The organism is Flavobacterium sp. CR10 (assembly GCF_055814415.1).
The window spans coordinates 4,496,151-4,553,821 of sequence record NZ_CP185985.1 but is presented as its reverse complement, the minus strand read 5'-3'; the positions used below and the strand labels follow the sequence as shown (position 1 = coordinate 4,553,821).

The following is a 57,671-nucleotide window of genomic DNA, read 5'->3' as shown; positions in this document are numbered from 1 at the left end:
AAATTCAATTACATTAGGATTCTGCTCTGCATTTGGAGCTTTGGTTCCTTCAATTTATTATGATATTGTTCCAACAGAAGGAAAAATTTCATTTTCTCACATGCTTACTAATACTGGCGGTCAGATCGTTTTATTGGGAGTTGTAGTATATCTGATTGGAATTGCTATTTCAGGGAAAGCTGGAATGCTAAAAGAAAAAGATTTTGCTACTGGCCATGAAGATAAGGATAAAGACTTCAATCTGGTAAAAGGTTTAATTGTAGCGGTGATTTCAGGGATTTTAAGTTCATTCTTTAATTACGGAATCGAAGCTGGAAAATCAATGGCAGAACATGCTGTTATAAATGGCGCAAATCCGTTATTTCAAAACAATGTGACTTATGTTGTACTACTTTGGGGAGGATTGACAACCAACTTTATCTGGTGTCTTTATTTGAATTTTAAAAACAAATCAATTAAAAATTATACTGATAAATCTACTCCAATAACAAAAAACGTTTTGTTTTCTGCTCTTGCAGGAACCATGTGGTTTTTACAGTTTTTCTTTTACGGAATGGGAGAAAGCAAACTTGGAAATGGTGCTAGTTCATGGATTCTGCATATGGCAACCATCATCTTAACAGCAAATTTTTGGGGATTTTATTTGAAAGAATGGAAAGGAGTTTCTAAAAAAACATTAAGAACTTTTTTCTGGGGAATTGGGCTTATTATGCTTGCAATCGTTTTGGTAGGAATTGGTAACTCATTATAAATACAAGAAATAATTTAAAATACTATATGTCGAATACAAACACAATTAATAATATGAATTTTAAGCATGTAAGCTACCTTTGGGATGAGGCTAAGGCAGCAGCATTAGCAGGTGATGAAGTAGCGCTTTTTATTTATCGTTCTAACTTGCTAGGGGCTGATTTAAGATTGACCAACTATGGCGGTGGAAACACTTCTGTAAAAATTACAGACAAAGATCCTCTTACTGGAGAATCTTCTGAAGTAATGTGGATTAAAGGTTCTGGCGGTGACATTGGAACGTTGACAAAATCAGGTTGTGCAGCTTTGTATTTGGACAGACTTCGTAATCTTGAAAATGTTTACAGAGGTATTGAGTTTGAAGATGAAATGGTAGAATTATTCAACCACTGTATTTTCGATTTAGCGTCAAAAGCGCCTTCTATTGATACGCCCTTGCATGGTTTTCTTCCATTCAAACATATCGATCACTTGCATCCGGATGCGGCAATTGCTATCGCTGCTGCGAAAGATGGAAAGAAAATCACAGAAGAATTATTCAACGGAGAAATTGGCTGGGTAGGCTGGCAGCGTCCAGGATTTGATCTTGGTCTTCAGTTGAGAGCTTGTTTAGAAGAAGCAGAAAAAAAAGGTAAAAAACTACGCGGCATCATGTTAGGTTCTCATGGTTTATTTACTTGGGGAGATACTGCGTTTGATAGTTATATCAATACGCTGGAAGTAATCGAGAAATGTGCTTCTTACTTAGAAGATAATTATGGAAAAACGCGTCCAGTTTTTGGAGGAAAGAAAATTGACAGTCTTCCAGAGGCAGATCGTAAATTGAAAGCAGCAAAAGTAGCTCCGATTTTAAGAGGTTTCTGTTCATCAGAGCGCCAAATGATTGGTCATTATACAGACGATGAAAGAGTTTTAGAATTTATTAATTCTAATGATTTATCGAAATTAGCTCCATTAGGAACATCTTGTCCAGATCACTTTTTACGAACTAAGATTAGTCCTTTGGTTTTAGAATTAGATCCAAACGAAGATTTATCAGATGTTGCGGCAGTTAAAGCAAAATTAACTCCAGCTTTTGAAGCATACCGTGCAATGTACAAAGACTATTACAATGCATGTAAAAAATCAAATTCGCCAGCAATGCGTGATCCAAACCCTGTTGTGATTTTATATCCTGGAGTTGGAATGTTCACTTTCGCTAAAGATAAAACAATGGCGCGTTTAGCATCTGAGTATTACATCAATGCCGTAAACGTAATGAAAGGCGCTGAAGCAGTTTCAGAATATACTTCTTTACCGCACCAAGAAGCTTTTGACATTGAATATTGGTTATTGGAAGAAGCTAAATTACAGCGTATGCCAAAACCAAAAGCATTATCTGGAAGAGTAGCTTTGATTACAGGCTCTGCCGGCGGAATTGGTAAAGCTATCGCTAAGAAATTTGCTCAAGAAGGTGCTTGTGTTGTAATTAACGATATTAACGAAGAGCGTTTGCAAGGTGCATCTGCTGAGTTTGTTAAAGCATTTGGAAAAGATGCAGTTTCTAGCACTTTATTGAATGTAACTGACGAAGCAAGCACAGAAAAAGCATTAGACGAAGCTTCTTTAGCTTTTGGTGGTGTTGATATTGTGGTGAACAATGCGGGAATCAGTATTTCAAAATCTATCGCAGAACACACTTTAGAAGAATGGGATAGATTATACGATATCTTGGTAAAAGGACAATTTATTGTTTCTAAAGCGGGAATCGAAGTAATGCGCAAACAAGGTTTTGGAGGAGATATTGTAAATATCGTTTCTAAAAATGCTGTTGTCGCTGGTCCGAATAATCCTGGTTATGGTTCGGCAAAAGCGGCTCAAGCGCACTTAACACGTTTAATGGCTGCAGAACTTGGAGCAGATAAAATTCGTGTAAACACAGTAAATCCTGATGCTGTAATTTCAGACTCAAACATTTGGTCTGGAGGATGGGCAGAAGGTCGTGCAAAAGCATACGGAATTACAGTTGAAGAACTTCCGGCTTACTATGCAAAACGTACGCTATTAAATGAAATCATATTGCCTGATGATATCGCAAATGCTTGTTTTGCGTTTGTTGGAGGTTTCTTGAATAAATCTACAGGAAACGCCTTAAACGTAGACGGCGGCGTAGCAATGGGCTTTTATAGATAAAGATTGTTTAGGTTTTTATATAAGTTTGTTTAAGCAAAAGTGGTTTTTTGTGGTCTAGCGTTCGATTCTTTCGAACGTTAGATTTTTTTAGCATATAACATTCGCTTTAACAAAGAAAACTTAACAAAAAAGTGAAGTACAACCAGAGTTCAGCAATTATGGCATATTGAACGCAGATGACGCAGATTCGCTATCGCGAAAACGCGGAAAAATGCGGATTTTTTATTTCACGCAGATTTAGACTGATTTAAGCAGATCTAAGAGATTTTTAATTTGAGATGATTAAAGAAAAGATCTGCGTTCTCTGCTAGAATCTTTTTAAATCTGCGTGAAACAAAAAATCTGTGTCAATCAGCGTCTTCGCGATAGCGAATCCGTAAAATCCGCGTCCCCAAATTTAGGCAATGCATGTTAAAAAAATATACTAGAAATATAAAATTTATATATTGTAAACTCTATTAAAGAATAAATAACTATGTTAATCTCATCAAACCACATTGAATCTCATAACGAAGATTTATTTAAGAAACACCAAAATAAATTAGTTTTTACAGCATCAGAAATTAATGATACAGAAGCGATTATTCAAAAATTAATTGACTTTCAAATCGCAATTCCATCTTGGGCTTTAGGAACAGGAGGAACTAGATTTGGACGTTTTGCAGGTGGAGGTGAACCTCGTTCTTTAGAAGAAAAAATCGAAGACGTTGGATTGCTTCATAAATTAAACAATGCTTCTGGGGCAATTTCACTTCATATTCCTTGGGATATTCCAACAGATTATAATGCAATCAAAACATTAGCAGGACAGCACGGTTTGAAGTTTGATGCAATGAACTCAAATACTTTTCAAGATCAAGCTAGTGCAGAACATACTTACAAATACGGTTCTTTACAAAACGTGAATAAAGCAGTTCGCAAACAGGCAATTGCTCACAACATAGAAGTAATTAAACACGGAATCGAATTAGGATCTGAATCTTTGACAGTTTGGCTGGCAGACGGTTCTAATTTTCCAGGACAATTAAATTTTAGAAAAGCGTATCAAAATACATTAGAAAGTTTAGAGGAAATCTACGATGCATTACCTTCAAATTGGAAATTATTCTTAGAATACAAATGCGCTGAACCTAACTTTTATTCTACAACTGTAGCAGATTGGGGACAATCTTATTCGTATGTGAAAAAATTAGGAGACAAAGCACAGACTTTGGTAGACTTAGGGCATCATTTACCAAATGCCAATATCGAGCAAATTGTTTCTTTATTATTGATGGAAAATAAATTAGGTGGATTCCATTTTAATGATTCAAAATATGGAGACGACGATTTAACTGCCGGTGCATTAAAACCATACCAATTATTCTTGATTTTTAATGAATTAGTAGAAGGAATGGACGCAAGAGGAATGAATCACGCCAAAGATTTAGGTTGGATGATTGATGCTTCTCACAATATTAAAGATCCTTTAGAAGATTTATTGCAATCTGTTGAAGCAATTATGATTGCTTACGCTCAAGCACTTTCTGTTGATAGAAAAGCATTAGAACAAGCTCAAGAAGAAAATGATGTAGTAAAAGCACAGGAAATTCTTCAGAATGCTTTCCGTACAGATGTTCGCGCGTTAGTTGCTGAAGCTCGTCTTCGTTCTGGAGCAGCTTTAAATCCGGTAGCATTATATCGTTCTATTCAGGTAAGACAAAATCTTATCGAAGAAAGAGGTTTAAAAACAATGGCAACGGGATTATAATTATAAATTATGAATTGTCAACTCTGAATTGACAATTGATAATTAACAATTTACAATTTAAAAAAATGAATGTAGTTGCGATTTTTGATATTGGTAAAACAAACAAAAAGGTTTTTTTATTTAATGAAAATTATAAAATTGTCTGGGAAAAATCAGTTAATCTTGTGGAAACAAAAGACGAAGATGGTTTTCCTTGCGAAGATATAGAGGTTCTTCAAAAATGGGTTTTAGATCGCTTAGAAGAAATAAAAGAATTAACTGATTATGTTTTAAAAGCCATCAATTTCAGCACTTACGGAGCAAGTTTTGTTTATATAGACGAAAACGGAAAAGTTTTAACTCCTCTGTATAATTATCTAAAAGATTATCCAGAGGAATTAAAATCTGATTTTTATAAAAAATATAAGGGAGAAGAGAAGTTTGCTGTAAAAACGGCTTCGCCAGTTTTAGGAAGTCTGAATTCTGGAATGCAGATTTACAGGTTGAAAGAAGAAAAGCCTGAATTATTTGAAAAAGTAAAATACTGTCTTCATCTTCCACAGTTTTTAAGTTTTCTTTTAACCAATGAAGCTTACGCCGATATTACAAGCATTGGCTGCCATACCAATTTATGGAATTTCAAGAAAATGAAATATCATAAATGGTTGAAGAATGAAGGAATCGATGCTAAACTGCCTCCAATTTATTACGGCAAAGACGTTATAAAAACAAAAGATGGATTAGCTATCGGAACAGGGCTTCATGACAGTTCTTCGGCTATAATTCCATACACGATTAACTTTACAGAACCTTTCGTTTTATTATCAACAGGAACTTGGAGTATTTCTCTAAATCCTTTTAATAATAAGCCGTTGACTTTTGAAGAGTTGCAACACGACTGTTTGTGTTATATGCAATACACAAATAAACCTGTTAAAGCGGCACGTTTATTTGCTGGTAATGAGCATGAAGTGCAAACAAAAAGATTGGCAGAACATTTCAAAGTTCCCATTGATACTTATAAAGAGGTTTATTTTGATAAAAAAATCACAGCCAATTTACGTTCGCTGAATTATCAGATTTTCTATCCAAAGAAATACGATTTTGATATTTTAAATGAATGTCCTTTTCAAAAGAGAGATTTATCGCAGTTTAAAGATTACGAAACAGCCTATCATCAATTAATGTTGGATTTGGTAGAACAGCAGTTTTTCTCGACTAATTTGGTAGTTCAAAATAGTCCAGTAAAAAAGATTTTTGTGGATGGCGGATTCAGTAAAAATTCTATTTACATGAATTTATTGGCAGAAGCTTTTCCAGATGTTGAGGTTTATGCGGCTTCGATGGCGCAGGCAAGTGCATTGGGTGCGGCATTGGCAATTCATGAAAACTGGAATCCAAAACCAATTCAGAACGATTTAATTGACTTGAAATTCTATAAACATTAGGTAAAAAAGGTCTGTATGTTGTAAATTTGCTGAGAAACGTATTTTTTACATTTTTACAGTACACGCCTAATGAACAACACACTAAATACTACAATATGAAAATTGGACTTTTTATACCTTGTTATGTCGACCAATTTTACCCAAAAGTAGGAATCGCAACCTACGAATTACTTCAAAAATTAGGTTGTGATGTCGAATTTCCGATGGGACAAACCTGCTGCGGACAGCCAATGGCAAATAGCGGTTACGCACATTTGACAAAAGGATGCGATGCCAATTTTATTGCCAATTTTTCTGGATTTGATTATATAGTCTGTCCTTCTGGAAGTTGTGTTTTGCATGTGAAAGACCATTTGCATGACGAGAAACAGGAAGAGAAGGCAACAGCAATTCGAAATACAGTTTATGAACTTACAGAATTTATAACTGACGTTTTAAAAATCGATCACATTGACGGAAGATTTCCTTATAAAGTTGGAATGCACGTAAGCTGTCACGGTCAGCGTGGATTGAAGCTTTCGCAAATGTCAGAATTAAACGCACCATTTTTCTCTAAACCAGAACAATTATTGCACAGTATAAAAGACCTTGATTTGGTTGCTCTAACCAGAAAAGATGAATGCTGTGGCTTTGGTGGAACTTTCTGTGTGACTGAAGAAGCAGTTTCTGTAAAAATGGGACAAGATCGTATTAAAGATCACGAAAGTCATAATGTGGATTATATTACAGGAGGTGATATGTCTTGCTTAATGCATTTGGATGGAATTCTAAAAAGACAAAAAAGCAGAATTAAAACCATCCATATTGCAGAAATATTAAATTCACTCGAAAACTAAGAACAGATGTTGAGTATAAAATTTAACCGCAAAGTTCGCAAAGTTTTACGCAAGGTTCGCAAAGTTAATTTTAATCTTTGCGAACTTTGCGCTTTTTCCTTTGCGGACTTTGCGGTTAAATAAAGCATACCAATGATAAACATTTCAAAATTGACTTTTAAATAGTAGAAAATGTCATCAGAAAAAATAATACAGCATAGCGAAGCAGCGGCAAAATTCAATAAAGATGTAGAACGTGTCAATTGGCACGATGAAACGCTTTGGTTTGTTCGCGCTAAAAGAGACAAATCAGCTCACCAAATAGCAGATTGGGAACTGCTTCGCGAAACGGCTTCTCAAATAAAATTTAATGTGCTTTCTAATATTCATGATTATTTAGTCGAATTTGAAGCGAATGCGCAACGAAACGGAATAATTGTACATTGGGCTGCCGATGCAAAAGAACACAACGAAATTGTACATTCTATCATGGCGAAACATGATGTAAAGCAAATGGTGAAATCCAAATCGATGCTTACAGAAGAATGCCATTTAAACGATTATTTAGCCGAAAAAGGAATTGAAGTAATCGATTCAGATTTAGGTGAATATATCGTTCAGCTTCGTAAAGAACCGCCAAGCCATATTGTACTTCCTGCAATTCACTTAAAGAAAGAAGATGTAAGCGAAACTTTCCACGAACATTTAGGTACAGAAAAAGGAAATTTCAATCCGCAATATTTGACAGAATCAGCTCGCCAGAGTTTGAGAAATACTTTTTTGACTAGAAAAGTGGCTTTAACGGGAGTTAATTTTGCTGTTGCAGAAACGGGAGAATTTGTAGTTTGTACCAACGAAGGAAATGCCGATATGGGCGCACATTTAGCAGATGTTCACATCGCTTGCATGGGATTCGAAAAACTGATTCCGAAAAGAGAACATTTAGGTGTTTTTCTGAGATTATTAGCAAGAAGTGCAACTGGACAACCTATTACGACTTTCTCAAGCCATTTCAAGAAACCAAGAGACGGAAAAGAAATGCATATCGTAATTGTAGACAACGGAAGAAGTACGCAATTAGGAAGAGAAGATTTTAGAAATTCACTAAAATGCATTCGCTGTGGAGCGTGTATGAATACTTGTCCCGTTTACAGACGAAGCGGTGGACACAGTTATCATAATGCAGTTGCTGGACCAATTGGGTCTATTTTAGCGCCAAACTTAGATATGAGCAAAAATGCCGATCTGCCTTTTGCTAGTACACTTTGTGGTTCTTGTACTAACGTTTGTCCAGTAAAAATTGATATTCATGATCAATTGTACAAATGGCGTCAGGTTTTGGTAAAAGAAGGGCATACGCCAAAAGCTAAAACTATTGCGATGAAAACAATGGCTACCGTTTTGGCCAATCCGACTGTTTTTAATATTGCTGGAAAATCAGGGCGATTTGTAATGAAAAATATTCCAGGAATGGTCAATAATAAAATGAACAAATGGTACGATCAGCGGGAAATGCCAGATGTTCCAGAAGAATCTTTTAGAGAATGGTACAAGAAAAATTCGAGAGAATCTAAAGAAAAAGGAAATGAGTAGTAAAGGTGAAATTTTAAAAAGAATAAAAGCAAATCAGCCCAATTTGGTTTCAGAACTGCCCAATTTAAATCTTTTAGGTTCTGAACAATTTGATGTTTTAGAAACCTATAAAACAGTTTTAAAAGGCATAGGTGGCGATCCTGTAGAAGTTGCCGATTATAATGAAATCATCAATTATATAAAATCGAATTACAATCTGGAGAAAAGACTGATTACAACCCTTCCAGAACTTTCAGAGATTGCTTCTTTAGACTGGAAAACAGTTGATCCGCATTCATTACAAGATGTTGAATTAACAGTTGTAAAAGCACATTTTGGTGTAGCAGAAAACAGCGGACTTTGGGTTACAGATGATGTTGTAGGACAGCGTGTTGCGCCTTTCATTGCGCAATATTTGGCTATTGTAGTTCATAAAAAAGATCTTTTGCCAACAATGCAGCAAGCGTATCAAAGAATTGGAAACATGGAATACGGTTTTGGAACCTTCATAGCTGGTCCGTCAAAAACAGCCGACATTGAGCAGTCTTTAGTTCTTGGTGCGCATGGTGCTAGAGGATTAATTGTGTTCTTATTGGATTAAGGTTTTTATCTTTTTACTAGTGAAAATATTCGCATAGAAATAAAGCTCAGTAGGGAATAGTTTATTAAAAAAAAAGACTAAACCCAAAATCACATTTAGAAAGCAGGAATGTTTGCCATTTCTGCTTTCTTTTTTTAAAATTTTCCTAAAATTAGCTTATAATTGTACTCTTTACACGAATATAATAATGTACATTTTGAAGCGTTTTGTTCGATATTTTCTACTCTTAATTGGATTTTCTTTGGTAGGATATGCACAGGATTATCCAGTCAAATTTCTTGATATTTCAGACGGTTTGTCTAATAATTCCATCATCACAATTTATCAGGATAAAGAAGGTTATATGTGGTTTGGAACCTATGATGGTTTAAACCGTTATGACGGATATAATTTTAAAGTCTTTAGAAACAGAATCAACGATAAAAAATCTCTGTTATTCAATACCATTTACAATATTGAAGGAGATTCGAGAAATAATATTTGGGTAGGAGGAACTAGCGGAATCTGTATTTACGATAAAACAAAAGCATCATTTCATACGGTTCAATATAAGCTGTGGGACGATAAACCTAAAGTGCTACAAGATATTATACATCAGATGCGCTCCCTGTCAGATAATTTGGTTTTGGTTGCTTCGCAGAAATTAGGGTTGTTGGCTTTTGAAAACGGTTCTTTCACAGGAAAACATATTCCGCTCAACGCATTAGGAAACAGAATTACGATTTCTAATTATGATGCTATTGCAATTCAGGAAAATAAAGAAAAATCAGGATGTTGGGTGTATGTGCGTAATGTTGGAATTTGCTCTTACAATTATAAAGCTAAAGACTTAAAAATTGTTTTTCCACTTTCAATAGGAGTAAAAGCCATTAAGCTTTCTTCTGATGGAAATCTTTTGTTAGGAACAGATGAAGGTTTGTTTTTAATGAATACCAAAACAGGTTCAATTTCCGAAAATTATTTTACCAATAAATGTAGCGTTACAGATGTTTTAGTAGATAAAAAAGGAAAAATCTGGGTTACAACAGACGGTTGCGGCATTTTCTACATAAATCCAAATACTAAAAAACTTCTTTCTTATAACGAACAATTAGCCAAAAGCAATTCGGTTTGGAGTTTATATGAAGACCAATCGGGCAATAAATGGTTTGGTTCGCTTCGTGGCGGAATAAGTATGCTTAGTGATACACCAAAGTATTTTAAAAGCATTCGCTATAATGCCAAAGATCCGGCAGATAATTTTATTTTATCTTTTTGCGAAGATGAAAAAAAGAATGTTTGGGTAGGTACAGACGGTGCGGGTTTAAAATATTGGGATAGAAAAAACAACAGTTATACGAATTATGGGAACTTGCTTTCTAGCAATTTTATTACAGGAATAATTCGCGATAATAATGATATTTGGATTTCTACTTGGGCGGGAGGAATCAATAAAATAAACAAGGTCGCTAATAGCGTAAAAAAATATTCGTGCTATAATCCTAATACCAAACAAACTGAAAAAAATATCTGGTTTGTCTTTAAAGATTCGAAAGCAAATATTTGGGCAAGCTCAACAAATGAAGGCACACTGTATCTTTTAAACCGAAATAAAGATGTTTTTGAGCTTTTCGACAAAAGAATCGATAACCTGCAATGCATGATCGAAACTTCCGATGGAAAGCTATGGGCAGGAAATTATACCTCACTCTTATCTATTGAAAAGAATACTCGAAAAATAACTAAAAAAGTAATTGGCAATCCTATCAGATGTATTTACGAAGACAAGGACAAAAATCTTTGGGTGGGAACTCAGGAAGGCGGATTGCTTTTATTTGACAGAAAGACAAATACATTTAAAAGATTAACAATAGATGATGGTCTGCCTTCAAATTCCATTCTGAGGTTATTAGAAGATAAAGAAGGAAATTTATGGATGAGTACGTATAACGGAATCTGCCGATATGATAAAAAGAATAAAACTTTCCGTAATTTTTCTGTAAATGACGGGCTGCAAAGCAATCAATTTAGTTTTAATGCAGGAATAAAACTTTCATCTGGGGAATTTCTTTTTGGAGGCATAAACGGTTTTAATATTTTTTATCCTCAAGCTATAAAGGGTTTGAATCAAAAAAATAATGTATTGCTGACCGATTTTTACGTTAATAATCAACTGATTGAAGAAAGTAAAGCTGAGGTTGATATCGATTCTAATAAAATAAAAGAAGTTAGTCTGGAATACGATCAAACCACTTTATCACTAGAATTTGTGGCGCTAGACTACAATAATGCAGATAAGATAAATTATGCCTATTTTTTAGAAGGTTGGGATCAGCAGTGGAATTATGTGGGCCAGGCGCGAAAAGCAAATTATTCACGGCTTCCAGAAGGGAAATACACCTTTAAAGTAAAGACAACCAATTTTCAAGGCGGATGGAATAAAGAAGTCAGTTTAGTTTCTATAACAGTTTTGCCACCTTGGTATAGAACCTGGTGGGCTTATACCTTATATCTTTTAGCAATTGGAGGAATACTGTTTTTATACTTGGATTATAACAAAAACAAAGAAAAATTAAAGTATAAGGTTAAAATCGCAGAGCTTGAAAGCAAGAAAGAAAAAGAGATTGCCGAAAAGCAGTCGTCTATGTTTACTTATATTTCGCACGAATTTAGAACACCGCTTTCGCTGATTATTAATCCGCTGAAAAAAGCAGTTCAAAAAGAAATTGTAGAGAACGGTTCTTCTGGAAGCGATTTGGCAATTGCCCATCGAAATGCCAGAAGACTTTTAAGTTTGGTAGATCAATTACTTTTACTAAGAAAAGCAGAAAACGATGCCGATTCTTTGCGTTTGTCTCCAATAGATGTAAATAATCTTTCGAATGAAGTGTATCAATGCTTCGTCAATCAGGCAAAGGAAAAACAGATTAGTTATAATTTCATTATTCCAGAGCACGAAATTACCATTATTGGGGATTATGAAAAGATTGAAATTTCACTGTTTAATTTAATGTCAAATGCTTTTAAATACACGCCAATTGGAGGCGAAATCAATTTGACAGTAACTGAAAATGATGATGAAGTTTTTCTTGAGATAAGCGATAGCGGAGATGGAATTGATAAAAAAGATATTGATGTTATTTTTGAAAAATTCAAACAGATCAATTCGAAGGTTTCAGTTGGAACTGGTTTTGGCATTGGACTTTATATTGTAAAATATTTCGTTGACAAACATAAAGGATCTGTAATCTGCAGTAGTGAAAAAGGAAAGGGAAGTACATTTAAATTGGCATTTTTAAAAGGAAACAGTCATTTTGAGGATATAGAAATTACCAATGAAAAACCGCAGCGAAGCCAATTATTTGATGAATTGATTCCAGATGAAATCGAAGAACCGATTCCTGCAGCAGTGACTTCAATAGCAGACAGTGATTTTAAGAAGACTATGTTAAGCGATAAGCGAACTGTTTTGATTATTGATGATAATGCAGAAATTAGAGCGTACCTTATTAAGTTATTTGCTGATAATTATATAGTCTACAGTGCTGAAAATGGAGAAGAAGGTTTAAAAATGACCAAAAAGCATATGCCAGATCTTGTCATTAGCGATATTACAATGGAAGCTATGGACGGTTTAGAGCTGTGCCGAAGAATTAAAGAAGATAACGCTTTATCACATATTCCCGTTATTTTACTAACAGCATCTAAAAATCCGGAAACTCATTTACAAGGAATTAATGAGGGCGCAGATGACTATATCACAAAACCATTTGATGATGATATTCTCACAGCAAGAGTCGATTCTCTATTGCGAAATCGCCATAATTTGCGAACCTATTTCTTAGATAGTATAACATTCAAAGAAAATACCCAGAAAGTTCCTGTTGAATATCAAGAGATATTAAAAAAATGTATCGAAATTGTTGAAGCTAATATTCATAAAAAAGATTTCACGATTCGAACTTTTGCCCTTGAAATGGGAATGAGTCACAGAACGCTTTATACTAAGATCAAAATTATTTCTGGTCAAACCTTAAATGCTTTTATTCGTTCTTTGCGAATCAGAAGGGCAGCGATGCTGATGCTGACTGAAGATATGAATATTACTCAGGCGAGTACCGAGGTTGGATTTGAAGATCCGAAATATTTTAGACAGCAGTTTGTAAAACTTTTTGGCATAACTCCTTCAGAATATATTAAAAAGTATAAAACGTCATTCAATTCTGACTTGAATATCATTAAATAAGCTATGGACTAAGTTTTTTTGTTGCATAATTTGCTTCTTTTTTTAATGAAGAGTTATTTTTTTTTATTCAGCTCAAACGTTTTAGGTGAAAAACTGCTATTTATTCAATAATTATATATTTTGTAAAAAATCCCCCATGATTTTAAATACTCTTTAAAATTTGATTCAAAATAATGGTTAATTGCAATTTTGACCTCCTTTTTTTTCCAATTTACCCCTCATAAGAAGTGTTATTTAGACATTTCTTTGCAGTAATAGCAATCATAAATAGAGTTTTGCTATTGGTCATAAGTGTTAATTAAGATAGTTAGTTATCTGTTTAAAGAGCTGAGCATTCTTTAAATGTTAGATCAGTAATGGTTGGTTTACATTACTTATCATCCCGCAGTTAATTTAAGCTGCGGGTTACTTAAAAAAGGCACTTATTATAAACTTAAAAAGAAATAAAAAAGAAATATCTAACCATGTAACCAAACTCAAAACAATATGAAAATGACCACATAATGATGTACTGCTATTTTTTCTGCCTCATATAAAAATAGCACAATCTCGAATAACCTACGATATTAAAAAACAAACTTTGACTTTTAGAAAAAAACTAACTAACCTAACCTCAAAAATTAAAGAAATGAAAAAAAATGTATTTTTATTTTTTCTTGCTCTTTTTGGCCTTCTCGCAACAACTGGATGCCAAAATAATGAATCAGGATTTCCAAGTTCTGATAATCCTACGGTGGTAGTTTCTACAAAAGAGATCTATGGAGCTCCGAGTAGAAAATTTGAAATTAAAGCTGCGCTTGCAGACGATTTAGGATTAAAAAGCGTACAAATTCAAATTCCAGAATTATCTCTGGATAAAGTAATTTCTTTTGGAACAAATCCGCTTTTAAAATCGTATGATTTGAGTTATTTTTTTGAAATTCCTGCTGATAGAGGAACGTCGGAAGCTTTCAAAATTAAACTAGCTATTACAGATGTTTCAGGCAATGTTGTAAACGAAGAGATTAATCTGCGTTTAGATGGTGAGTTTGCGGCTCCTAGCATAACAATGATTACACCAAAAGAAGGAGCAGTTATTTTATTGTCTACAAGCAATGAAATGCCAGTAAATTTTGTGGTAAACGATGATTCAGGAATCGATTATGTGCAAGTAAAATGCGAAGCTTTAGGAATCGATGAAATGATTCAGTTGTCAGGATCTCCACAGTCATATACATTCAATAAAACGTACAAATTGCCAGTAACGGCTGCCAATTATGTTTTAACAATTACAGCTAAAGATAAATTTGCGATTCCAAATTCAGGAGCATTAAACGTAAATATCGTGGCTACCAATGAATATCCAGCGATCTATTTATGCGATCAGCCAAAAGGGACTAATCTTACTACAGATGCAGTTGGTGTTCCGATGTATTTCCATGAAAAAAGCGGACAGGATTTCGAATTCAAGTATTACGCCGATAAAGACAACAAAGAAGTATATTTCTTAGGTCAGGAATCTGATTTTGCCCCTCATTGCTTTGGTTTAAATGCTTCTGGAGAATTAGTAGATGATGTTGCTTCAACGCCAATTATTTTGCCAACAAAAGGATATTATAAAATAAAAGTAAATCCAAATACTTTAAAATATACTGCAGAAAAATATACTCCAACGAGTAAAGTTTGGGCAGATATTGCAAATGGTTTATGGCATGATGATGCTGCATTAAGAAAACCGTTTGTAAGTGTTTGTGGTGGCGGTATTCAAGGCGCAACTTGGGATACTTGGGATGCTTGGGTGCAAAAAGGATTACACTTAGCTAATAATCCTAGCAATCCTTATCAATTAGTGGGTGAATACACTTTAACGGGAACTATAGAAGCAACTTTCACAGGCCAATGGTGGGATCCTTCTTGGAGATTAATTAAAAATGGAATTGCAACGATGTCTCCGGGAGAAAATGGCAATGCCAAATATCCAGCAGCTCCGGGTGTTTACAAAGTAGTTTTAGATACCGAACTGGAAAGAGTATTTATAACAAAAAAATAGTTGGTTATAACCTTAGTTGTAACATTAACAAATAAAACAGCTTAATATGAAATTTAAATATATAGGATTTTTTATTGCCCTTTTGTGTACTGCTGTATCTTTTGGACAAATAAAAATAAAAGGTACTGTTAAGGATAAAGCCAATGTGCCGATTCCAGGAGTAAATGTAATAGTGAAAGGAACTTCAACATCGGCAGCGACCGATTTTGATGGAAATTATGCGATAAGTGTTCCAAACAAAAATGCACAAATCGAATTTTCATTTGTAGGTTTTACTTCCCAGCTTGTATCAGTTGGAGATAAAACAGAGATTAGTGTAGTAATGCAGGAATCAAGTCAAGCGCTAGATGAGATAGTGGTAGTAGGTTATGCGGCCGTAAAAAAGAGCGATGTTACGAGTTCGATTTCTTCTGTAAAAGGAAAAGAATTGCAAACTATGACAGTTGGTAACGTAGCAGAATCACTTCAAGGAAAAGTTTCTGGAGTGCAGGTTACAGGACAAGGAGGTCCAGGCGCGCAGCCAAGGGTTTTAATTCGCGGTATTTCGACTTTAAACTTAAATACAGATCCATTGTATGTGGTAGACGGAATTCCGATGGGGACAAGCATCAATTTCTTAAGTACGAATGAAATTGAATCTATGGAGGTTCTTAAAGATGCTTCTGCAAGTGCAATTTATGGTTCTCGTGCATCGAATGGAGTTATTTTAATTACCACGAAAAAAGGAAAAGTTGGAAAAACGAGATTCAATTTTGATTTAAGTTCTGGTATGCAAATTATGAATAATCCTTATAATATGGCTGATGCCGAGGGTTATGCAACAATTATGAATAAAGCTTATAATAATTCTGGCTATTCAGACTATTTGCCAAATCCATCTCAATACAGAGGAAAAACGACAGATTGGTGGAAGGCAGGAATTAGAACAGGAACACCAGTTACAAATGCTTCTTTAGGTATATCAGGCGGTTCTGATAAGCATACGTATGCCATCAGTTTAAATTATTATGATTCTGATTCTATGTATGGAATAGGCGGTTGGGAAAGAGTAACGATGAGAATTTCAAATGATTTTAAATTCTCTGATAAATTTTCAGCAGGAATCACCTTAAACCCTCGTTATGAAACTTGGGGAGCACCTGGAAACTGGGCGGACTTTGATAAAATAGATCCAATTACGCCAATTTACAAACCAGCAGATCAATTAAGCGGAACAGAAAATGAATACAGCATTTATGCAAGATCTCCATCTTATGTTTGGAATCCAGTTGCAGCTGTAAAACGTTATGATGATTATACAAACAAATACAACTTAAATACAAACGGATATTTACAATACGAACCTATCAAAGGTTTAGTATTCCGCACACAAGCGTCCGTTGAAGTTGGAGACGAAGTAAGAAATAAATTCAGTCCTGATTTTGTAATTGACGCAGCGCATGAAAAAGCCGAAATCAATAGTGTTGAAAAGTGGAATACGACAAATGTAGATTGGACTTGGCAAAATACCATTACGTATTCTAAAACATTTGCAGAGAAACACAATGCTTCTTTGATGATTGGTAACACGATGGAAGAATACAACGGAAATAATCTTTGGGGTTATGGAGAAGGTGTGCCAAATAACTCAGATTCTATGAGAGAGTTAAATGCTGCTACTAAAAATAAAGACAGTAAAGGAAACAGCTGGTCTAGTTCATTAATGTCTTATATTTCTCGATTTTCTTATAACTACGACGGTAAATACTATTTTACAGGAACATTCAGACGTGATGGTTCTTCAAAATTCATGACCAATAACAAATGGGCAAATTTCCCTTCGGCATCAGTTTCTTGGAGAATTTTAAACGAAGGCTTTATGGAATCTGCCAAAGATGTTGTTAGCGATTTAAGATTAAGAGCAGGATGGGGTAAAGTGGGGAACCAAGGTTTGCCAGATGCAGTTTATCAATCAAACATCGGACAAGGATATTATGTAATTGGCGGTAACGTAGTAGATACTTCTTATCCTTCTTCAATGGCAAATAAAGACATTAAATGGGAAACGGTAGAAGATATGAGCTTTGGTCTTGATTTCGGATTTTGGAAAAATAAGGTTACTGGTTCATTGGAATACTACAAAAAACAGACACATGATATGTTATTCTTAAAACAGTTTCCAACTTATAGCGGGTTCCCAGGATATTCTACAATGTGGACAAACATTGGATCAATGCAATCAAGCGGTATAGATTTGTTACTTTCTTATAAAGATAAAAAAGGTGATTTCTCGTATGGTGTAGATGTAACTTTTACTACGGTAAATGTAGACATGTTGTCGCTTTCTGCTGACGGTGAAAGACTTTACGGTTCAAGCAATAGAACTTTGACGGTAAAAGGAGATGAGCCAGGCTATTTTTACGGATATGTAGCTGATGGATTGTTCCAAAACCAAACGGAATTAAACTCACATACAGATGAGCACGGAACGAAATTACAGCCGTATGCACAAGTGGGAGATGTTCGTTTTAAAGATATTAACGGCGACGGAAAATTAGATGACAAAGACAGGACCAAAATTGGTTCTCCTTGGGCAGATTACAACATTGGATTGAATTTAAATTTTGCTTACAAAGGATTTGATTTGGTAGCTAATTTTTACTCGAGTATTGGAAACGATATTGTAAACACCAATATTTCAGATTTATATAACGGAGCAAGTTTAACAAATAAAGTTAGCGGATTAGAACAAATGGCTTGGCATGGTGAAGGAACTTCCAATTATATTCCTCGTTTGTCTAAAGATGATAACAATGAAAACTTTACTAAATTCTCTTCTCTTTATGTTGAAGATGGTTCTTTTGTCCGCATGAAAAACTTGCAGGTGGGATACTCTTTCTATAACAAATTTGGACTGGATAAATTGAGAGTATCATTGTCAGGACAAAATTTATGGACATGGACAAAGTACACGGGAGTTGATCCTGAAGTAGCAGGAGGTGATCCTGATAAACAAGACAGAGTAAAAGGATCAGGTTTTGGAGGATGGAATTATCCGGTACAGCCAACAATCTTGATGGGACTTAATGTTGCATTTTAATCAAAACGATCATGAAAAAAATAATAGTATCAATAATAACTTTTTCTCTATTAGCAGTTTCTTGTAGCGATTTTATTGAAAAAGAACAAAGAGGAACGCAGACTTTAGAAAATTATTTTCAAACCGCGCAAGAGTGCGAAAATTATGCCAATGAATTAACACAGCGATTACTGCTGGCCAAAGACTGGTGGACATTAACAGCGCCAAGAGTAACCAACGAAATGTCTACCGATGACGCTTGGATGGGAAATACAGGACAAGATAGTGGAGCTCATAGACCATGCTCGCAATATCTTATCACTCCTGATAACATGGGAGATATGAATAGTATTTATACAGCTCATTATTATACCATTCAATCTGCAAACATTGGTTTAGAAAGAATGGCTCAATCACCAATTACAGAAGCTCAGAAAAACCAGTATATGGGAGAATCTTTATTTGTGCGCGCTTATTGCTACTACGAATTGGTAAATCTTTTCGGAGGAGTTCCTTTGTATACAAAATCTTTAGGAACAGGAGATTTAACTTTGCAGAGAAGTTCTGCGGCAGAAGTATATGCACAAATTGAAACCGATCTTAAAGATGCGGCAGCTAAATTAGAAAGTGCTCCTGTAAACAGAGACGGCAGAATAAACAAATGGGCGGCTTATGCTTTATTGGCACGTGTTTCTTTATTTCAAGAAAAATGGGCCGAAGCAAAAACTTATTCGAACAAAGTTATTACAGAAGGGCCTTTCCAGTTAGAAGCAGATTTTTTAAATATTTGGAATGTAAACAATCATAACGGAGTAGAATCTATTTTAGAAGCGCAGTCATCTTCTGTTCAAAATAGAGATTTAGGAGCGGCTTTGCCTACTTTATCTGGAGCAAGAGGAGAAGACAAGAAGAATTTCCCAAGCAATGATGCTGCTGATGTTTTAGACGGATGGGGATGGTGTATGCCAACAAGTGACTTAGAAAATGCTTATCTTTCTGAAAATGATGTGATTCGTCGCAGAAGTACTATTACAAAATGGGGAGAAGCTGCTTATGGAGATGAAGTTTTAAACCCAACACATAAGTTTAGCTTAAATGATAATAAATCAGGACGTATTTGCCGTAAATATTATATTCCGATAGCAACTCGTCGTTCTTTAGATAAAAAAGACGGCCACTTGCCATTAAACATTCCATTGATTCGCCTGGCAGAGATGTATTTGACAAGAGCAGAAGCGAATTACCATTTAGGCGGAGATGCTTTAGCAGATATCAATATCATTAGAGCACGTGTGAAATTGGATCCAAAAACAGGAATTTCTGGTCCAACTTTATTGAGACAAATCTATAAAGAACGCCGTTTAGAATTGGCTTTTGAGGGATTGCGTTTATTTGATATCCGTCGCGAAAAGGACCCAACAACAGGAAGACCAGTTATAGAATCTTTAATGGGACCAAACGGAACTTTTGTGAAATACAATTTAAGTTCAACAGATCCTTATGAAACAACTAACTTGAGAGAACCGCAAGACAAAGGAATCAATTTTGATCCTTCTAAACACTTATTGTGGCCAATTCCGCAATTAGAAATCGACCTGAGCGGCAATGTCATTAAACAAAATCCTGGATACTAACATGAAGTTTAATAATCAAAATAAAGTGAGTCTGCTGTGTGCAGGCTTACTTTTCGCAAGTTCTCTTTTTGTAAGTTGTGACTCTGAAAAATCTGAAAATTCAGGCTCAGAAAATGCTGTGGCGGAATTGAATGTGAGTTTAGACATGAATCTTCAAACCATGGAAAGTTTTGGAGCTTCGGATGCCTGGCAATGTAATTTTATAGGGAAAAATTGGCCTACGGATAAGAAAAATAAAATAGCCGATTTATTATTTAGCCAAAGTGTAGATGCTGACGGAAATCCAAAAGGAATTGGATTGTCATTGTGGCGTTTTAATCTCGGAACAGGAAGTGCCGAACAAGGCGAAGCGAGTGATATTACAGATGAATGGAGAAGAACAGAATGTTTTACTGCGGATGGAGTTTCGTACAACATGTCAAAACAAGCAGGTCAGGTTTGGTTTATGAAAGCGGCAAAAGAACGTGGTGTAGATAAACTTTTGGCTTTTGCTAACAGTGCTCCAGTTTATTTAACTCAAAACGGAAAAGCTCATGCGACAATCAAAGAATTTTACAACTTAAAAGAAGGTAAAATGCCAGATTTGGCCGATTTCTGGACAACATCTTTAGATAAGCTAAAAACAGAACATGGTTTGACTATCGATTATGTGAGTCCGTTTAACGAACCGCAATATGAGTGGGACGGTTCTGGACAAGAAGGCTCTCCAGCGACCAATGCTAATATTTATAGTTTTGTAAATATCCTTTCGCCAAAATTGCAATCAAAAGGCTTAGATGCAAAAATTGTAGTTGGAGAAGCCGGATCTTATGAATCTCTATATAAAACTGTTTCAGGAAAAGAAAGCAGATCCAATCAGATTGATTATTTTTTTGCTGCGAACTCTAGTAAAAAAATCACAGGCTTAAGCAATGTTAAAAAAACGATTTCTGGACACAGTTACTGGCAAGCATGGCCATTGAGCACATTGATTTCGTCAAGACAAGATGCAGCATCAAGAATTCAATCGGTTGGTGGAGTTAGTCTTTGGTCATCCGAATATTGTGTATTAGAAAGCCCAGGAACTGCTGAACTTCCGGGCGGAGCGGGAGCAGGTAGAGATTTAGGAATGTCATTAGCACTTTGGACGGCACGCATCATCAGCGCAGATATTGCTATTGGAGGCGTTACGTCTTGGCAGTGGTGGACCGCAATAAGTCGCGGGGATTACAAAGATGGTTTAATTCACGTAGATGATGGCGCAAGCAACGGAGCAGGAAATGCAGATTATTGTAAAAATGACGGATACATCAGAGATTCTAAAACACTTTGGGCTTTAGGAAACTTTTCGTTCTTCGTTAAACCAGGAATGGTAAGAGTTCAAATTCCTAGTGTTGACAATTCAACTGCTTTGAATGATATTATGGTTACGGCTTATAAAGATGCTACAAACAAAAAATTGGTAATCGTTGCTGTTAACATGAGCAAATCAGTTAAAAAATATAATCTAAAGCTTTCAGGAGGAACAGTTACAGATAATAAATTGACTCCTTATACAACTTCGGAAACAATGAGTTTGAAAAAAGGAACTGCGGTTGATGCAGCGAGTTTAGAAATTCCTGCTAGGTCGGTTGTAACTTATGTAGGAACTTACAAATAAGATTCTAAGATTCTGAGTTGCTAAGAAACTAAGGTTTCACATAATCTTGTCATCCCGACGAAGAAGGGATTTTCACAAGTAGCTCCACAAAGATTGGAGACTTGTATTACAGAAATTTTTCCTTCGTCTAAATGACAAAATTGAGGATAATAAAAACAAAAAATAAATGAGAAAAGTATATCTCTTGCTTTTATTGGTAATTAGTTCGCTGTCTTTTGCACAGCGAACCGTTACCATAAGCACAGATAATGTAGTACAAACCATGGACGGTTTTGGAGGTTCTGATGCTTGGAGAACACAGTTTGTGGGTAAAAACTGGCCAAAACAGAAAAAAAATGCCATTGCAGATTTATTGTTTAGCAAAGAAATCGATGCGCAGGGAAATCCAAAAGGAATTGGACTTTCGATTTGGAGATTTAATCTAGGCGCTGGAAGTGCAGAGCAAGGAGAAAACAGTAAAGTTTCGGACGAGTGGAGAAGAAGTGAATGTTTCCTAAATGCTGATGGAACTTACGATTTCTCAAAACAAGAAGGGCAAAGATGGTTTTTGCAGGCAGCCAAAAAACGCGGAGTAGAAAAATTCCTGATTTTTACCAATAGTCCGCCAGTGCATATGACGAACAACGGATTGTCTTTTGCTTCTCAAAAGAATAAACTGAATCTAAAAGATGGTGCAATTCCAAAATTTGCCGATTTCTTAGTTCAAAGTATTCAAGGATTGGAGAAAAAAGAAGGAATCAAATTCGATTATGTCAGTCCCATAAATGAACCGCAATGGGAATGGATGCCAAAAAATGGGGATACCAACAGTCAAGAGGGAACACCAGCGACCAATCAGGAAATATATGATTTAACCAAATCACTTTCAGAGAAACTGAAAGCAAAAAAAATGAGCACTGAAATTGTGATTGCAGAAGCCGCGCAAATCGATTATTTATATGAAAATGTAAATGCCGAAAATCGAGACAATCAGATCGATTTTTTCTTTGGAAAAACAAAAACCAATGTGACAAAATTTTCGAATGTAAAAAATGTAATTCTCGGACACAGTTATTTTACTACTTGGCCAATTGAAAGACAAGTTTTAAGCCGAAAATTGATTGCCGCAGAAGTTAAGCAAAAACCGGGATTAAAGTACTGGCAGTCGGAATACTGTATTTTAGAAAACCCTGGAGAGGCTGAAATCCCGGGAGGTTCTGGCGGCGGTAGAGATTTAGGAATGCAGACTGCTTTATTCGTAGCGAGATTAATCCATAACGATATTGCGGTGGCAAATGCCGCTTCGTGGCAATGGTGGACTTCTATTACAAGAGTAGATTACAAAGACGGCTTAATTTATCTGGATGACGGAAAAAGCAATGGAAGCACAACACCAGATTATGTGAGGAATGATGGAGAATTTCACGATTCCAAATTGCTTTGGGCTTTAGGAAATTATTCGCTTTTTGTACGTCCAGGAATGCAGCGAGTTGATGTTCCAAACCAAAAAGAATTAGATGCAGCAAATGATGTAATGCTTACTGCATACAAAGACATTCTAAACAAAAAACTGATTGTTGTTGCTGTAAACTGTGGCAAAGAAGCTCAGAAATACAAATTCGATTTATCAAAAGGAACTTTAAAAAACAATGAGTTCACACCTTATGTAACTTCTGATGCATCAAATTTAAAAAGAGCTGAAGTCCAAAAAAATGGAAATTTAGAAATTCCAGCAAGGTCAGTAGTGACGTTCGTTGGGGAATTACAATATTAAAAAAAGGTTTCAAGTTTCAGGTTTCACGTTCAAACCTAACTTGAAATCTGAAACCCGAAACAAAAAATAACTAAAAACATGTTAACTAAGAAAATTTTACTTCCTGTTTTACTCTTTTCTTGTCTGTCTGCGAGTAGCCAGATTTCGTTTGGAGATTCAAAAAAAATTAATGACAATTGGAAATTCAATCTTCAGGATGTTTCCGATGCAAAAAATGCTGCTTTTGATGATACTAAATGGCAGAACGTAAATGTACCGCACGACTGGAGCGTAAAAGGACAGTTGAGTCCAACGCTGGCAAGCTGTCAAGGGTATCTGCCGGGCGGCATTGCTTGGTACAGAAAATCAATCAATATTCCGCAGAGCAAATCAGGTGAAAAAGTGTATTTGTATTTTGAAGGCGTTTACAACAGAAGTGAAGTGTTCATCAACGGAAAATCATTAGGAAAACGTCCAAACGGTTATATTTCTTTTGCATATGATGCCACTCCTTTTGTAAAATTTGGAGGAGAAAATACGATTTCAGTTCGTGTTGACCACAGCCAAAGTGCCGATTCGAGATGGTACACAGGTTCAGGAATTTACAGAAATGTATGGGTAGTTTATGCTAATCCGATTCATATTGCACAATGGGGCGTTTATGCTTATCCAGAAGTGAAAAAAGGTGCTGGAACATTGAACGTTGAGGTTGATGTAGAAAATGGTTCTGCTTCTAAATCTACATTGACTGTTGTAAATGAATTGTTTTCAAAAGATGGAAAATCAGTTGGAAAAACAACTTCTAAAGTTGAAGTTGCGGGGAATCAAAACGGAAAAATTTCGACTAAAATCAATGTTAAGAATCCACAGTTATGGGATTTAGACAATCCAAATTTATACGAATTGAAAACTACTGTTTTACAGGACGGGAAAGAAATCGATAAAACGGTAACACAAACAGGTTTTAGAAACTTTACATTCGATCCCAACAATGGTTTTGCTCTTAACGGAAAATGGATGAAAGTGAAAGGGGTTTGTTTACATCATGATGCAGGAGTTTTGGGATCAGCAGTTCCGAGAGAAGTTTGGAAAACAAGATTACAAACCTTGAAGGAAATTGGTGTAAATGCCATCAGAACAAGTCATAATCCGCAAGCACCAGATTTTTATGAGCTTTGCGACGAATTAGGATTGTTAGTTTTAAACGAAGCTTATGACGAATGGGAATTCCCAAAGCGTAAATGGCTAGAAGGCTGGAATTATGGAACACCTGGATTTGAAGGTTCGTTTGATATTTTTGCTGATTGGGCAGAAAAAGATTTAGAAGATTTTGTGCGTCGTGACAGGAATCATCTTTCCGTATTTGCATGGAGCATTGGCAACGAAGTAGATTATCCAAACGATCCATATTCGCATCCGGTCTTAGATAAAGGAAAAGATGGTTTCGGACAAGCAGCTTATGGAGGCTATAAACCAGATGCGCCAGATGCCATGCGTCTTGGAGCTATAGCAAAACGTTTGGTGGCAGCAGTTAAAAAATACGATAAATCACGTCCGACAACGGCAGGCTTAGCAGGAGTCGCAATGTCTAATGAAACAGAATATCCAGGTGCGTTAGATATTACAGGATACAATTATACAGAAAGCAAATACCAGACAGATCATGCTAAATATCCAAAAAGGGTTATTTACGGAAGTGAAAATGTTCATGATATGGAACCTTGGCTCGCAGTAAAAAACAACAAACATATTTTTGGGCAATTTCTTTGGACTGGTATCGATTATTTAGGAGAATCAGGAAGATGGCCTTCAAGAGGATTTTACTCAGGTTTAGTCGATTTTGCGGGAGTTATTAAACCAAGAGGATATTTCCGCCAGTCATTATGGTCAGATAAACCAATGGCTTATTTAGGAACATATCCTTTAGCAGATGAAAAAGATATTTCTAAAGATGCGTGGGCTATTTGGAATTATGAAGCGGGGCAGAAAATCAGAGTGGTTTGTTATACCAATGCAGCAAAAGCGCGTTTGGAATTGAACGGAAAAGTGGTTGGAGAAACTAAATTATATGACGAAAAAACGGGAATTATTTACTGGGATATTCCGTTTGCTTCAGGAAAATTAGAAGCAGTTGGTTTAGATAAAAGTGATAAAGAGGTGAGCCGTTTTGCAATTGCTTCAACACAACAGCCAGTTGAATTAACGATTGCAGAGAAAAACATTACGATAAGCAAAGACAAAGGCGTTGCTAAAATCATGGTTCAGGTTAAAGATCAAAACGGACTTCCGGTAATGCTTTCAGATAATGAAGTAACTTGTACGATTAGCGGCCCCGGAAAATTATTAGGATTGGAAGCTGGAAATAACAGCGATATGACAGATTATACAGATAATATTCAGCGAGTATTCCACGGACATATTGCAGCGTATATTCAGGCAAATGGAGATTCGACAGCGCCAATAAAAGTAAAATTTACAAGCCAGTGGCTAAAACCTGTTGAAGTTACTGTAAATGTGAAATAACAAAGCAAGAAATGACCTGGCAGGTTTTTAAAACCTGTCAGGGCTAATTTTTGTCTGCAACAATAAAATTTCATTATATTTAAAGTGTAAAAACCACACATAAAAACATAGATGAAAATTACAAACTTACTTACAATCGCTATAGGAACATTTTTTCTATCAGCTACAACTAACGCTCAAAACACATTTCAAAAAGAAGAATTTAAACAATGGGCTCAGACTCCGCCAATGGGATGGAACAGCTGGGATTGTTACGGCCCGACTGTTGAAGAACATGAAGTAAAAGCCAATGCCGATTATATGGCAAAAGAGCTGAAGAAATTTGGCTGGGAATATGTCGTAGTGGATATCCGATGGTTTGTCGAAAATGACAAAGCAGGCGGTTACAATCAAACAGATCCACGTTATGTTATCGATCAATACGGGAGATATCTTCCGGCAGTAAATCGATTTCCTTCAGCAAAAGATGGACAAGGTTTTAAACCACTAGCCGATTACATTCATAAAAAAGGACTGAAATTTGGAATTCATATTATGCGCGGTATTCCGAAAAAAGCGGTTGAAGAAAAAATGCCAATTAAAGGTGCAAACGGAATTACAGCAGATCAGATTTATTCAACAGCATTGCAATGCGAATGGCTGAAAGATAACTATACAGTTGTAGCGGATAAACCAGGAGCACAGGAATACTACAATTCTATTTTCGAATTGTACGCACAATGGGGAGTAGATTTTATTAAGATTGATGATTTATCAAGACCGTATCACGAAGGAGAAATTAATTTAATTAGAAACGCCATTGATAAATGTGGGCGTAAAATTGTTTTAAGCACATCTCCAGGAGAAACACCAATTTCAGCAGCGCCACACGTATCTGCACATGCCAATATGTGGCGTATGGTAGATGATGTTTGGGATACTTGGCCGCACATCACACATTTAATGGATGTTGCTCAAAAATGGTATCCGTACATCGCACCGGGAACATGGCCAGATTGCGATATGATTCCGTTAGGACGTATTTCGATTAGAGGAGAACGTGGCAACGACAGAATGACTCGTTTAACAAAAGACGAACAATATACTTTAATTACATTTTTCAATATCTTCAAATCACCATTGTTTTTTGGCGGCGATTTACCAAGCAATGATGCTTTTACCTTATCGTTATTAACGAATAAAGAAGTAGTAAAAATGCATAATGAAAGTACTGAAGTAAAACAGCTTTTCCAAAAAGACGGAAAGATTGCAGTCACTTCAAAAAATGCAAAAGATGGGAGTGTTTATTTAGCTCTATTCAATATTTCGGATAAAGATTCGCAGAAAGTGTCCGTAAATCTTTCAGATCTTGGAATTTCAGGTACTGCGGAAGTTTTAAATATGTGGACAGGAGAAAAATCTAAATTAAATTCGAAAGAAATTGGAGCCGATTTAAGATCTCACGCTTCAGTGTTATATCAATTAAAAAGTAAAAAATAAATGAAGAGAATATTTTTTTGCCTTATATCATTATTAAGCCTTTTTGATCCCTTACAAGCCCAAAATACAGCAAAAGGAATTCCGCCCGTAATTGCAGATAAAGATCTGACAGCTTATTTATTTGTTTATTTTATTGGAAATAAAGTAGAAGAAGAAGCGGTCAATTACGCCATAAGCACAGACGGCTATAATTATTATGCGCTCAATAACAACAGGCCTGTTTTAGACAGTAAAACCATCAGTTCAACAGGAGGAGTTCGTGATCCGCATATATTGCGTGGCGCAGATGGCAAGACATTTTATATGGTTTTGACCGATATGACTTCTTCAAAAGGCTGGGACAGCAATCGTGCAATGGTTTTATTAAAAAGTACCGATTTAGTAAACTGGAAAAGCAATATTGTAAATATCCAAAATACATTTCCAGGAAACGAAAATCTAAAACGTGTTTGGGCGCCACAAACTATTTATGATACAAAAGCGGGTAAATACATGATTTACTTTAGTATGCAGCATGCAGGAGGACCGGATAAAATTTATTACGCTTACGCGAATAAGGATTTCACGGCTTTAGAAAGCGCTCCTAAACTGTTATTCGTTCCAAAGTCAGGAAATGCTTGTATTGACGGGGACATAATTGAAAAAGATGGAGAATATCATCTTTTTTACAAAACAGAAACCAATACACCTGGAATCAAAGTGGCAGTTACAAAAGATTTGACTTCAGGAAATTGGATTGAAAATGATAACTATCTGCAGCAGACAAAAGATGGAGTAGAAGGTTCTAGTGTTTTCAAATTAAACAATTCAGACGAGTATATTTTGATGTACGACGTTTACACTAAAGGAAGATATCAATTTACAAAAACGAAAGATTTAGAAAATTTCAGCGTAATTGACAATGACATTTCAATGGACTTTAATCCGCGTCATGGAACGATTCTTCCAATAACCCGTTCTGAATTAAAGCGAATTACAGACAAATGGGGAATGCCAGCAAAACTTCCAAAAGTAAATCATAATCCAGTTTTGGAAGGTTATTATGCCGATCCAGAAATTTTATATTCAAATAAAACAAAAAAGTATTACATCTATCCAACAAGCGACGGATTCGATGGCTGGTCAGGATATTATTTCAAGACTTTTTCGTCAGATAATTTAGTAGATTGGAAAGACGAAGGAGTTATCATTGATCTTAAAAAAGACGTGGCTTGGGCAAACAGAAATGCTTGGGCGCCATGTATAGTAGAAAAAAAGATAAAAGGGAAATATAAGTATTTTTACTATTTTACGGCGGCACAAAAAATTGGAGTTGCAGTTTCTGATAATCCTACAGGGCCTTTTAAAGACAGCGGAAAAGCAATTGTAGCTACAAGACCAGAAGGAATAAAAGACGGTCAGGAAATTGACCCAGATGTTTTTACAGATCCAAAAACAGGAAAGAGCTATTTATATTGGGGTAATATGTACATGGGCGTTGCAGAGCTAAATCCAGATATGGTTTCAATAAAGCAAGGAACAACAAAAGTAATTGCAGTTGATGACACTTTCCGTGAAGGAACCTACGTAATCTACAGAAATGGTAAATATTATTTCTTTTGGAGCGAAGACGACACCAGAAGTCCAAATTACAAAGTGAGATACGGAATATCGGATTCGCCAACAGGACCGCTTGAAATTCCAAAAGATAATATCGTAATTCAAGGAAAGCCAGAAGAAGGAATTTATGCAACGGGACACAATTCTGTTTTACAAATTCCGAACAAAGACGAATGGTACATTACATATCACAGATTCTCCTATCCAACAGGAATAAAAATGGGAGATGCAGGAGGTTTTCATCGTGAAGTCTGCATTGATAAATTAGAGTTTAATGCAGATGGAACTATTAAACAAGTTGTTCCAACTCATGGTGGAATTGATGCTTTGAAGAAGTAATTTCAGGATTTAATTTTCAATAAAAAAGCTGTTTCTGAATAAATAGAAACAGCTTTTTGTTTTTATAATATAAATAGGTATTAAGCCGTTTGATCGTCTATAGTAGCGTCAGGAGCATTTTTCTTTACCGATTCAATTCCGTTTTCTCTAGCAGATACACTTTCGTACATTTCGCTTGAGCCAATGATTTGGCCATTTCCAGCTTTTAAATTAAAATATGGCTTTCCGCTTTTAGATTCTAATCTATCATAACGATCATCGTCTGCCGCATTTTTTTTAACAGACTCAATTCCATTATTGCAAGCTGCTTTTGTTGTGTATCCTTCACTTGTTAGAATAGTCTGGCCATTACCAGCTTTTAAATTGAACTGGAATTCCCCATTGGCTCTAGTAGTGATTACAAATTTTCCCATGTAGTTTATTTTTAAAGTTAGGTAATAATAAATTTTGCTATTTATAAAAATACAAAACTTAGTAATACAAATCATACACCTGTTTAAAAAAATGATTATCTTATTGATAAAAAAATTAAACTAGGATTATATGCCTAAACGAAAATTAGAAACACTTTTTTCTTCTAGATTGATTTCTTCAAAAATACTTTTCGTTCCTTTATCTACAGGACATTGTGTGCTAATTCCCACCCAAATTTCTTTTGGATAATTGTTTTTGTACAAACGAACCATCTGCCAATTTTTTTTATCTACTGAATAATAACTTGCAACCGTTTTAGTATCAGAACTGATTTTCATGTAAACAGAAGGTACTTTCACCACATCATGATTATTATCGTCAGAAGTTCCCATGGTACGAACAGTTACAACTCTGTGATTGCCTCTTTCATCCTGCTCAAAACAAAATTTCTGATAAAAACTATCGTTAACATAAAGATATAGAACACCAGCATTATATAATCCTTTTTCTGTAAACTCAGGCGTAACTTTCGCGGTAAGCGTAAAAGGTTTTGTGTTGTCTACTTTAGACAAAAGCATTGGGGCGCTTGTATTGGACAATTTTTCGTTTGGATCAGAAAAGTAATCTGATTTTTCGCCAGCTTTAAAAATGATTTTTTCATTTGTTTCTAATTTTATTAGCGAGTCGGCACCGTTAACCGCTTTTGTAAAATGTATAGAAGACAGTTTAATATCGCAAGGCGAACCATTTACAAATGCAGAATCTGTTTTTGTTTCCTCTTTCAATGTGGCTTTTGCAGATTCGTTTTTATTATTGCAGCTGAATAAAATAGAAAGACTAAGAATAATAAGGATGTTAGGAAAAAATGTTTTCATAGATTATTTTTTTGGGATAGAAAGTGATATTTTTAATGCTCCAAAAATAGAATTGCTTTACAAAAGAGGCAATACGTAAAATTAACCAATTACACTTCTAAATGCCACAGACTTCTTCTATCGAAAACCAATTAATGACCACATTTTTAGAACAAAAATTTGAAATTGGAGAATCTAATGATATTGAAATGTACAAACAGTTCGTTAGCAATTATGTCAAAATTGAACAATGTGTAGCCGTATTATCCGATTATCAATCCGATAGAAGTTATATCTACGCTGGGAGTTTCGGTTCTGTTTTTGGACTGCCAAATGAAAAAGCTGTAATTGACTCTGCTTTTGAAGAATGTATTTTTACCAAAATCAATTCAGAAGATTTGATAGAAAGACATGTTTTAGAACTTAATTTCTATCAGTTTTTAAAAGGACTACCAAAAGAAGAATATTGTAATTACAGCACGTTTAGCCGTTTAAGAATGAAAGAATCGGTAGAAAAATGTGCTTATATAAATCATCGAACGATTTATCTCAAAACTTTTAGCAACGGCAGTATTTCCCTTGCATTATGCCTTTATATTCCATCAACCGATTTACAGCCTAGAAAGGGAATCGACGGAAAGATTTTTAATATTCAGACAGGTGAGATAATTGAGTCTGAGAAATATAAAAATAAGGCAGAAGCCATTCTTTCTAAAAGAGAAGTGGAAGTTTTAGCCAATGTTGCAAAAGGATACAAAAGTGAACAAATTGCTGCGGAAATGCACATTTCAGTCTATACGGTAAGACGTCACAGGCAAAACATTATCGAAAAATTGAAAGTTACCAATACTGCAGAGGCTATACAAACAGCGATGGTCATGGGAATTATTTAGCTGTAAACTTTAATAGTTAAATTTGATATCACGTAAGAATAATCTTTATATTTGAAGAAAAAAAATATGAAGAAAATAGTTATACTTGCGTTTGCAGCTGTTATTGTAACATCTTGTAATTCTAAAAATAGTAAAGATGAAAATAGTACTGTTTTGACAGACACTATTGTCAATAATGAAAAAGAGGATACTGTTGAGAGCATTTCTGTATATGAAGGAATATTGCCATGTGCAGATTGTGAGGGAATAAAAACAATCTTAAAAATTGATGTTGTAGCTAATAAATTTCAATTATCCACTACCTATCAAGGAAAACAGCCCGAAAAAAGCTTTACAGAAAAAGGCAATATCAATACAGAAAAAGGTTTAGAAAAAGATCCTGATGGAACGATTTTTATTCTAAACTGGGACAAACCAGAAAAAGATCAAACGTATTATGGTTACTACAGCAAAAATCCGGAAAAACTTTATTTATTAGATAGAAACAAAAAAGTAATCAAATCTAAGTTGGATTATTTTTTAGAATTAAATGAATAAAATAATTTAAAACCTTTTAAATTAAGCTTTTTACAGAAAATATTATAAACTTAACTACTGCGATTGTACTTAAGTTTGTAATATTTTTTTATTTTTAAGCTGATAAAAAGTACCATCAATATTAATTTCTATTGATGAAGATTCACTATGAAGGAAATCAGCGAAATTCTAAAAGCTTACACGCAAGCAAAATCTGAAGGAAAGAAAACGGCTTTAGCGACCGTAGTTAAAGTTGAAGGCTCATCATACAGACAACCAGGCGCTAGAATGCTTGTAACAGAAGATGGTCAGCTTACAGGTGCAATAAGTGGCGGATGTTTGGAAGGAGATGCGTTGCGAAAAGCGCTTCTCTCTATAAATCAAAAGCAAAATAAACTTGTAACTTATAATACGAGTAACGAAGAAGATGCCGAAGTTGGTTTACAGCTTGGTTGCAACGGAATCGTTCATATTCTTTTTGAATATATAAATGAAGAGGCTGGAAACAACCCGATTCAGCTTTTAAAACAATTAGAATTAGAAAGGAAAGAAGCTGTGATCGTAACCGTTTTTTCTTTAAAAAGAAATGCTTTTCAAACTGGAACCACTTTGTTTTTTAGAAAAGACAATCCGCTTATAAATTATAACAATGATTTAAACCTAATTTCTGATGTAAAAGAAGTGCTTGAAAGCAAAACATCGGTAGTAAAAAAACTTCAGGAAGAAAACGACAACGAAGCCTTAATTGAATATGTAAAACCATCTATTTCACTCATAATTGCTGGTGCAGGAAATGATATTCAGCCACTGGTGAAAATGGTTGCTGTTTTGGGATGGAAAATTACTATTGCAGAAGGTCGCGCCACACACGCCACTTCAAAACGTTTTCCAGAAGCCAGCCAAATTTCGGTTGTAAAACCCGAACATTTTCTTGATCAAGTTATTATCGACGATCAGACTTATTTTCTTTTAATGACACACAATTACAAATACGATTTGACGGTTTTAAAATCATTATTGCAAACCAATTATCATTATGTTGGCATCTTAGGTCCAAAATCAAAATTCAATCGAATGCTAGATGATCTTTTGATTGAAGGAATTACAGTAAGCCAAGAACAGTTAAGCCGAATTCATAGCCCTGTTGGTCTAGATATCGGAGCTGAAACCTCAGAGGAAATCGCCCTTTCTATTGTTTCTGAAATTAAAGCCGTTGCCTCTGAACGTGCTGGAACATCGTTGAAATATAAATCGGGCAAAATTCATAATGAAATTCATTATGGAAAATAAAAATCATCAGAAAATTGGCATTATCATTCTTGCAGCTGGAAATTCGTCTAGATTAGGCAGACCCAAACAGTTATTAAAACATAAAGAATCAACTCTTCTCAAAAATACGATTTCAGAAGCTTTAAAGATTCAAAATTCTTTTTTAATAGTGGTAACAGGTGCAAATCATGATGTAATAGAAAAAGGGATTAATTTGCCTGAAATAAAACTTTCATTCAATTCTGAATGGGTGAGCGGAATGTCTTCTTCAATTGTCAAAGGAATTACAGAATTAATGCTTTTAAACCCCGATTGCGAACAGTGCATTCTATCAGTCTGCGACCAGCCTTTTGTAACAAGTTCTGTCTTCGAAAATTTAATCAACCAATCTAAGAGAACTGAAAAGGGAATTGCAGCATCAGCTTATGCGGAAACTTTAGGAACACCAGCTTTATTTCACCAAAAATACTTTGAGGAACTTCTAAAATTGAAAGGAAGGGAAGGAGCCAAAAAACTCATTAAAAAATATGCTGATGATGTAGTTTCAGTTCCTTTTGAAAAAGGAAATATTGATATTGACACGGAGGAAGATTATCAGAAGTTGATTTCTTAGATTTTAGGTGCAAAGGGTCAAAGTTACAGAGTTACGAAGATTTTCAGGTATAGTTTGTCATTTCGACGAAGGAGAAATCTCTACAAGTAGCTCTATAAAGATTGGCAATATTCTGTACGGAATTACCAAAGAAGATTTCTCCTTCGTCGAAATGACAAAATTATGAGGTATGATAAGTGATAATTAATCTTTACGAGATTAAAAACAGATCAAAAAAACTTAGTGTCTCAGCGCCTTAGCGGCAAACTCTTTAGCTAAACTCAAAACTCGCTCAACAGCAATATCAATTTCTTCTTCTGTAGTAAATCTTCCCAAACTAAAACGAATCGAACTCAAAGCGTCTTCATCAGATAATCCCATGGCTTTTAGAACATGAGAAGGTTCAGTAGTCACGGCCGAACAAGAAGCGCCGTTTGAGACGGATATATTTCCCAAAGCCAAAATCAGCTGTTCTGAATTTACGCCAGGAAAACAAATATTTGAAGTATTATAAATTCGGTTTTCTGTATTTCCGTTTACAAAAGATCCTTCAAACTGCAACAAACCTTTTTCAAGTTTGTCACGTAATAGAGAAACTCTATTTTGATCTTTTTCTAATTCATTTACAGCAATTTCCGATGCTTTTCCTAAACCTATAATTCCGGGAACATTTAACGTTCCGCTTCTTAATTTTCTCTGTTGTCCTCCTCCAAGAATCTGAGGAGATAATTTTACTTTGGCTTTCGCCGAAATGTACAAAGCGCCAACTCCCTTTGGGCCGTAAAATTTATGAGCAGATAAGGCTAAAAAATCAATTTCAAGCTTTTTTACATCAATCGGAATTTTTCCAACCCCTTGAGTAGCATCGCATATAAAAAGTACATTTTTGACTTTCAGTGTTTTAGAAATCGCACTAATGTTTTGTATGACGCCAGTTTCATTATTAGAAAACATTCCAATGAAAACCAGTGTTTTATCTGTGATTATTTCTTCTAAAAGTTGAATGTCTAAAAGACCATCAGCAGCGGTTGGAAGATAAGTAACTTCAAAACCAATGCTTTCCATAAAGTGGCAAGTTTCAAGAACGGCTTTATGTTCGGTCTGTATGGTAATGATATGTTTTTTGTTTTGATCAGCGAGTCCTTTTATGGCCAGATTGATGCTTTCTGTAGCACCAGAAGTGAATATAATTTCATCGGCATTGGCATTAATTAAATCCGCAGTTTGCCAAGCAGCATTTTCAACAGCTTCTTTTACTGTTAAACCAGCCAAATGTGTACTGGTTGAATTGGCATAATAATTCGTAAAATAGGGAAGCATCGCATCCAAAACGCGTTCATCAACACGAGTTGTAGCATTATTATCCAGGTAAATGATTTCTTGCTGTGACATAATTTGAGCTTGATTCAGTAAAAATACAATTTCAGAATTAATCTATATGGAAAATTAACTGTAAAGCTCCCAAAGTTTTAATGCTCATAATTTTTTTCTCTCGCAGATTTTGCAGATTTAAACAGATTTTTTATTTATTTCTATCATAAAAAATCTTCGTAAATCTTTTTATCATATTTAAAATCTGCACTATCTGCGAAATCTGAGAGAAAAACAATAGAAAGCTTTGCGAACTTTGCGAAACCATAGCGCCTTTGCGGTTTAAAAAACGACAAAATTGTAATTATTCTAAATAAGAGTAATGTTTGAATTTTATAATTTTTTCTTACATAAGATCGCTAAATTTGTTAGAATGACAAAAGCGAATTTGCTAATTTAACAAATAGATTGAATGGCTTCTAAAAAAACAAATCAGAATAAAGTAACGTCGGAAGATGCTAATTCCCGCCGTGACTTTATAAAGAAATCAGGACTTTTTACCGCTCTTGCTCTGACGCCTCCTTCATTGGTAATGGCATCAGAAAAGAAATGGGATGAAAAAATAGCGGAATATCTAGAAACTGTACCGCTTTCTATTGAAGTAAATGGCACAAAACATAATCTCAATATCGAACCAAGAACAACTTTATTAGATTTACTTCGTGAACAATTGCAACTCACTGGGACAAAAAAAGGCTGCGATCACGGGCAATGTGGTGCGTGTACAGTTCATGTAAACGGAACCCGAATTTTGTCGTGTCTTTCTCTGGCTTCAATGCAGCAAAACGCGCAAGTAACTACAATCGAAGGTCTTGCAAAAGGAAAAAAACTACATCCGATGCAGGAAGCTTTTATCAAACATGATGGCTTTCAGTGTGGATATTGTACTCCCGGTCAGATTATGTCGGGAATTGCGTGTATAAAAGAAGGCCATGCCAACAGCAGAGAAGAAATTAGAGAGTACATGAGTGGGAACATTTGCAGATGTGGCGCTTATCACAATATTGTCGATGCTATAACTGAAGTGAAGGAAGGAGGAAAGGAGATATGAAAAATTTTCAGATAATAAAGGCTTTGTCGTCTTCATCGGCAGTTACAGGAAAAGCAAAAGATAATTCGTCGATGTTTATTGCAGGAGGAACGAATCTTGTCGATTTAATGAAGAAAAATATTGTAGCTCCAGATAAACTAGTTGACATTAACGGATTAGATTTAAAGAAAATAGAGTTCTTAAAAGGAAAGGTTTCGATTGGTGCTTTGGCAAAAAACAGTCAGGTTGCCGAAGACGCTTCTATAAAAGAAAAATATCCTTTGTTGGCATTGGCTTTAGCAGCTGGAGCTTCTCAGCAAATTCGCCATATGGCAACAGTGGGTGGTAATATGCTTCAAAAAACGCGTTGTTCGTATTATTACAATACTGATATGCCATGCAATAAAAGAACACCAAAAAGCGGATGCGGCGCAATTGGCGGTTCGAACCGAATGGCAGCAGTTTTTGGAACTTCGGATAGCTGTATTGCAGTCCACCCGAGTGATATGTGCGTAGCTTTGGCTGCGCTTGACGCGAAAGTTTTGGTAGAAGGTCCAAAAGGAAAACGAGAAATTGATTTCACCGATTTTCATCGAATTCCCGGAAACACACCTGAAAAAGACAATACGCTCGACAGCAGAGAATTGATTATAGCTGTTGAAATTCCAGATAATAATTTCACTAAAAATGTACATTATTTAAAAGTTCGTGACAGGACTAGTTATGCTTTTGCATTGGTTTCTGTTGCGGTAGCTTTAGATATAAAAAATAATACGATTAATGATGTCAGGCTGGCTATGGGCGGTGTAGCACATAAACCGTGGAGATTAACTGAAACAGAAAAATTCCTGAAAGGAAAAACAGTTTCTGAAGATATATTTAAACAAGCTGGCCATTTGTCTATGAAAGGGGCAAAAGGATACGGCGACAATAATTTTAAACTAACGCTTGGAGAGAATGCGGTAGCAGAAGCACTTGCAATAGCAGCATCAAAGTAATTAAATTATGAGTAAGACAAGTAATATTAATAGAGTTGACGGATTTGCTAAAGTAACGGGCTCTGCAACTTATTCGGCTGAATATAAGACATCTGGTGTAGTTTATGCCTGCCTGGTGGGAAGTACCATTGCAAAAGGGAGAATCAAAACCATTGATACAAAAAAAGCAGAATGGGCGCCGGGAGTGTTGGCAGTAATTACGCATTTGAATGTAGATAAACCTGCTGGCTATGAAAAAGCAAAGGACAAGCATAATTTTGGTCAGCCATTGCAGATTTTCAAAGATGATTCGGTTTTGTATTACGATCAGCCTATTGCTTTGGTAATTGCCGATACTTTTGAACGTATGCGATATGCAGCGAGTCTAATTAAAGCTGATTATTTTAAAGAAGAACATTCGACAGAGCTTAAAAAAGCAGCTGAAAAAGAAAAGAAAGTCGAAACCGATAAAGGAAATGATTACCATCGCGGAGAACATGATGGCTATAAAAATGCTGAGGTTATTCTGGAAACAGAATATACAATTCCAACCGAGGTGCATAACCCGATGGAATTGGCCAATATTATTGCCAAATGGGACGGAAACAAACCAATTTTATATACAAAAAGTCAAGGTGTAGAGGGAACGCGCAGAAGTGTAGCGGGAGTTTTTGGAGTGCCCGTCGAAGATGTTGAGGTTCATGCTGAATATCTTGGCGGTGCATTCGGAATGGGATTGCACACTTGGCCGTATGAAATTGCAGCTTTAATTGGTGCGAAAAAATTAAATCGCCCGGTAAAATTAGTTTTGCATCGTGAACAGATGTTTACCAATGTTGGTTTTAGACCTTACACCATTCAGAAAATGGGTCTTGGAGCAACAAAAGATGGAAAATTGACTGGATTGACACATGAAGCTGTTGCGATGACTTCGAGTTATGAGGATTTCATGGAAGGAACGGTAAATATGTCGAGATTTATTTATGATTGTCCAAACGTTTCGACTCGTTATAGAATTGTGCCTCTTGACACTTGTACGCCAATTTGGATGCGTGGGCCAGGTGAAGCAACAGGTTCTTTCGCCTTAGAAAGTGCAATGGATGAAATGGCATATAAATTAAACTTAGATCCAATTGAATTCAGAAAACGTAATTATGCCGAAAAAGATCAGGAGCAAAATAAACCGTGGAGCAGTAAATATCTGTTAGAATGTTACGAAGCGGGAATGGAACGTATTGGCTGGAAAAATCGTAAAAATGAACCAGGTTCTGTTAAAGAAGGAAATTGGCTTGTGGGCTACGGAATGGGAACGGGAACTTTTGGCTGTTACAGAAGCCCAACTTCTGTAAAAGCAAAATTCTTAGCCAATGGCGATTTAGTTTTGCAATGTAGTGTAAACGATATGGGACCTGGTACAGCAACAATGATGACGGCAATTGGAGCTGAAGTAATAGGTTTGCCATCAGAAAATGTAATTATCGAAATGGGAAAAAGCGGACTGCCAAAAGGTCCAACGCAAGGTGGTTCGGCAACGACTTCATCTGTTGGTTCTGCTGTTCATGATGCTTGCAATTTATTATTAAATAAAATAATTGAATTGGGAAGTAAAAATTCGGCTTTGAAAGGAATCGCTCTCACTGATTTAACTTTTGAAAATGGAGCAGTTTCTTCTAAAAAAGACAAATCAAAGTCGGTTACATTAGCAGCACTTTTAAGTAGCAACAAATTAGAAGATTTTGAAGTAGAAAATCTTTCTAAAGCGGCAGAAGAAGCAAAAAAATATTCAATTTACTCGTTTTCGGTTCATTTTGTAAAAGTATTAGTGAATCCGAATTTGGGTAAAATACGATTGGCTCATGTGGTTTCCTGTGCAGATATTGGAACGGTAATTAACCAAAAAACTTCTGCGGGACAAATGTTCGGTGGAGCAGTAGGAGGAATCGGAATGGGATTGATGGAAGCATTAGAAATCGATCATCGTTTTGGGCGACCAATTAATAATAATTTCGCAGATTATCATGTTCCTGTAAATGCCGATATAGAAAAACAAGAAGTTTTCTTCGTTAATAAAAAAGATCCAATCAGTAACCCAATGGGAACAAAAGGTCTGGGTGAAACGGCTTTGGTTGGAATGGCGCCTGCGATTGCAAATGCTGTTTTTAACGCAACCGGAAAACGCGTGCGAGATTTACCAATTACATTGGATAAAATTATAGAAACTGTTAAGGTTTAAAACTAAAAAGACTTATAATAGTCCCTTTGAGAGTAGGATCTTAAAAGGATTTTTTTGTTATGAAAAAGTCTTACAAAGCAGAAGAACAGTAAAGTTTTTCGACTGATTATCACACAATCTTGTCATTTCGACGAAGGAGAAATCTTCGCAAGCAGCTCCGCAATAATAAGCCAATCTTTGTAGAGTTTCTCGTGGAGATTTGCTTTGCCTGTTCGCTATCGCTCGAGTCTCCTTTGTCGAAATGACAAAAATGGGTTTACTTTGCAAAAAAAAAATCGCAAAGCTTAAAAAACTTTGCGACTTTGTGCCTTCGTGGCATATCTCATTAAAACTTATTTAACCGTAATTGGCAATTCAACAGTTGTTTTATCCCAACCAATAACAAGATTTGCAACATTACCTTGAGTTGTAAAAGCAATAGACAAAGCTTCGATTACATCAGAAACTGGTTTAACAGGAACTGAAACTCTAACAACATCTTTACTTTCATCGTAAGCATAACCGCCCCATAAATCCAATTCTTTATTGATAATAATAGTCCATTTATCTTTTTCTGGAATAGCAAATAAACTGTAGTATCCAGCAGAAACTTTTTTACCGCCGATTGTTACATCTTTGTAGAATTTAATCTCTGTGTTTTCATTAGCTCCAACTCTCCAAACTTCACCAAACTTTACCACATCACCAAAAATAGTTCTTCCTTTTGCAGAAGGTCTTGCGTAAAGAACTTTGATAACTGGGTTTGGATTATCTGTTTTTTTGAATTTAACCGCTTTGTTTGGGAAATACGAAATATCAACCGGACTTGCATCAAGCGGAGCAAATTTTACTATGTCCTGAGCCTGAACTGTAAAAGCAGCAAACAAAGTAACTGCTAGTAAATAGAATTTTTTCATGGTTTACAATTTTTAGATTAACTACAAAGTAAATTAATAATGAAGAAAAATCATATAATTTGAAGCCTGTTTTTTGTTAATGAATTGGTAATGATTAATTAATTCTGATATTCCTTTTTCTTTTTAGCATACCAATCCTGCATAATGTAAAACGCTTTTTTCTTTTCGCCATCATTTGAAATTAGGCCTTTACGATTGTAACCGTCCTGTATTCCTGGAAGTAATCTTTTTGGAGATCTAAAATCGACTAAAATCCAAGGGCTTGTTCCGCTTAAATGAGGAATCTTTTCGATCATTTTTAAATTCTGAATGTATAAATATTCCTGATATTCTTCTGTCCAGCGTTCGTTTTTCTCTCCGTGAAAACCAGCTTTTGCATCACCTCCAAATTCAGAAACAACAATAGGTTTATTGTATTTCGATTTCCATGTTATTTTCTCTGCATCTTCCAAATTTCCGCCGTACCAGCCCAAATATTGATTGAAAGCCACGACATCTAAAACTTCACCAATAGGATCATCAATAGTTTCTTTTTTGGTTAATAAAGCAGCGCTGATTAATCTTGTGTTGTCTAATGATCGAGTGTGTGATGCCAGATTTTTAATAAAAGCATTTCTAGCATCAGAAATTGGAGTTTCATTTGCCATTGACCAAATAATAATACTCGCTCTATTTTTATCTCTTGTGATAGAAGCAGTTAATTGATCTTCTGCATTTTTATAGGTGTTTTCATTTTTAAATTCTACTGTCCAGTAAACTGGGATTTCTTCCCAAACCATTAAACCCAATTTATCAGCTTCTCTCACCATGTTTTCGTTATGCGGATAATGCGCCAGACGAACATAATTGCAACCCAATTCTTTCGCCCAGTTTAATAAACGTAAAGCATCTTCTACAGAATTCGCACGTCCGCCTTTTCCATTTTCTTCGTGAATCGAAATTCCTCTTAAAAAGACTGGTTTTCCGTTTAGCAAAATTTTATCTTCTTTTGTTTCAATAGTTCTAAAACCAATCTGATCGTTTAATTTTTTTCCGTTAAAGTCAACTATAACATTATATAATTTCGGATTTTCTGGTGACCAATATGAGATTTTTTTAGCTGGGATTTCAAAGTTTAAAATTCCGCTGTTATCCGCTTTTCCTTTGAAATTGATTTTTAATTCAGGAATAGAAATTAAAATCTGATTTTTTGAAGTATCTAAATTATTGATTTTAATAAACCCTGAAATAACATTTGCATTGCCTTTTTTCAGCTGAATAGTATAATCTTCCACAAATGATGATTCTTCTTCAATTAAAGTCACATCGCGCGTGATGCCGCCGTAATTCCACCAATCGGTATTTACAGTCGGAACATCTTCTTTATGACGTGTATTATCAACTTTAATGACTAAATAGTTTCCAGTAGGTTTTACGATTGAAGTCACTTCGTAATTAAAAGGAGTAAAACCGCCTTCATGTGTGCCAATTTTTTTTCCATTCAAATAAACATCAGCTTTATAATTGATAGCACCTAAATATAAAAACAGACGTTTATTAGCCGTTAAATTGTAATCAAAAGACTTTTTAAACCAAACATTTCCTTCGTAATATTTCAGTTCCTGTACCTGCGAATTCCAATCGCCTGGAATGTTGATTGTAGGCGATTTATCAAAATCATATTCGACTAATTCCTGTTTGTTTTGAGCATGGTAATTAGTAAAAAAGGCCCCTTTTGCCGGTTTTTCACTTTTGTCGTATTGATCCAAGTGAAAACTGTAAAAACCTGTTTGATAAGGATCGATAATATAATTCCAAACTCCGTTTAAAGAAGTAGTGTTTCGGTTTGATACGTTAGAAATTAAACCTTGTGATTGTCCAATTGCGAACGATGTCAGGAATAATAGTGTTAGAATTTTTTTCATTTTTTAAATTTGTTTATTATGTGTTTTGCCACGAAGGCGCTAAGGCACGAAGTTTTCTCTTTTTTGTCATCCTGACGAAGGATCACACTCGTAACTCGACAAAGAATACGGAGCTTCTAGTGTGATCCTTCCTTCGTCAGGATGACAAACTAGACTAAAAAACTTTGCGTCTTAGCGACTTTGTGGCTAGAAAATCTTATTCAATAGGAATCTTCAAATATTCTCCTTTAAAGCTCTGGTTCAATGCCGTCATTTCAATCGGATTCCCAGTACCATTAGGAATTACTTCAATTGAAGCCTTTCCGTTTGCCATTCTGATGGATTCGCTTCCAGTTGGTGTTCCTTGATTTTTTAGTGTTTTACCACCTTTTAAACATTGAAAATAAACACTCGCTTCATAGTCAAGACAGCGCAAATTATTGTTGTCAATTGCAATTGCTGTTACCAGATAATTACCGTTTTTTAGTTTTTCTGATGATAATTGCAGAGAAACTGCCGTATCATTTTTGTTGAAACGATAATTCACTTTCAACGTATCCGTAACTGTTTTTCCTTCTTTTGTTTTTCCAACGGCAACTAAAATATTTTCCCCTTTCGCAAAATTGACATCCCAAGTTAAACCATTTGCAGGATACAGAGCAAGATTTCGCTGTTTTTCTCCTAACGATTTCCCATTATGAAAGAAAGTCACTTTTTCGCAATTGCTAAAAACGCTGATTGTTCTTGGCGTGCCTTCAGGACCTTGGCGCTCTGTCCAAGTATGCGATTCTATATAAGCAAAAGGTTCTTTTGCCCAGTAGCTTTTAAAAACATAATACGCATCTTTTGGAATTCCGTTTCGGTCTGTCAATCCTTTTTGGTTCATGTACGGAATATCGTCTTCAGGACGCAAAGGCGTTGCAAAATCCTTAAATGCCCATTGAATGTTACCCACGAACGTTGGGTCATTCTCGGATATATGCAAATGCCAGTCAAATAAATCAACGATATAGTTTTCGCTCCAATCGCCAATTTGTGCAATGTTAGCGACTTTAGTCTGTACAATGGCTTCTTCCCATCCTTCGGCTTTTATTACATTTTCACCTGTAATTGGGTTTTCGCTATGACGGCCTACGTGGCTGTCTCCGCCATATTCGGCATGAATAAAATGTTTGTATTCCTTTTTATAAACATCAATCGCTTTTTGGTAACTTTTATAACTTCCAGAATACCAGCCAGACCAAATGGAAGGCGAGAATACATCTACAATATGCGAACCTTCGTAATATTTTCTGATAGCCGTTTTTCTTGTCGGATCAAGTTTGTGAGCAATATCATTTAATTCATTTAAAAACGTATTGGTTTTTTCTGCGTTATCACCATCAGGAAAATCAGGAAGCCAGTTTATTTCATTTCCTAAAGACCAGATAATAATACTTGGATGATTATAATTTTGATTGATGATTTCCGCCAACATGTTTTTGGTATTCGTTTTCCAAACGTCATTACCAATTCCGCCGCGGCACCAAGGAAGTTCATCCCAAACTAATAAACCAAGTTCATCGCAAGCCTTATAAACTTCTGGATCTTGCGGATAATGTGCTAAACGGACAAAATTAGCGCCCATTTCTTTGATTGATTTCATATCGGCCCAATGCTGTTCGTTGCTCATCGCAGCGCCAACTCCAGCTTGTTCTTCATGACGATGTGTTCCGCGAATCAATAAACGTTTTCCGTTCAAATAAAAAGGGCCATGATCTTTAAATTCAAACCATCTGAAGCCAACTTTTTCTGAAACGCTATCTTTAATTTGATTTTTTTCTGATAAAATTGCAGAAAGTCTGTATAAGTTCGGTTTTTCAGTATCCCAAAGTTCTGGATTTTTGATGTTTTCAAAAGTGATGGTTGAGGTTTTATCTGTAACCAAAACGGTTTTGCTCGCTACTTTTTTCCCTTTCGGATTTTTAAGCGTTACGGTTAGCGATAAATCTTTTGAATTGTCTGGATTTACAAAAGAAGAAACAATTTGAACAGAAGCTTTTTTAGCAGAAACTTCAGGAGTTGTAATTTTTATATTTTCGATATGATTTTTGTATTTCGAAACCAGCCATACATCACGTGTGATTCCGCCATAGATAAAGAAATCGCTTTTTTGAGACGGAATAATTTCGATGTCATAACTATTATCCACACGAACAAAAATATCATTGTTCCCTTCTTTTATCAAATTTGTAATGTCAATAGAAAAACCGATATAACCGCCAATATGCGATCCAGCTTCTTTTCCGTTGACATAAACTATTGTAGTGACATTCGAACCTTCAAAGTATAAAGAATAAGCCCTGTTTTTGTCGATTTGCGGAATATTTAATTTCTTCTGATACCAGCTTGCATCGCGTCTGTAACCTGGATATAGATCGGTTGCATCTTCGGCATTCCATGTGTGGGGTAGATTTAGAGAAGTCCAGTTGGACGCTTTTTGTGCTTCGTTTAATTTTTGAGTATCATTTTCTAAATAAAGCCAATTGTCATTAATGTTCATCTTTGTCTGAGCAAAACTGCTCAGACAAATTTGAAACAAAACAAAAAGCGCAAAAATTGAAAAAGTTTTATTCGTTTTATTCATAGTTACAAAGGTTCAAAGTTGCAAAGGTTCATAGGTTTTTCTGGCTTAAAGGTTCAAAGATTCAAAACCTTTGTTACTTTGAACCTTTGAACCTTTGCACCCTTATTAATGCTTCCAAAAAATAATAATCGGCGTAGATTATTGGTTCGTCAATTTCGTCGTGTTTTGGCCAGTTTCCTGTACTGTGATCAAATAAGAAGGGTGCTTTAATTTTAGCATCTAAAATATATTTATCCGTTTGTACGGAAGCCATTAGTTTATTGGCGAAAGCCAAATAGTTATCATTTTTAGTATAACCGTACAATTCGTATAAAGCAGACGCAATTACCATGGCTGCAGAAACATCTCGTGCCGAATTTGGAATACTAGGATCTTTAAAATCCCAATACGGAATTCCGTCTTCAGGAAGATTTTTATTCGTCATAAAAAACTTTGCTGTTCCTTCTGCCTGTTTTAAATAAGCAGGATCTTTTGTATATCGATAAGACATCGTGAATCCGTAAACAGCCCAAGCCTGACCTCGTGCCCAAACCGAATCATCATTGTATCCTTGAAGAGTTGTTTTTTTTCTAACTTCGCCAGTTGTTGGATTATAATCAATAACGTGATAGCAGGAATTGTCTTCTCTAAACTGATTTTTTAAAGTTGTATTAGCGTGCTGAATCGCAACGTCACGATATTTTGGATTTCCAGATATTTTAGATGCTTCAAAAAGCAACTCAAGATTCATCATATTATCAATGATTACCGGATAATCCCAAATTTCCTTGTTGAAATCCCAAGAACGAATCGCGCCCACTTTTGGATTGAATCTTTCGCATAAAGTTTCGGCGCCTTTTACAATTACCGCTTCGTATTCTTTTTTGTTTTCCACTTTCAGCGCTTCTCCAAAACTGCAAAACACTTTAAAACCTACATCATGCGAATTGCTGTTGACACTTTCCTTTTTGCTAAAAGGAGTCCATTTTTGAGCTTGTTCTTTATATTTTGAATCGCCAGTCAATCGGTACAATTGCCAAAGATTTCCAGCAAAAAAACCGCTTGTCCAGTCTCTTGAAGGCACTTTGCGAATCTCAAGAGTTTTGGTATTCATGCTTCTTGGCATCGACATAGAATCTACCGGATAATCGAGTAGCATTTTGTAACGCGTTTCGAGTTTTTCTGTCGCCAATGAAGTAGTTTTTGTCTGAGAATTAATTCCAGATTTGCACGCCGTTGCCAGCGATGCAAATCCAAGAATTAAAAAAATGAAACTGACATTCTTCATAGTAAAATAAATATTTTGTAATGGTGATTTTGGACACGGATTAGATGGATTCGCTATCACGAAAACGTTGGTTTGCAAGGATTTTTTTATTTCACGCAGATTTGAAAAGATTTAAGCTGATTTAAAATGGATTCTTTTTATTTGAATGTTTTAAAAGAGCTTTTTATTAATGTTTTATAGTCTGTATGAAAATTTTTTCTCTCGCAGATCTTACAGATTAAGCGGATTTTTTATTTCACGAAAATCATTTTTTCGAATTAAATCTGCTTCAATCTGTAAAAATCTGCGTGAAACTAAATACACATTACGTAATTAAAAAAATCCGTTTCAATCCGCGTTTTTGCGATAGCAAATCCGTTTCATCCGCGTCCCATACTATTAATAACCAGGATTATTTGGTTTTAAATTCGGATTAATAGCTAACTCAGTTCCTGGCAATGGCCATAAATAATCTCTGTTCGGATCAAAATTAGCATGCGGTTCTAAACCATTTGGTCCGAATACTTCTGGTCCGATTTTTAATCTTTTAATGTCGTACCATCTGACATATTCAAACGCCAGTTCTAATCTTCTTTCGTCAATAACCATTTTTCTAAAATCGGCTTGAGATAATCCTGGAGTTATATTTGCAGGGAAAGAAACCAGTTTTCCAGCTTTATTTCTCGCTCTTGCGCGAACACGATTTACATAACCATCAGCCTCTGTTGTTCCGGGAGTAATTTCATTTAAAGCTTCGGCAGCAGTCAATAAAACTTCTGCATAACGCATTGTGATATAATTATGTTGAGAAGTTCTTCCGTTCGCGCCAGCTTTTCCCGGAAAACGGAAATATTTTGCAATATGCGGACGTGGTGCTTTTTCGTTATCACTTGAAGGATAAACCTGAAGCGATCCACCTGGACCTGTTTTCTTTCTGATAATGGTATCAAAACTTACGGCTCTTCTGTAATCTCTCTGATCCCAAGTATTGAATACTTTTAAAGACGGAACTGCAACAGAAAATCCTTGTCCATAACTGTAACTGTCATCTTTTAAAGATCCTGTAAAAAATGCGGTATAATCTTGACCGTAATTTCCAGAAGTCAAGTTGTTAAAGTCGATTGTAAATAATGGCTCTTTTAATGAAGCAGTTTTTGTAGCATTGAATAAATCTTGAAAATCAGCATCAAGGCCTAAACCAAATTTTGCTTCGTTTGTAATAACAAATTTTGCTTCATCATACGCTTTTTGAAAATTTCCTAAAGTTAAATAAACAGAAGCTAAATATCCAGCAGCAGTACCCTTTCCTGGAACAGCTTTTACTTTTGGTTTGTCATCTAGCCATTGTTTGGCAAACTCTAAATCGGCAATGATTTTAGGGTAAACATCTGCTTCTTTGGTTTTACTTAAAGAATTTACTTGCGATACATCATTCACAACAAAATCTACATACGGAATATCTCCAAAAAGGCGCACTAAATGATAATAGGCAAAAGCTCTTGCAAAATAAGCTTGAGCCACAATGGCATTTACTTTAGCAGGATCTCCAGGTGTTTTTTTAGCGCCTTCAATTGCTTGATTTGCTGCTGTTATGATTACATACGATTGAGGCCAAAAGTTTGCCACAAGCGCATTGGTATCATTCATTGACATATCGTTTACATCAATACGAGCCGCTTGTGTTGTTCGGTCTCCAATATCGGCCATATCATCGCGAAGCATAAGGGCAATTGTAAATTCTCTTCCCCAATAATTGTTGTGACCAATGTTAGCAAAAGCGCCATTTACTGCAGCCTGTAAATCGTCTGTATTATTGAAAAAGTTCGCTGGACGAATAATTCCTACTGGTTTTTCTTCCAGATCAGAACAGCTGAATAGAGCCATGGTTCCGAAGCAAAGAAAAGCTATATATTTTTTCATAGTATTTTTATTAGAGCTAATTGGATGTAATTAATTTTAACACATAGAGACATAGGTTTAAAACTCTTAAAAAGGCGTTTCACTTATCTATAACACACATAGAAAGCTATGTGTTAGAAACCATGTTTCTTTCTGCATTCTTTACTTAACACATAAAATCTATGTTTCTATGTGTTTAATTAATAGACCCAAAGAGGTTATTAGATTAAAATTTTAAATTGAATCCTGCAGTAAAGGTTCTTACGTTTGGATATCCTCCATAATCCAATCCTAAATTGGTATTACTTCTTGAGTTCGTATCGTTTAAGTAGTTCGTTTCAGGATCTGTACCTGGATAATCTGTAATAGTCCAAAGGTTTTGTGCGCTGATGTAAAAACGAACTTTGCTTAATCCCATTTTCGAAACAATTTTTTCATCTAAACTGTATCCGATAGAGATGTTTTTTAAGCGAATATAACTTCCATCATAAACAAATCTTGACGTAATTCTTTTAGTTCTTGCTGCATTTGCAGGAACATTGGTATCAGTATTGTTTGGTGTCCAAGCATCTAAAACTTCTGTTGTAGCATTGTTATTTCCAGAAGCCAATTCCATTAAAGTATAGTTTAAGATTTGACCTCCTTGTGAGCCTTGAAAGAAAATGTTTAGATCAAGATTTTTATAGGTGAAATCATTGTTGAAACCGAAGATGAAATCTGGGTTTGGATTTCCGATGATTGTTTTATCTTGAGAATCCAGTTTTCCGTCGCCATTGTAATCTCTGAATTTTTCTCCTCCTGGAGCCGTTTCAAAATTTCCTGGCAATACAGTTTCTCCTTGCTGGATTACACCGTCATAAATAAATCCGAAGAAAGAACCAACTGGCTGTCCAACTCTTAAAATCTGCGACTCAGTTGCTAAGAAATGTCCAGGAGCAGAGTTGATTAAAAGATCTTTATTATCTGCCAGTTTTAATACTTTATTTTTGTTTGAAGAAATATTAAAGTTGGTCGACCAAGTAAAATCTGCACCAATGAAATTTCTCGTGTTAATACCCAATTCCCATCCTTTATTTTCTAATTCACCTACGTTTTGAAGCTGAGAAGCAATTCCAGAAATTCCAGGAAGTGGTCTGTTGAACAACAAATCTTTAGTAATTGTTTTATAATAATCTGCCGTAATGCTGATTCGGTTATCAAATAAACCTAAATCAATTCCGTAATCTTGTTGGTATGACGTTTCCCATTTTAAATTCGGATTGTCTAACGAAGTCAGCTGAACCGCATTGGTAATCACGTCACCGCTTACATAATAGATTTCAGAGAATCTAGAAAGAGTAGAGTAGGCACCAATTGAAGGATTTCCTGTTGCTCCGTAACTTGCTCTTAATTTTAAGTTTGAAACCGTTTTATTGTCTTTTAAGAAGTTTTCTTTGCTAATGTTCCATCCAATTGCACCAGAAGGGAAAGTTCCGTATTTGTAGTTTTTACTAAAGCTAGAAGAACCGTCTCGTCTTGCTGTAAAGGTCAGTAAATATTTATCGGCATAATCAAAATTCAACCTTCCGAAAGCAGAGATTAATTCCGTTTCAGATAAGCCAGAATCCGGTTTTAAGAAAACAGTTCCAGCTCCTAAATTTCTATACGAATTTGTATTGGTCAAAAATCCTCTCGAAGCGGCATACGAATTTTCGTTTTTATTTTTTTGGTATGAATATCCCCCCAAAACTGTTAGCATTCCCTTGTCAATAATTTCACGTTTGAAAGTCAAATAATTCTCTGTTAAGAAAGAAGAAAATCGTGTATTGTTTACAGAAGCTTCTCCTTTGATGTTTTTTCCGGCAATTAATGTTGAAGGAATAAATCTTCCTGTTTGCGAATTATTATCGGTTAATCCTAAAGTAGTTTTGAAATCAAGATCTTTTGTGATTTGATATTGGGCAAAGAAGTTGTTTCGGTTTACGATAGAAACTGTCTCCAAAATATTTTCCATTGCTGTCGCATATGGATTGTCAATATCATCACCAATTGGAGCGGTTGTAGTGTAAGTTCCGTCAGCATTGTAAATTCCTTTATCAGGCATAAAACGGTAAGCCGATGCAATTACGCCCGCAGCACCAGTTCCTCCAGCACTTGTTTGGCTCACAATTCCTTCTTTGTTCTGTTTGCTTGTAAAAGTGTTTAAACCCACCTTAAACTTTGGAGTTAAATCGGCTTCAAGATTTCCTACAATTGTATATTTGTCAATGCCAGAATTGATTACAACTCCGTTTTGATTGAAATACGTTCCAGAAACATAGTATCTAATATTTTCAGATCCGCCAGAAAAAGACAATTGAGTATTCGAAATCATTCCGTCGCGATAAATTACATCTTGCCAATCTGTGTTTGCTGGACCTTGCGTATGCGTTGTAAAGCTTTTTCTGTATGCGGCAAACTGATCGGCATTCAATAAATGCAATTTGTTATTTACTGATTGAACAGAAGTCGAATTACTGAACTCAATTACTGGTTTTCCAGGTTTTCCTTTTTTGGTTGTTACCATAATAACCCCGTTAGAACCTCTAGATCCGTAAATGGCTGTTGCAGAAGCATCTTTTAAAACCTCGATCGAAGCGATATCTTGAGGAGCCGGCATAGAAGCACCTGCAAAACCGTCAACAACAATCAGAGCATCTCCACTCGCATTAATAGAAGTTCCTCCACGAACTCTAATTTTTACAGGAGCTCCAGGCTCACCACCGTTATTGGTCATTACCGAAACACCCGCGGCACGACCTTGTAAAGCTTGTTCTGCATTTAAAAGAGGAAAAGCAGTCAATTCTTTTGCTGTAACAGAAGATACAGATCCAGTAATGTCGCTCTTTTTACGAGTTCCGTAACCTACTACGATAACTTCGTCAAGCGCTTTTGTATCTGGTTTTAAACTTACATTGATAACGCTTTTTGTTCCAACTGGAATTTCAACAGTCTGAAACCCGACGAAATTGAAAACTAAAACGGCATTTTTTTCTCCGACAATCACAGTATAATTTCCGTCCATATCCGCAGAAGCGCCAACAGAAGAATTTTTGATATAAACATTTGCACCTGGAAGTCCGAGCAAATCTTCGCTGGAAGTTATTTTTCCAGTCACTTTTCGGTCCTGTGCGTGCATCACGATATTTACCAGTAAAAAAGATACCAGCAAACACCATTTAAACGATTTGTTTTTGTGGTTTGTACACATTCATTTTTTGGTTTTAGGGTTAATAAGCTAGATAAAGTAGAAAAGCAATAAACTCATTCCGATGATGAGAATGACAAATAAAATTTGAAGTACTAGGTAGCTCGTTTTTTTGATTTTCATATCGCAAATGTAGATGCCGAAAACGATATAGAAATACAAAAAAGGGTATCTAAAAATACAGATACCCTTTTTTAACCCTTTAAAACAGTGGATTCGCTAAATTACGACCGAAGATTTATAAAATTTGTCGGCATATTGAGATGGAGTCTCGCCATACTTTTTCTGAAAGCATTTGCTAAAGTATTTCGGATTGTTGAAGCCTACTTTATAGCTGATTTCAGAAACGGTCAATTTATTTTGTTCTAATAATTGAGCCGCACGTTTCAATCTAATTTCATGAATAAATTCATTAGGAGTGCAATTGGTCCAAGCCTTAATTTTTAAGAATAGCATAGTTCGGCTTACGCCTAATTCTGAACAGAAAAACGGAATATCAAATTGTTCGTTTGAAATGTTTTCTTCCACGATTTTGAAAGCCTTTTTCAATAATTCCTCATCCAATGACGAAACCGTTATTTCTGACGGAATAAAACTGTCCTCGCTTGAGAATTTGATTCTTAAACGTTCTGTGGTGTTCAACAGGTTTTTAACACGAAGCCTAAACTCCATTAAATTGAATGGTTTGCTAATGTAATCATCTGCACCGCTTTCCAATCCTTCAAATTTATAAACCAATGAAGATCGCGAAGTCAGCAAAATAACTGGAATATGGCTGGTTTTGATGTTTTCCTTTATATTGGAACACAATTCAGTTCCTACCATTTCTGGCATAATGACATCGCTGATAATCAAATTCGGAACAAATTTCAAAGCTTTCGCAAGAGCAATTTTTCCATTTTCAGCCTCAATAATGTTGTAATCTTTTTTGAGAAGATTTTTCATGAACTTTCTCAGGACTTTATGATCTTCAACAATTAAAACGGTCTGTTTTTCTTCGTTTACAATTAAATCTTCGATGTCTTCATTTTCAATAACTTCAGAAGGTTCCAATTGTGCTTTATATTGCTCAATATCATCACTGATTTTAAAATCAGGAATTATTTCGCTATCCAAAAGATGTTCGCGTCCAAGCGGTAAAGTGACTTTAAAAATAACTCCGCCGCTTGGTTTATTAGTAACATCGATTTTTCCTTTATGAAGCTCCACAATGTTTTTTACGATTGAAAGCCCGATTCCTGTTCCTTTGTTGTAGTTTTTCTGAACTTGATTGTGTGTCGGAACTTCAAAAAATAAATCAAAAATCTTATTGATATGTTCTTCTGAGATTCCAACGCCCGAATCTTCAACCGCAATAAAAAGATTTTGCTGATCGTGATTGATTTTAATTGCAATAGAACCTCCTTTTGGAGTATATCTAAAGGCATTCGATATTAGATTATAAAAGACGCGCTCGAGTTTATATCGGTCAAAATAAACCAAGATTTCTTCGTTTTCAGATTCAAACGAATAATCATAACCGCCGTCTTTAGCATATTCAATAAATGAAAGAAAGATTTCTCTAGTGAATTTTACAATGTTTCCGTTAGCCGATTCTAGTGCTACTTGATGATTTTCCAATTTTCTGAAATCCATTAAACGGTTAATCAGGCTCAATAAATGATTGGCGCTGCTTTCAATCACTAAAAGTTTTTTATACATTTCATTTGTTCCGTTATAATCAGAAAGAATTTGCTGTAACGGTCCTAAAATCAGAGTTAAAGGCGTTCTGAATTCATGCGAAATATTGGTAAAGAAATCCAATTTAAGTTTATTGTTTTCTTCAATTCGCTGTGTTTCCAGATATTCCAGTTCAAGTTTTTGTTTCAGTCGGGCTTTCGATTTCATAATCCAGATCAAACCGTATAAACCTAAACCAATAACAATTCCGTATAACATAAATGCCCAGATGCTGCGCCACGGAGCTGGATTTACAATAACTGTAAGAGTTGTCGGATTCTGATTCCAAACGCCGTCATTATTGGCGCCGCGAACTTCAAATGTATACGTTCCAGGATTCTGAATCGCAAAATTGGCCTCACTATTTTTAGTTGTCGTCCAATTATTCTCTAAACCTGTTAAACGATAACTGTATTGGTTATTTTTTGATCGAACGTAATTCGGAATCGCAAAACTGATCGAGAAATTGGCTTTATCATAATCTAAAGTAATCGTTTTGGTAAAACCGATGCTTTGTTCTAAAATTCCATCTTTATCGTGCGCATGAACAACTTCATTTTTAATCTTCAAATCGGTAATTAAAACCTGCGGAGCATATTTATTCAAGGAAATCTTTGTTGCATCAAAAAATGTTGCTCCAGACGGGCTTCCAAAATAAAACTGGTTTGAACTTAACTTTAAAGCCGAATTGTCATTGAATTCATTGCTTGCTAAACCGTCTTTCTGGTCGTAAATGACAATTGACTTTTTAATTGTATTGTATTTAATAATTCCCTGATTGGTACTGATCCAAAGGTTTTTATCATCATCTTCTAAAATAGAATGAATAGAAGTAATGACCGTATTTCCGATTCTAAGATTGATTCTGTTGAATTTTTTTCCATCAAAATAATGCAGTCCTTTTGCTTTTGTTCCAACCCAAATTTTATTTTGAGAATCCTGAAATAAAGTCAGAATATCATCGCCAGACACAGTCGAATGATCGTAAAAGAAATGTTGAATTGTATATTTCTGCGGATTGAAATTTTTGAGCGGAATGCGGTTCAAACCATTTTGAGTTCCAACCCAAAGAAAGTTTTGTTTATCAACTAAGATCGTGCGAAGAATATTATTGGTAAGGAAAACTGGTTTGGTGTTATCATTTCCAATAGCATCAAAAGTTTTGCTAATCGTGTTGTAGCGGATTAAGCCTTTTCCAAATGTTCCAATCCATAAAATCGAACCTTCAGTTTTAAGAGCATAAACACCGCTGTCTTTTAGCAATTCGCTTAAATCAGAAGAAATTCTATTATCTTCAATTCTTTTAGAAATGGTATTGTAAGCTGATAGTCCTTTTGAAAAAGTACCAATCCATAAAATATGATCATCAGAAAGGCACATTGCTTTGATATCATTTTTATTCGATTGTCCAGTTTTACTGTTGATGTAACTTACAGCTTCTGTATTTTTATTGTAGATGGTAATTCCGCCGCCTTCAGTTCCAAAATAAACATTCTGGTTTTTATCGGCAATAATAGAACTTACGACATCAAAACTCATCGGAATCTTTTTCGAATTCTGATTGTAATTAGAGAAATTGACATTCGAAATATCCCAAAGATTTACGCCTTTGTAATAACAGCCAATCCAAATTGAACCTTTTTTATCCATAAAAACCGACTTTACTTTGTCGATTCCGTTTGCACTATTGCTGTTATTGATTTTCTGAAGGCTTTTATCTTTCCCTAAAATATAAATTCCGTCATAAGCGCCCACCCATAAAGAACCTTGGTTGTCAATTACTAAAGATCGAATATCAGTATTGATTTCGCGGTATTTTTCAACAGGTAAAAAAGAAACAAAAGCTTTCTGTTTTTGGTCAAATTTTAAAAGGCCTTTGTTTTTTGTTCCAATCCATAAACTGCCGTCTCGATCTTCGATAACCGATTGAACATTAAGTAAGTCAGTAGCGTTTAAGGGATAATTTTTAAAGAATAATTTTCCATTCATTCGATTGGTCAGCTTACATAAACCTTTTGTAGTTCCAATCCAGATTTGGCCTTCTTTGGTTTTTAAAATGCTGAGAATATTATTGCTTGGAAGAGTAGAAGCATCATCATCTGAATGAAAAACCGAAGTAAATAATCCTGTTTTTTTATTGTAAATCGTTAATCCTTTTGAAGTTCCAAACCACATTTCACCTCCAATTTCTCTGATGCTCCAAACAGCGTTATTGCTTATTGTATGATTCGCTTTCGTATGAAGATATCTTGTAAAATGGTTCGAAACAGGATCGTAACAGTTTAAACCATTGTAAGTTCCCACCCAGATTTTTCCTGAATTGTCTTCTTCAATGGCTAAAATATCATTGTTGCTAATAGAATATTTGTCTGCAGCATCGTTCCTGAAAATAGTAAAACGGCTTCCATCATATTTGTTTAAACCATCTCGTGTACCAAACCACATTTGTCCAAATTTATCCTGATGAATGGCAATGACAGAACTCTGCGAAAGCCCGTCGGTTGTTGAAAAATTTTTAAGACGGTATTTATTTTGGGAAAGCATATTTCCAAAAACAAAGACAATTGCAAGAAAAGCTATTTTAAGTTTCATAGCGGTTAATTTTTTAGGTTCAAAGTTGCAAAGGAGCAGAGGTGCAAAGGTCAAGCAAAGAGAAACTTTGCACCTTTGTACCTTTGAGCCTTTGTACCTATTTCAAGCGTTTTTCTAATTGATAATCGTACAAAGACGGAATCTTCTCAATCGGGACGTTTAAAAATTCAATATATGGATCGATGTCGTATTTGATTTCAAATTTTGTGTTTCCATGAACGCCAATGATTCTGGCCAAAGCGCCATCTTTCATTCCGTACAGCAAAACTGGTTTTGATTGATCTGGATTTTCAACCTGTACGTTTAAATTCCAAAAAGTGCTGAAAGGTCCGTGAGAAGGTTTCCAGTAATCGGCGCCTCCGCCTCCAAATAAGGCATAACTATTATTTTTGTCGGCTTTTAGATGAACCGTGATATTGTCAAACAAATTTTGATGATTGGCTCCTGAATGCTGATCTAAAACAGGATCTGTAAATATTTCGCAGTCCTGATACACATTTTTAGTTGCAAAAGTGTTGAAACTTAAAGGATGAACGGCTGAATTATAAATTTTCAGATTCTTAACCAAAACATTATGCACACCACCTAAAGTTACCGTATAATGTGCTAAATGCGGGCCATCTGTTGTAACATCTTGAATGGTTACGTTAGAAACTTCTTCAGCTAAAATTCCGCTGTCAGCATTGGTAATTTTAACGTCTTTAACCCAGCTATTAAAAAGACGAGTCAGGAAAATACCATTATTTCCAGGTTCGACGTGATGTGCCACTCTCGGAATATCAGGAAATGTAAAACGAAGATGTTCAATTCCTACTTCATTTAAATGTTTCCATTCAACCAATTGCGCTTGATAACTCGGTTTTACCGAAATAGTTAAAGGTGTTTTTAAAGTGATTTTAGAACCAGAGATTTTAGCGATTTCAACCTGCTGCCTTACAATGGGAAGCTTTGGGAATTTCCAGTGATGCGAACCCGGTTTTACTTTAGCACCTTGATATAAATCGTTGATGATTTCGCCGTTTTCACCATCTTTATTAAACAATTGTAATTCGACAACATCGCCAACTTTTAGTCCTTTTACATCAGAAACAGTAACAATATGTTCGCCCATTTTTCCCGAACTGACTTTCGCCAACGGATTAGACTCTGGTTCGTATTTATCTAAATACGATTTTACGCGTTCGCCTGGAACTTGAGTCCAGATAAATCCGCCAGACCATGCATATTGCGAAAAAGGAAGATCAATATTATTTTCTGGTTCACGCTGTCTTTTGTCAAAAGTGGTTAAGTATTCACGAAGTTCAGCCAAAACATCAGAATCTTTAAGATACATCATCGGTCTTGGACAATAGATTTCAGTTCCGTTTTCGTCAGAACCAGCACCGCGAAGTACAAAATTGCTTCTTTCAATATAAAGAATTTCACTTAAAATAATACGCCCTGCAGGCAATTGCAGAATTACATTTCCTTCAATAGCATTGGCAGCTTTAAAAGCTTTTAAAAGTGCTTTCGAATCGTCTAGATTGTCATTTGCTTTTACCCCAAAATCAGCTGCATTTATAATTTTTCCGTTAGCTTCAGGAATCTGGCTTTCACCGAAATGATATCCCGCATAACTAAAATCAGGCAGATAATTGGTTTTTGAACTTATAATTTTGGGTATTTCCTGCGCCAGTATTGAGTTTATAAAAAAGCCACAGGATATAAGGATGGCTTGGCGAATCATGGTTTTGTGGTTTTTGTGGTTAGTTAGTTTTTTTTTGTTTTTGCCGCTAAGACGCAAAGATTTTTTAAGCTATGTGTTTTTAGTCGCGCAAAGTCGCGAAGACGCAAAGTTTTTTTGTTTCACGCAGATTTTTAAAAGATTTAAGCAGATATACGCAGATATTTATCATAATAAAATCTGCTATAATCTGCCAAATCTGCGTGAAAAATCTTTTTAATCCTTTTATCCCGATAGTTATCGGAAGTGGCTTAAAAAAATCTTCGAGCCTTAGCGCCTTCGTGGCAAACAAAATTATAAAGATCGTTTAATCCCTATTTCAAGTCCGCGTAGTTCTGCTAAGCCTCTTAAACGGCCAATTGCAGAAT

Annotated in this window: 35 protein-coding genes (2 of these 35 cut by a window edge); 23 read left to right on the top strand and 12 right to left on the bottom strand. The window is 35.4% G+C overall.

Annotated elements, in window-relative coordinates; genetic code table 11:
* From rhaT to ACNRYB_RS19035, 16 genes are all read left to right on the top strand, one after another.
* A protein-coding gene (rhaT, locus tag ACNRYB_RS19110) for an L-rhamnose/proton symporter RhaT (protein WP_473728366.1) crosses the window boundary here: on the top strand, positions 1 to 751 show its 3' portion. Its footprint begins 299 nt before the window's first position; only the last 751 of its 1,050 coding nucleotides appear in the window; its start codon lies beyond the left edge, outside the window; the stop codon is at positions 749 to 751.
* A gap of 26 nt (positions 752 to 777) precedes the next feature.
* On the top strand, positions 778 to 2,922 hold the full coding sequence (locus ACNRYB_RS19105) for a bifunctional aldolase/short-chain dehydrogenase (protein WP_473728365.1): 2,145 nt from the start codon (positions 778 to 780) through the stop codon (positions 2,920 to 2,922).
* 475 nt (positions 2,923 to 3,397) lie between these two features.
* Positions 3,398 to 4,672, top strand: a complete 1,275-nt coding sequence (locus tag ACNRYB_RS19100; RefSeq protein ID WP_473728364.1) for a sugar isomerase — start codon at positions 3,398 to 3,400, stop codon at positions 4,670 to 4,672.
* Positions 4,673 to 4,737: 65 nt separating this feature from the next.
* Positions 4,738 to 6,099 (top strand): FGGY-family carbohydrate kinase, encoded by a 1,362-nt coding sequence (locus ACNRYB_RS19095; protein ID WP_473728363.1) that lies wholly within the window; start codon positions 4,738 to 4,740, stop codon positions 6,097 to 6,099.
* A gap of 95 nt (positions 6,100 to 6,194) precedes the next feature.
* Entirely contained in the window at positions 6,195 to 6,935 is a 741-nt protein-coding gene (locus tag ACNRYB_RS19090; protein ID WP_354590673.1) for a (Fe-S)-binding protein, read from the top strand.
* Positions 6,936 to 7,106: 171 nt separating this feature from the next.
* Positions 7,107 to 8,507: a lactate utilization protein B gene (locus ACNRYB_RS19085; protein WP_473728362.1), complete on the top strand. Its 1,401-nt coding sequence runs from the start codon at positions 7,107 to 7,109 to the stop codon at positions 8,505 to 8,507.
* Positions 8,500 to 9,087: a LutC/YkgG family protein gene (locus tag ACNRYB_RS19080; RefSeq protein ID WP_473728361.1), complete on the top strand. Its 588-nt coding sequence runs from the start codon at positions 8,500 to 8,502 to the stop codon at positions 9,085 to 9,087. Before ACNRYB_RS19085 ends, ACNRYB_RS19080 begins: the two co-directional genes overlap by 8 nt.
* Positions 9,088 to 9,274: 187 nt before the next feature.
* Positions 9,275 to 13,312, top strand: a complete 4,038-nt coding sequence (locus tag ACNRYB_RS19075; RefSeq protein ID WP_473728360.1) for a hybrid sensor histidine kinase/response regulator transcription factor — start codon at positions 9,275 to 9,277, stop codon at positions 13,310 to 13,312.
* 628 nt (positions 13,313 to 13,940) lie between these two features.
* Complete coding sequence (locus ACNRYB_RS19070; RefSeq protein ID WP_129748192.1) at positions 13,941 to 15,341, top strand: hypothetical protein; 1,401 nt, start codon at positions 13,941 to 13,943, stop codon at positions 15,339 to 15,341.
* Between the two features lie 46 nt (positions 15,342 to 15,387).
* The gene (locus ACNRYB_RS19065) at positions 15,388 to 18,420 is read left to right on the top strand and encodes a SusC/RagA family TonB-linked outer membrane protein (protein ID WP_473728359.1); all 3,033 of its coding nucleotides are present in this window, start codon (positions 15,388 to 15,390) and stop codon (positions 18,418 to 18,420) included.
* An 11-nt stretch (positions 18,421 to 18,431) separates the two neighbouring features.
* Positions 18,432 to 20,033 (top strand): RagB/SusD family nutrient uptake outer membrane protein, encoded by a 1,602-nt coding sequence (locus ACNRYB_RS19060; protein ID WP_473728358.1) that lies wholly within the window; start codon positions 18,432 to 18,434, stop codon positions 20,031 to 20,033.
* A 1-nt stretch (position 20,034) separates the two neighbouring features.
* The gene (locus ACNRYB_RS19055) at positions 20,035 to 21,672 is read left to right on the top strand and encodes a glycoside hydrolase (RefSeq protein ID WP_473728357.1); all 1,638 of its coding nucleotides are present in this window, start codon (positions 20,035 to 20,037) and stop codon (positions 21,670 to 21,672) included.
* Between the two features lie 166 nt (positions 21,673 to 21,838).
* The gene (locus tag ACNRYB_RS19050) at positions 21,839 to 23,425 is read left to right on the top strand and encodes a glycoside hydrolase (protein WP_473728356.1); all 1,587 of its coding nucleotides are present in this window, start codon (positions 21,839 to 21,841) and stop codon (positions 23,423 to 23,425) included.
* Between the two features lie 78 nt (positions 23,426 to 23,503).
* Entirely contained in the window at positions 23,504 to 25,927 is a 2,424-nt protein-coding gene (locus ACNRYB_RS19045; RefSeq protein ID WP_473728355.1) for a glycoside hydrolase family 2 TIM barrel-domain containing protein, read from the top strand.
* 111 nt (positions 25,928 to 26,038) lie between these two features.
* A complete protein-coding gene (locus ACNRYB_RS19040) occupies positions 26,039 to 27,406 on the top strand; it encodes a glycoside hydrolase family 27 protein (protein ID WP_473728354.1) in 1,368 nt (455 codons plus the stop codon).
* The gene (locus ACNRYB_RS19035) at positions 27,407 to 29,344 is read left to right on the top strand and encodes a glycoside hydrolase family 43 protein (protein WP_473728353.1); all 1,938 of its coding nucleotides are present in this window, start codon (positions 27,407 to 27,409) and stop codon (positions 29,342 to 29,344) included.
* A gap of 80 nt (positions 29,345 to 29,424) precedes the next feature.
* Here the strand turns inward: ACNRYB_RS19035 and ACNRYB_RS19030 are convergent, their stop codons facing one another.
* Together ACNRYB_RS19030 and ACNRYB_RS19025 are read right to left on the bottom strand one after the other, a co-directional pair.
* Complete coding sequence (locus ACNRYB_RS19030; protein WP_129748184.1) at positions 29,425 to 29,757, bottom strand: YegP family protein; 333 nt, start codon at positions 29,755 to 29,757, stop codon at positions 29,425 to 29,427.
* A gap of 126 nt (positions 29,758 to 29,883) precedes the next feature.
* Positions 29,884 to 30,633 carry a DUF1349 domain-containing protein gene (locus ACNRYB_RS19025; protein ID WP_129748183.1) on the bottom strand — a complete coding sequence of 250 codons (750 nt, stop codon included), beginning with the start codon at positions 30,631 to 30,633 and terminating at the stop codon, positions 29,884 to 29,886.
* 101 nt (positions 30,634 to 30,734) lie between these two features.
* On the opposite strand from ACNRYB_RS19025, the gene ACNRYB_RS19020 reads away from it, so the two are divergent.
* The 4 genes from ACNRYB_RS19020 (at position 30,735) to ACNRYB_RS19005 (ending at position 33,903) form a co-directional block, all read left to right on the top strand.
* The gene (locus ACNRYB_RS19020; protein WP_473728352.1) at positions 30,735 to 31,505 is read left to right on the top strand and encodes a response regulator transcription factor; all 771 of its coding nucleotides are present in this window, start codon (positions 30,735 to 30,737) and stop codon (positions 31,503 to 31,505) included.
* Between the two features lie 66 nt (positions 31,506 to 31,571).
* Positions 31,572 to 32,042 (top strand): copper resistance protein NlpE N-terminal domain-containing protein, encoded by a 471-nt coding sequence (locus tag ACNRYB_RS19015; protein WP_473728351.1) that lies wholly within the window; start codon positions 31,572 to 31,574, stop codon positions 32,040 to 32,042.
* Positions 32,043 to 32,189: 147 nt separating this feature from the next.
* Entirely contained in the window at positions 32,190 to 33,311 is a 1,122-nt protein-coding gene (locus ACNRYB_RS19010) for an XdhC family protein (RefSeq protein ID WP_473728350.1), read from the top strand.
* Positions 33,301 to 33,903, top strand: coding sequence for a nucleotidyltransferase family protein (locus ACNRYB_RS19005; RefSeq protein WP_242502575.1), 603 nt, complete (start codon positions 33,301 to 33,303; stop codon positions 33,901 to 33,903). Before ACNRYB_RS19010 ends, ACNRYB_RS19005 begins: the two co-directional genes overlap by 11 nt.
* Positions 33,904 to 34,122: 219 nt before the next feature.
* Here the strand turns inward: ACNRYB_RS19005 and ACNRYB_RS19000 are convergent, their stop codons facing one another.
* Positions 34,123 to 35,274, bottom strand: a complete 1,152-nt coding sequence (locus ACNRYB_RS19000; protein ID WP_473728349.1) for a cysteine desulfurase family protein — start codon at positions 35,272 to 35,274, stop codon at positions 34,123 to 34,125.
* 391 nt (positions 35,275 to 35,665) lie between these two features.
* Between ACNRYB_RS19000 and ACNRYB_RS18995 the strand changes: the two genes are divergently transcribed.
* From ACNRYB_RS18995 to ACNRYB_RS18985, 3 genes are read left to right on the top strand one after another with little or no spacing between them, the layout of a single operon-like run.
* Complete coding sequence (locus tag ACNRYB_RS18995) at positions 35,666 to 36,304, top strand: 2Fe-2S iron-sulfur cluster-binding protein (protein WP_129748177.1); 639 nt, start codon at positions 35,666 to 35,668, stop codon at positions 36,302 to 36,304.
* Positions 36,301 to 37,281: an FAD binding domain-containing protein gene (locus ACNRYB_RS18990; protein ID WP_473728348.1), complete on the top strand. Its 981-nt coding sequence runs from the start codon at positions 36,301 to 36,303 to the stop codon at positions 37,279 to 37,281. The genes ACNRYB_RS18995 and ACNRYB_RS18990 overlap by 4 nt, the downstream gene beginning before the upstream one ends.
* Positions 37,282 to 37,288: 7 nt before the next feature.
* The gene (locus tag ACNRYB_RS18985; protein ID WP_473728347.1) at positions 37,289 to 39,493 is read left to right on the top strand and encodes a xanthine dehydrogenase family protein molybdopterin-binding subunit; all 2,205 of its coding nucleotides are present in this window, start codon (positions 37,289 to 37,291) and stop codon (positions 39,491 to 39,493) included.
* A gap of 332 nt (positions 39,494 to 39,825) precedes the next feature.
* Here the strand turns inward: ACNRYB_RS18985 and ACNRYB_RS18980 are convergent, their stop codons facing one another.
* From ACNRYB_RS18980 to uxuA, 9 genes are all read right to left on the bottom strand, one after another.
* On the bottom strand, positions 39,826 to 40,389 hold the full coding sequence (locus tag ACNRYB_RS18980) for a DUF2911 domain-containing protein (protein WP_473728346.1): 564 nt from the start codon (positions 40,387 to 40,389) through the stop codon (positions 39,826 to 39,828).
* A gap of 98 nt (positions 40,390 to 40,487) precedes the next feature.
* Entirely contained in the window at positions 40,488 to 42,293 is a 1,806-nt protein-coding gene (locus ACNRYB_RS18975; RefSeq protein WP_473728345.1) for a glycoside hydrolase family 2 protein, read from the bottom strand.
* A gap of 196 nt (positions 42,294 to 42,489) precedes the next feature.
* Positions 42,490 to 44,898: a glycoside hydrolase family 2 protein gene (locus ACNRYB_RS18970; RefSeq protein ID WP_473728344.1), complete on the bottom strand. Its 2,409-nt coding sequence runs from the start codon at positions 44,896 to 44,898 to the stop codon at positions 42,490 to 42,492.
* Positions 44,899 to 44,971: 73 nt separating this feature from the next.
* Positions 44,972 to 46,165, bottom strand: coding sequence for a glycoside hydrolase family 88 protein (locus ACNRYB_RS18965; RefSeq protein ID WP_473728343.1), 1,194 nt, complete (start codon positions 46,163 to 46,165; stop codon positions 44,972 to 44,974).
* 378 nt (positions 46,166 to 46,543) lie between these two features.
* On the bottom strand, positions 46,544 to 48,064 hold the full coding sequence (locus ACNRYB_RS18960) for a RagB/SusD family nutrient uptake outer membrane protein (RefSeq protein WP_129748170.1): 1,521 nt from the start codon (positions 48,062 to 48,064) through the stop codon (positions 46,544 to 46,546).
* A 205-nt stretch (positions 48,065 to 48,269) separates the two neighbouring features.
* A complete protein-coding gene (locus tag ACNRYB_RS18955; RefSeq protein ID WP_473728342.1) occupies positions 48,270 to 51,272 on the bottom strand; it encodes a SusC/RagA family TonB-linked outer membrane protein in 3,003 nt (1,000 codons plus the stop codon).
* A gap of 216 nt (positions 51,273 to 51,488) precedes the next feature.
* Positions 51,489 to 55,580, bottom strand: a complete 4,092-nt coding sequence (locus ACNRYB_RS18950; RefSeq protein WP_473728341.1) for a two-component regulator propeller domain-containing protein — start codon at positions 55,578 to 55,580, stop codon at positions 51,489 to 51,491.
* A 97-nt stretch (positions 55,581 to 55,677) separates the two neighbouring features.
* Positions 55,678 to 57,306, bottom strand: coding sequence for a hypothetical protein (locus tag ACNRYB_RS18945; RefSeq protein WP_473728340.1), 1,629 nt, complete (start codon positions 57,304 to 57,306; stop codon positions 55,678 to 55,680).
* A gap of 291 nt (positions 57,307 to 57,597) precedes the next feature.
* A protein-coding gene (gene uxuA / locus ACNRYB_RS18940; protein WP_129748166.1) for a mannonate dehydratase crosses the window boundary here: on the bottom strand, positions 57,598 to 57,671 show its 3' end. The gene runs 1,111 nt beyond the window's last position; 74 of the gene's 1,185 nt are visible here — the last part of the coding sequence; its start codon lies off the right edge, out of view — the gene reads right to left on this strand; its stop codon occupies positions 57,598 to 57,600.

Bases quoted from the DNA above. Each gene is read 5' to 3' on its own strand.
- ACNRYB_RS19105 (WP_473728365.1), top strand. From the start codon at position 778: ATGTCGAATACAAACACAATTAATAATATGAATTTTAAGCATGTAAGC.
- ACNRYB_RS19100 (WP_473728364.1), top strand. From the start codon at position 3,398: ATGTTAATCTCATCAAACCACATTGAATCTCATAACGAAGATTTATTT.
- ACNRYB_RS19095 (WP_473728363.1), top strand. From the start codon at position 4,738: ATGAATGTAGTTGCGATTTTTGATATTGGTAAAACAAACAAAAAGGTT.
- ACNRYB_RS19090 (WP_354590673.1), top strand. From the start codon at position 6,195: ATGAAAATTGGACTTTTTATACCTTGTTATGTCGACCAATTTTACCCA.
- ACNRYB_RS19085 (WP_473728362.1), top strand. From the start codon at position 7,107: ATGTCATCAGAAAAAATAATACAGCATAGCGAAGCAGCGGCAAAATTC.
- ACNRYB_RS19080 (WP_473728361.1), top strand. From the start codon at position 8,500: ATGAGTAGTAAAGGTGAAATTTTAAAAAGAATAAAAGCAAATCAGCCC.
- ACNRYB_RS19075 (WP_473728360.1), top strand. From the start codon at position 9,275: ATGTACATTTTGAAGCGTTTTGTTCGATATTTTCTACTCTTAATTGGA.
- ACNRYB_RS19070 (WP_129748192.1), top strand. From the start codon at position 13,941: ATGAAAAAAAATGTATTTTTATTTTTTCTTGCTCTTTTTGGCCTTCTC.
- ACNRYB_RS19065 (WP_473728359.1), top strand. From the start codon at position 15,388: ATGAAATTTAAATATATAGGATTTTTTATTGCCCTTTTGTGTACTGCT.
- ACNRYB_RS19060 (WP_473728358.1), top strand. From the start codon at position 18,432: ATGAAAAAAATAATAGTATCAATAATAACTTTTTCTCTATTAGCAGTT.
- ACNRYB_RS19055 (WP_473728357.1), top strand. From the start codon at position 20,035: ATGAAGTTTAATAATCAAAATAAAGTGAGTCTGCTGTGTGCAGGCTTA.
- ACNRYB_RS19050 (WP_473728356.1), top strand. From the start codon at position 21,839: ATGAGAAAAGTATATCTCTTGCTTTTATTGGTAATTAGTTCGCTGTCT.
- ACNRYB_RS19045 (WP_473728355.1), top strand. From the start codon at position 23,504: ATGTTAACTAAGAAAATTTTACTTCCTGTTTTACTCTTTTCTTGTCTG.
- ACNRYB_RS19040 (WP_473728354.1), top strand. From the start codon at position 26,039: ATGAAAATTACAAACTTACTTACAATCGCTATAGGAACATTTTTTCTA.
- ACNRYB_RS19035 (WP_473728353.1), top strand. From the start codon at position 27,407: ATGAAGAGAATATTTTTTTGCCTTATATCATTATTAAGCCTTTTTGAT.
- ACNRYB_RS19030 (WP_129748184.1), bottom strand. From the start codon at position 29,757: ATGGGAAAATTTGTAATCACTACTAGAGCCAATGGGGAATTCCAGTTC.
- ACNRYB_RS19025 (WP_129748183.1), bottom strand. From the start codon at position 30,633: ATGAAAACATTTTTTCCTAACATCCTTATTATTCTTAGTCTTTCTATT.
- ACNRYB_RS19020 (WP_473728352.1), top strand. From the start codon at position 30,735: ATGCCACAGACTTCTTCTATCGAAAACCAATTAATGACCACATTTTTA.
- ACNRYB_RS19015 (WP_473728351.1), top strand. From the start codon at position 31,572: ATGAAGAAAATAGTTATACTTGCGTTTGCAGCTGTTATTGTAACATCT.
- ACNRYB_RS19010 (WP_473728350.1), top strand. From the start codon at position 32,190: ATGAAGGAAATCAGCGAAATTCTAAAAGCTTACACGCAAGCAAAATCT.
- ACNRYB_RS19005 (WP_242502575.1), top strand. From the start codon at position 33,301: ATGGAAAATAAAAATCATCAGAAAATTGGCATTATCATTCTTGCAGCT.
- ACNRYB_RS19000 (WP_473728349.1), bottom strand. From the start codon at position 35,274: ATGTCACAGCAAGAAATCATTTACCTGGATAATAATGCTACAACTCGT.
- ACNRYB_RS18995 (WP_129748177.1), top strand. From the start codon at position 35,666: ATGGCTTCTAAAAAAACAAATCAGAATAAAGTAACGTCGGAAGATGCT.
- ACNRYB_RS18990 (WP_473728348.1), top strand. From the start codon at position 36,301: ATGAAAAATTTTCAGATAATAAAGGCTTTGTCGTCTTCATCGGCAGTT.
- ACNRYB_RS18985 (WP_473728347.1), top strand. From the start codon at position 37,289: ATGAGTAAGACAAGTAATATTAATAGAGTTGACGGATTTGCTAAAGTA.
- ACNRYB_RS18980 (WP_473728346.1), bottom strand. From the start codon at position 40,389: ATGAAAAAATTCTATTTACTAGCAGTTACTTTGTTTGCTGCTTTTACA.
- ACNRYB_RS18975 (WP_473728345.1), bottom strand. From the start codon at position 42,293: ATGAAAAAAATTCTAACACTATTATTCCTGACATCGTTCGCAATTGGA.
- ACNRYB_RS18970 (WP_473728344.1), bottom strand. From the start codon at position 44,898: ATGAATAAAACGAATAAAACTTTTTCAATTTTTGCGCTTTTTGTTTTG.
- ACNRYB_RS18965 (WP_473728343.1), bottom strand. From the start codon at position 46,165: ATGAAGAATGTCAGTTTCATTTTTTTAATTCTTGGATTTGCATCGCTG.
- ACNRYB_RS18960 (WP_129748170.1), bottom strand. From the start codon at position 48,064: ATGAAAAAATATATAGCTTTTCTTTGCTTCGGAACCATGGCTCTATTC.
- ACNRYB_RS18955 (WP_473728342.1), bottom strand. From the start codon at position 51,272: ATGTGTACAAACCACAAAAACAAATCGTTTAAATGGTGTTTGCTGGTA.
- ACNRYB_RS18950 (WP_473728341.1), bottom strand. From the start codon at position 55,580: ATGAAACTTAAAATAGCTTTTCTTGCAATTGTCTTTGTTTTTGGAAAT.
- ACNRYB_RS18945 (WP_473728340.1), bottom strand. From the start codon at position 57,306: ATGATTCGCCAAGCCATCCTTATATCCTGTGGCTTTTTTATAAACTCA.